50 protein-coding genes and 1 pseudogene (1 of these 51 running past the window's edge) are annotated in these 57671 nt (G+C 31.8%); 32 read left to right on the forward strand and 19 right to left on the reverse strand.

What is annotated here, in order from left to right:
* On the reverse strand, nucleotides 1–503 hold a 503-nt coding region (locus V7Q02_RS00005), incomplete at its 3' end, for a DUF2225 domain-containing protein (RefSeq protein WP_333858895.1).
* A 356-nt stretch (nucleotides 504–859) separates the two neighbouring features.
* Here V7Q02_RS00005 and V7Q02_RS00010 point away from each other — a divergent pair.
* From V7Q02_RS00010 to V7Q02_RS00060, 11 genes are all read left to right on the forward strand, one after another.
* Entirely contained in the window at nucleotides 860–2188 is a 1329-nt protein-coding gene (locus V7Q02_RS00010; RefSeq protein WP_333858896.1) for an EAL and HDOD domain-containing protein, read from the forward strand.
* A gap of 61 nt (nucleotides 2189–2249) precedes the next feature.
* Nucleotides 2250–3377, forward strand: coding sequence for a sensor histidine kinase (locus tag V7Q02_RS00015; protein ID WP_333858897.1), 1128 nt, complete (start codon nucleotides 2250–2252; stop codon nucleotides 3375–3377).
* Between the two features lie 28 nt (nucleotides 3378–3405).
* Nucleotides 3406–4527: a response regulator transcription factor gene (locus V7Q02_RS00020; RefSeq protein WP_333858898.1), complete on the forward strand. Its 1122-nt coding sequence runs from the start codon at nucleotides 3406–3408 to the stop codon at nucleotides 4525–4527.
* A gap of 126 nt (nucleotides 4528–4653) precedes the next feature.
* A complete protein-coding gene (locus V7Q02_RS00025; protein WP_333858899.1) occupies nucleotides 4654–5463 on the forward strand; it encodes an STAS domain-containing protein in 810 nt (269 codons plus the stop codon).
* Nucleotides 5464–5475: 12 nt separating this feature from the next.
* Entirely contained in the window at nucleotides 5476–5844 is a 369-nt protein-coding gene (locus tag V7Q02_RS00030) for a hypothetical protein (RefSeq protein ID WP_333858900.1), read from the forward strand.
* A 20-nt stretch (nucleotides 5845–5864) separates the two neighbouring features.
* Complete coding sequence (locus V7Q02_RS00035; protein WP_333858901.1) at nucleotides 5865–6323, forward strand: ATP-binding protein; 459 nt, start codon at nucleotides 5865–5867, stop codon at nucleotides 6321–6323.
* A complete protein-coding gene (locus tag V7Q02_RS00040) occupies nucleotides 6323–6910 on the forward strand; it encodes a SpoIIE family protein phosphatase (protein ID WP_333858902.1) in 588 nt (195 codons plus the stop codon). Before V7Q02_RS00035 ends, V7Q02_RS00040 begins: the two co-directional genes overlap by 1 nt.
* A gap of 23 nt (nucleotides 6911–6933) precedes the next feature.
* Nucleotides 6934–9228: a response regulator gene (locus V7Q02_RS00045; protein ID WP_333858903.1), complete on the forward strand. Its 2295-nt coding sequence runs from the start codon at nucleotides 6934–6936 to the stop codon at nucleotides 9226–9228.
* A gap of 81 nt (nucleotides 9229–9309) precedes the next feature.
* On the forward strand, nucleotides 9310–11340 hold the full coding sequence (locus tag V7Q02_RS00050; RefSeq protein WP_333858904.1) for an HD domain-containing phosphohydrolase: 2031 nt from the start codon (nucleotides 9310–9312) through the stop codon (nucleotides 11338–11340).
* A 122-nt stretch (nucleotides 11341–11462) separates the two neighbouring features.
* Complete coding sequence (metE, locus tag V7Q02_RS00055) at nucleotides 11463–13751, forward strand: 5-methyltetrahydropteroyltriglutamate--homocysteine S-methyltransferase (RefSeq protein ID WP_333858905.1); 2289 nt, start codon at nucleotides 11463–11465, stop codon at nucleotides 13749–13751.
* Nucleotides 13748–15520, forward strand: coding sequence for a bifunctional homocysteine S-methyltransferase/methylenetetrahydrofolate reductase (locus tag V7Q02_RS00060; protein ID WP_333858907.1), 1773 nt, complete (start codon nucleotides 13748–13750; stop codon nucleotides 15518–15520). The genes metE and V7Q02_RS00060 overlap by 4 nt, the downstream gene beginning before the upstream one ends.
* 12 nt (nucleotides 15521–15532) lie before the next feature.
* Here the strand turns inward: V7Q02_RS00060 and V7Q02_RS00065 are convergent, their stop codons facing one another.
* Entirely contained in the window at nucleotides 15533–16765 is a 1233-nt protein-coding gene (locus V7Q02_RS00065) for a serpin family protein (RefSeq protein WP_333858908.1), read from the reverse strand.
* Between the two features lie 422 nt (nucleotides 16766–17187).
* Between V7Q02_RS00065 and V7Q02_RS00070 the strand changes: the two genes are divergently transcribed.
* The 5 genes from V7Q02_RS00070 to anfO all read left to right on the forward strand — a co-directional run bounded on the left by V7Q02_RS00070 (nucleotide 17188) and on the right by anfO (nucleotide 21027).
* Nucleotides 17188–17646 carry a GNAT family N-acetyltransferase gene (locus V7Q02_RS00070; RefSeq protein ID WP_333858909.1) on the forward strand — a complete coding sequence of 153 codons (459 nt, stop codon included), beginning with the start codon at nucleotides 17188–17190 and terminating at the stop codon, nucleotides 17644–17646.
* Nucleotides 17647–17676: 30 nt separating this feature from the next.
* Nucleotides 17677–18744, forward strand: coding sequence for a homocitrate synthase/isopropylmalate synthase family protein (locus V7Q02_RS00075; protein ID WP_333858911.1), 1068 nt, complete (start codon nucleotides 17677–17679; stop codon nucleotides 18742–18744).
* A gap of 86 nt (nucleotides 18745–18830) precedes the next feature.
* Nucleotides 18831–19640, forward strand: coding sequence for a homocitrate synthase (locus V7Q02_RS00080; protein WP_333858912.1), 810 nt, complete (start codon nucleotides 18831–18833; stop codon nucleotides 19638–19640).
* Between the two features lie 43 nt (nucleotides 19641–19683).
* Nucleotides 19684–20313 (forward strand): NifB/NifX family molybdenum-iron cluster-binding protein, encoded by a 630-nt coding sequence (locus V7Q02_RS00085; protein WP_333858913.1) that lies wholly within the window; start codon nucleotides 19684–19686, stop codon nucleotides 20311–20313.
* Nucleotides 20314–20388: 75 nt separating this feature from the next.
* The gene (gene anfO, locus V7Q02_RS00090; RefSeq protein WP_333858914.1) at nucleotides 20389–21027 is read left to right on the forward strand and encodes a Fe-only nitrogenase accessory protein AnfO; all 639 of its coding nucleotides are present in this window, start codon (nucleotides 20389–20391) and stop codon (nucleotides 21025–21027) included.
* 111 nt (nucleotides 21028–21138) lie between these two features.
* On the opposite strand, the gene V7Q02_RS00095 is transcribed toward anfO, so the two are convergent.
* From V7Q02_RS00095 to V7Q02_RS00115, 5 genes are all read right to left on the reverse strand, one after another.
* The gene (locus V7Q02_RS00095) at nucleotides 21139–21510 is read right to left on the reverse strand and encodes a P-II family nitrogen regulator (RefSeq protein WP_333858915.1); all 372 of its coding nucleotides are present in this window, start codon (nucleotides 21508–21510) and stop codon (nucleotides 21139–21141) included.
* 15 nt (nucleotides 21511–21525) lie between these two features.
* Nucleotides 21526–21852, reverse strand: a complete 327-nt coding sequence (locus V7Q02_RS00100; RefSeq protein ID WP_333858916.1) for a P-II family nitrogen regulator — start codon at nucleotides 21850–21852, stop codon at nucleotides 21526–21528.
* 99 nt (nucleotides 21853–21951) lie between these two features.
* A complete protein-coding gene (locus V7Q02_RS00105; RefSeq protein ID WP_333858917.1) occupies nucleotides 21952–22548 on the reverse strand; it encodes a hypothetical protein in 597 nt (198 codons plus the stop codon).
* On the reverse strand, nucleotides 22538–23398 hold the full coding sequence (locus V7Q02_RS00110; RefSeq protein ID WP_333858918.1) for an ImmA/IrrE family metallo-endopeptidase: 861 nt from the start codon (nucleotides 23396–23398) through the stop codon (nucleotides 22538–22540). The genes V7Q02_RS00105 and V7Q02_RS00110 overlap by 11 nt, the downstream gene beginning before the upstream one ends.
* Nucleotides 23358–23726: a helix-turn-helix domain-containing protein gene (locus V7Q02_RS00115; protein WP_333858919.1), complete on the reverse strand. Its 369-nt coding sequence runs from the start codon at nucleotides 23724–23726 to the stop codon at nucleotides 23358–23360. Before V7Q02_RS00115 ends, V7Q02_RS00110 begins: the two co-directional genes overlap by 41 nt.
* A gap of 1086 nt (nucleotides 23727–24812) precedes the next feature.
* Here V7Q02_RS00115 and nifB point away from each other — a divergent pair.
* The 7 genes and pseudogenes from nifB to V7Q02_RS00150 all read left to right on the forward strand — a co-directional run.
* Nucleotides 24813–26084: pseudogene (gene nifB / locus V7Q02_RS00120) on the forward strand (nitrogenase cofactor biosynthesis protein NifB); the annotation flags it as partial.
* A 185-nt stretch (nucleotides 26085–26269) separates the two neighbouring features.
* Nucleotides 26270–27097 (forward strand): nitrogenase iron protein, encoded by an 828-nt coding sequence (nifH, locus tag V7Q02_RS00125; RefSeq protein ID WP_333858920.1) that lies wholly within the window; start codon nucleotides 26270–26272, stop codon nucleotides 27095–27097.
* 186 nt (nucleotides 27098–27283) lie between these two features.
* The gene (vnfD, locus tag V7Q02_RS00130; protein ID WP_333858921.1) at nucleotides 27284–28672 is read left to right on the forward strand and encodes a nitrogenase vanadium-iron protein, alpha chain; all 1389 of its coding nucleotides are present in this window, start codon (nucleotides 27284–27286) and stop codon (nucleotides 28670–28672) included.
* Between the two features lie 7 nt (nucleotides 28673–28679).
* Entirely contained in the window at nucleotides 28680–29018 is a 339-nt protein-coding gene (locus V7Q02_RS00135) for a Fe-only/vanadium nitrogenase subunit delta (RefSeq protein ID WP_333858922.1), read from the forward strand.
* Nucleotides 29019–29041: 23 nt separating this feature from the next.
* The gene (locus V7Q02_RS00140) at nucleotides 29042–30427 is read left to right on the forward strand and encodes a nitrogenase component 1 (RefSeq protein ID WP_333858923.1); all 1386 of its coding nucleotides are present in this window, start codon (nucleotides 29042–29044) and stop codon (nucleotides 30425–30427) included.
* 112 nt (nucleotides 30428–30539) lie between these two features.
* Nucleotides 30540–32066: a nitrogenase component 1 gene (locus tag V7Q02_RS00145; RefSeq protein ID WP_333858924.1), complete on the forward strand. Its 1527-nt coding sequence runs from the start codon at nucleotides 30540–30542 to the stop codon at nucleotides 32064–32066.
* Complete coding sequence (locus V7Q02_RS00150) at nucleotides 32051–33391, forward strand: nitrogenase component 1 (protein ID WP_333858925.1); 1341 nt, start codon at nucleotides 32051–32053, stop codon at nucleotides 33389–33391. Before V7Q02_RS00145 ends, V7Q02_RS00150 begins: the two co-directional genes overlap by 16 nt.
* Before the next feature lie 6 nt (nucleotides 33392–33397).
* Here V7Q02_RS00150 and V7Q02_RS00155 read toward each other — a convergent pair whose 3' ends face one another.
* From V7Q02_RS00155 to V7Q02_RS00200, 10 genes are all read right to left on the reverse strand, one after another.
* A complete protein-coding gene (locus tag V7Q02_RS00155) occupies nucleotides 33398–34345 on the reverse strand; it encodes a helix-turn-helix transcriptional regulator (protein WP_333858926.1) in 948 nt (315 codons plus the stop codon).
* A 459-nt stretch (nucleotides 34346–34804) separates the two neighbouring features.
* Nucleotides 34805–35590, reverse strand: a complete 786-nt coding sequence (locus tag V7Q02_RS00160) for an ABC transporter substrate-binding protein (protein ID WP_333858927.1) — start codon at nucleotides 35588–35590, stop codon at nucleotides 34805–34807.
* Nucleotides 35591–35631: 41 nt separating this feature from the next.
* Nucleotides 35632–36714 carry an ABC transporter substrate-binding protein gene (locus tag V7Q02_RS00165; RefSeq protein WP_333858928.1) on the reverse strand — a complete coding sequence of 361 codons (1083 nt, stop codon included), beginning with the start codon at nucleotides 36712–36714 and terminating at the stop codon, nucleotides 35632–35634.
* A 31-nt stretch (nucleotides 36715–36745) separates the two neighbouring features.
* Nucleotides 36746–37537 carry an ABC transporter ATP-binding protein gene (locus V7Q02_RS00170; RefSeq protein ID WP_333858929.1) on the reverse strand — a complete coding sequence of 264 codons (792 nt, stop codon included), beginning with the start codon at nucleotides 37535–37537 and terminating at the stop codon, nucleotides 36746–36748.
* On the reverse strand, nucleotides 37534–38619 hold the full coding sequence (locus V7Q02_RS00175) for a FecCD family ABC transporter permease (protein ID WP_333858930.1): 1086 nt from the start codon (nucleotides 38617–38619) through the stop codon (nucleotides 37534–37536). Before V7Q02_RS00175 ends, V7Q02_RS00170 begins: the two co-directional genes overlap by 4 nt.
* 82 nt (nucleotides 38620–38701) lie before the next feature.
* On the reverse strand, nucleotides 38702–39775 hold the full coding sequence (locus V7Q02_RS00180) for an ABC transporter substrate-binding protein (protein ID WP_333858931.1): 1074 nt from the start codon (nucleotides 39773–39775) through the stop codon (nucleotides 38702–38704).
* Nucleotides 39776–39842: 67 nt separating this feature from the next.
* Nucleotides 39843–40928 carry an ABC transporter substrate-binding protein gene (locus V7Q02_RS00185; protein ID WP_333858932.1) on the reverse strand — a complete coding sequence of 362 codons (1086 nt, stop codon included), beginning with the start codon at nucleotides 40926–40928 and terminating at the stop codon, nucleotides 39843–39845.
* 31 nt (nucleotides 40929–40959) lie between these two features.
* Nucleotides 40960–42024 (reverse strand): radical SAM protein, encoded by a 1065-nt coding sequence (locus V7Q02_RS00190; protein ID WP_333858933.1) that lies wholly within the window; start codon nucleotides 42022–42024, stop codon nucleotides 40960–40962.
* 21 nt (nucleotides 42025–42045) lie between these two features.
* Nucleotides 42046–42531, reverse strand: a complete 486-nt coding sequence (locus tag V7Q02_RS00195) for a hypothetical protein (protein WP_333858934.1) — start codon at nucleotides 42529–42531, stop codon at nucleotides 42046–42048.
* Nucleotides 42532–43016: 485 nt separating this feature from the next.
* Complete coding sequence (locus V7Q02_RS00200; RefSeq protein WP_333858935.1) at nucleotides 43017–44414, reverse strand: cell wall-binding repeat-containing protein; 1398 nt, start codon at nucleotides 44412–44414, stop codon at nucleotides 43017–43019.
* A gap of 31 nt (nucleotides 44415–44445) precedes the next feature.
* On the opposite strand from V7Q02_RS00200, the gene V7Q02_RS00205 reads away from it, so the two are divergent.
* The 9 genes from V7Q02_RS00205 (at nucleotide 44446) to V7Q02_RS00245 (ending at nucleotide 56399) form a co-directional block, all read left to right on the forward strand.
* A complete protein-coding gene (locus tag V7Q02_RS00205) occupies nucleotides 44446–45246 on the forward strand; it encodes a YibE/F family protein (RefSeq protein ID WP_333858936.1) in 801 nt (266 codons plus the stop codon).
* Nucleotides 45247–45439: 193 nt separating this feature from the next.
* Complete coding sequence (bioB, locus tag V7Q02_RS00210) at nucleotides 45440–46426, forward strand: biotin synthase BioB (protein WP_333858937.1); 987 nt, start codon at nucleotides 45440–45442, stop codon at nucleotides 46424–46426.
* A gap of 99 nt (nucleotides 46427–46525) precedes the next feature.
* Nucleotides 46526–47344 carry a methyl-accepting chemotaxis protein gene (locus V7Q02_RS00215; RefSeq protein WP_333858938.1) on the forward strand — a complete coding sequence of 273 codons (819 nt, stop codon included), beginning with the start codon at nucleotides 46526–46528 and terminating at the stop codon, nucleotides 47342–47344.
* Nucleotides 47345–47558: 214 nt separating this feature from the next.
* Complete coding sequence (locus tag V7Q02_RS00220; RefSeq protein WP_333858939.1) at nucleotides 47559–48245, forward strand: FadR/GntR family transcriptional regulator; 687 nt, start codon at nucleotides 47559–47561, stop codon at nucleotides 48243–48245.
* A 138-nt stretch (nucleotides 48246–48383) separates the two neighbouring features.
* The gene (gene ilvD, locus V7Q02_RS00225; RefSeq protein WP_333858940.1) at nucleotides 48384–50054 is read left to right on the forward strand and encodes a dihydroxy-acid dehydratase; all 1671 of its coding nucleotides are present in this window, start codon (nucleotides 48384–48386) and stop codon (nucleotides 50052–50054) included.
* 285 nt (nucleotides 50055–50339) lie between these two features.
* Nucleotides 50340–51929 carry an ABC-F family ATP-binding cassette domain-containing protein gene (locus V7Q02_RS00230; protein ID WP_333858941.1) on the forward strand — a complete coding sequence of 530 codons (1590 nt, stop codon included), beginning with the start codon at nucleotides 50340–50342 and terminating at the stop codon, nucleotides 51927–51929.
* Nucleotides 51930–52096: 167 nt separating this feature from the next.
* Nucleotides 52097–52762, forward strand: coding sequence for a TetR/AcrR family transcriptional regulator (locus V7Q02_RS00235; RefSeq protein WP_333858942.1), 666 nt, complete (start codon nucleotides 52097–52099; stop codon nucleotides 52760–52762).
* Nucleotides 52763–52867: 105 nt separating this feature from the next.
* Entirely contained in the window at nucleotides 52868–54673 is a 1806-nt protein-coding gene (locus V7Q02_RS00240) for an ABC transporter ATP-binding protein (RefSeq protein WP_333858943.1), read from the forward strand.
* A complete protein-coding gene (locus V7Q02_RS00245; RefSeq protein ID WP_333858944.1) occupies nucleotides 54666–56399 on the forward strand; it encodes an ABC transporter ATP-binding protein in 1734 nt (577 codons plus the stop codon). Before V7Q02_RS00240 ends, V7Q02_RS00245 begins: the two co-directional genes overlap by 8 nt.
* A 162-nt stretch (nucleotides 56400–56561) precedes the next feature.
* Here the strand turns inward: V7Q02_RS00245 and V7Q02_RS00250 are convergent, their stop codons facing one another.
* Together V7Q02_RS00250 and V7Q02_RS00255 are read right to left on the reverse strand one after the other, a co-directional pair.
* A complete protein-coding gene (locus V7Q02_RS00250; RefSeq protein WP_333858945.1) occupies nucleotides 56562–57263 on the reverse strand; it encodes an alpha/beta hydrolase in 702 nt (233 codons plus the stop codon).
* Between the two features lie 18 nt (nucleotides 57264–57281).
* A protein-coding gene (locus V7Q02_RS00255) for a GNAT family N-acetyltransferase (protein ID WP_333858946.1) crosses the window boundary here: on the reverse strand, nucleotides 57282–57671 show its 3' portion. The gene runs 180 nt beyond the window's last position; only the last 390 of its 570 coding nucleotides appear in the window; its start codon lies off the right edge, out of view; it ends in the stop codon at nucleotides 57282–57284.

A 57671-nucleotide genomic window follows, 5' to 3' on the forward strand; every position in this document is an offset into this window, starting at 1 on the left:
TTCAAGCAATTTATAGCCTTTTTACTGGAATTGGAATCAATAATTACGTAATTAAGCAATGATAGCTTATATCTTTCTAATGATATATTAATGTCATATATTGAGGGATATTTTCTTCCCCGCCATTTAGGAGTAATATTTTTTTGTATGCTTTCTATTTCAAAGGATCTTAATTTATAAAAATCGGCTTTCATAGAAGCGTAACCACACATATTACATACCCAAACATCATAAAAATATGGGTTTATAATGTTGTATTTTATATAAAAATCACTTTCTTTTTTTTTCATTCTGTAACCAGCTATTTTTACTGTACGAACTAAAAATTTATGCTGGCATACTGGACAAGTGACTTCTTTATCATATAAAAGCATATCTTCTGTTATTTCAGGGGTTTCTTTTACTATATTTTCTTCTTTATATTTTTTATATACTTCAATATTGTTTGCGTTTGTGAATCCTAATTCTTCTAAACCTGAAAAAATATTTGTACCCTTTTCCATGTTTATTATATTCCTTTCTTTACCTTTGAAAATTAGGTTATTTTGTATTACCTAAAAATATTATATCAAATATTCTGAAAATATACTACAAAATGTGCTATAAATTTACAATAATATATAGTTGATTTTCTAAAAACTCTTATTTGTAATATTGTGATTTTGATAAAAAAGTAAAAATAAGTTATAATATGAGCATAATATACGGATCTGACATTTTAGGGACATGGATATTGTTTTAAAAAACAGGATAAAATATTGGCAATAACTTTTAATAGAACTTTTTTATCAATTATATAAAGTATATATGAAAAAATGCATTAAAGTATAATGGACCCAATAAAAATCGGGGGAAAAACATGATATTTTTCATTAAACTTAAAAAGATGATTGTGTATAGTAAGAAGAATATAGGACTATTTCTTATAGAGACAATTAGATATAAAAAGTTAGATTTTAAGTTTAGGGGTGATGACATGGATGTGTATGTAGCTAGGCAAGCTATTTTTGATATAAATAAAAAATTAGTAGCGTATGAACTTCTCTTTAGAAATAATAACATTAATAAATTTTTTCCTGTGGAAAATATAAATCCCACCTTAAATGTAATTAAAAATAGTTTTTCAATTATAGGATTGAATGAGATTACAGAGGGAAAACCAGTGTTCATAAATTTTGATGAAATGCTTTTAAAGTCAGGAATTATTGAAACTCTTAACAAGGATCTTGTAGCAGTAGAAATATTGGAAACAGTAAATCCCGGGGATACAACAGTTCAATATTGTAAAAATTTGAAGTCTAAAGGATATACTATTGTCTTAGATGATTTCCAATATAGCGGTAAATTTGATAAATTAATAGAATATGTGGATATAATTAAAGTGGATTTTACTATTACTAAAGGAAAAGAAAGAAAAGAAATTATGGATAAGGTAAAAAACCAAAATATAAAGTTTCTTGCAGAAAAAGTGGAAAAACAAGAAGATTATAAGGAAGCATTAAAATACGGATATTCTTATTTTCAAGGATATTTTTTTTGCAGACCAGTGATTATATCAGGAAGTGATATTTGTGGCTACAAACCAACCTATACTAAATTGATTAAAGAGTTGAACAATGAAATTATAGATATAGAAAATGTTGAAAATTTAATTAAAAGTGATGTCTCACTTTCTTGTAAATTATTGAAAATTATAAATTCAGCTTACTATAGTTTGACTACACGGGTTAAGTCTATTCGCAATGCCATTATGATTATTGGAATTGATGAGTTAAAAAGGTGGATTTTTGTTATGGAATTAAAGGCTATGAATAAAAGCAGTATAGAAGAACTAACAAAGATTTCTTTAATTAGAGGATATTTTGGAGAATTTATAGTGAGAGAAATAGATTTTGGAGTAGAAAAGTTTGATATGTTTTTAGCAGGATTATTTTCACTGGTAGATGCATTAGCAAATCAGCCATTAGATAAAGTATTGAATACATTACCCGTGTCACAGGATATAAAAGATGCATTAATGTGCAGGAACAATATGATGGGTGAGCTACTTGATTTAATTGTAAAGTATGAAAGGGGAACCTGGGAGGAAGTAAATATACTGGTGAAAAAAATGGGATTGGATAGAGAGTTTTTGACCAATTGTTACTTAAAAGCCATAGGAAGTGTAAAAGGTTTGGATGTAGCATGAAAAAAGTGATTAAAAAGTTCATATTTTATGTTAAAAGTACACTTCAAAGGAGGAGTTTTTCATGAAAAAACTTTCAGATTGTGTAGTCCTAATTGTAGATGATACAGAGGACAATTTAGATATTCTTGTAGAAACTCTTGGAAATGATTATGAAGTTTCAGTAGCTATGGATGGAGAAACTGCACTAGAAAGTATTAAAATGGAAGTGCCTGATATTATATTGCTTGATATAATGATGCCGGGAATGGATGGCTATGAGGTATGCAGACAGATAAAAACGGATAAAAATATGGCAGATATTCCTATTATTTTTTTAACTGCAATTACAGATGTAGATAGCAAGACCAAAGGATTTGAATTGGGAGCTATAGATTATATAACAAAACCTTTTGAAATTATGGAAGTGCAAGCAAGGGTACGGACCCATCTATCTTTAAAACTTGCTAAACATGAATTGTCAGAAAAAAATGAAATTCTCAAAGAAAAAACAGTAGAACTTAAAAGTGCGGTAAGTGAACTTGAAGCCTTTTCATATACTATTTCCCATGATTTAAAATCTCCTTTAAGGGCTATTGAGGCTTATAGTAGAATTATAGTAGAAGATCATAGTAAAATTCTAGATAAGGATACAAATGAAATGGTTAATGATATCAGGGGTTTATGTAGCAATATGATCTATATGATTGAAAAACTATTGGAATATTCTAAAATGACTCATTTAAATATTTGCAAGGAACCATTGGAGCTTAGTGAAATGTTTAATTCAGTTTTTAAGTGGTGTGAATCTATTTACCCCAATAGATCTATTAAATTTGAATTTGAAACTGGAATTCCGGTGGTTTTAGCAGATAAAGTTTTAATGGAGCAAGTTATTTATAATATAATTTCAAATGCTGTTAAGTTTACTAAAAATAGAGAAAAAGCATTTATTGTTGTGGGATGTAAAAGAGGAGTAAATGAGTATATTTTTTATGTAAGAGATAATGGGGTAGGAATTGACATGGAATTTTCAGAAAAATTATTTGGTATTTTTCAAAAATTACATTCTCCAGATGAATTTGAGGGAAATGGTATAGGGCTTGCCATAGTAAAGAAGATAATTGAAAAGCATGGTGGAAGAACATGGATTGAAAGCCAGGTGGAGGAAGGTACTACAATATATTTTGCTTTGCCGGCGGATATTTCTTAATTTATGTATTTTATTGAAAAGAGATGGTATGAAATTGTTTGAGGCTATGATTGTAGATGATGTAGAAATTATAAGAAAAGAATTAAAAAGATTGAAGATATGGGGTGAACAGACGGGATTTATCATCACGCAGGAAGCAAAAAATGGACAAGAAGCTATTAAAAAGCTGAGAAATAAAAATACAGATATTGTAATTACAGATATTAAGATGCCCGTTGAAGATGGCATAGATATTCTAAAAAAAATTATTAAAGAAGAATTATCTTTATGTGTAATTTTAATGAGTGAATACAGCGATTTTGAATATGCAAGGCAAGGTATTGTGTATGGAGCCTTTGATTATATTGTGAAACCTGTAGATGAAGAAAAAATAAAAGATGTACTTTTAAAAGCTGCTAAATACATAGAAAAAAAGAAATTTGAAAGGGCAAAGGTAAAAAAACTAGAAACTAAACTTGAAGAGAAGTTGGAAGTTTATTATTCTCCAAAAGACGTTGAAAAAATAGTAGATTTATTTAAAGATGTAGATGAAAAAGTTATAGAAATGTCATCCAATTTAATAGAAGAAGTTGGAATAGCAGTTGATTATAATCCATTGAAAGCAGCCTATACTTTGAGAAAAATCATGTACGATTTGATTGAATCTTTAAAGAAAATTTATCCTTGGATGGAGAAACTTTTATTTATGTCAAGATATAAGTACATTGACTTTATAAGTATTCCTAAATTTTCTGATATGAAAGTGATTTTTTTGAAAGTTATAGAAGAACTTATTGTAAATATAAGTAAATTTCAATTTGGAAGTGAAATGAACAGCATGATTAGAAATATATGTAAAATAATTTTAGAGAATGTAGACATCGGTATCTCAGTAAAAAGTATTGCAGAGCAGATGTTTTTAAACCCATCCTATTTAAGTACAACATACAAGGAAAAAACCGGGAAATCTCTTGTGGAATATATAACTATGGTTAAGATGGAAAGGGCAAAAATACTTTTCCATGACAATAATTTAAGAAATTATGAAATTGCAGATAAGTTAGGATATAAAGATGTAGAGTATTTTGGAAAATTATTTAAAAAGTATACTGGAATGACTCCATCAAAATTTAAAATTAGCTGTGAAAATGATAAATATGATTTCACCTAGGTTTTTTCCGGGTATAAAGGGGGTATTTTTCATTATCGCAGTAATATTATATTTTGTATAATATACTAAAGTAGTATATGTGAATAATTATTGTAAATATTAAAGAATTATTGAGGAGTAAAAGTTATGGAAGATACATTTGGAAATTTTAAAGAAGCAAATGCCAATATTAAAATACAAATTTTAGATCAGATTCCTACCATGGTAATGGCTGTGGATAGAGAATTAAGGATAACTTATATGAATTATGCGGGACAAAAACTTGTTAATAGAAAATGGGAGGATATCCTGGGGAAAAAGTGCTGTGATGTCTGGAGTTCCCTGCATTGCAATACTAGTGAATGTAACATGTATAAATCCATAGAAAGCGGAAAAATGTGTTCTGCGCGAAATGAAATGACAATAGGTGATTTTAAAAAACCTTTTGAATACTACTCAGTACCTTTAAGGGACGAAGAGGATAATATAATTGGAGGTTTGGAATTTGTTATTGATATAACGGAGAGGATGCAATATGAAGAGAGATTAAAAGAACAAAGCCAAACTATCAGGGAAATGTCAACACCGACTATAGAATTATGGGATGGGGTGTTGGTTCTTCCTGTAGTGGGAGTTGTAGATTCCATGAGAGCTCAACATATGATGGACAGTATGTTAAATAAAATTGCAGAGACATATTCCAAGGTTATAATTATGGATATTCAAGGGGTAGCTGCAGTGGATACTGCAGTTGCAAATCATCTTATCAAAATAACAAAGGCTACAAAACTTATGGGCTGTGAATGTATACTTTCAGGGATCACCCCTGCAGTTGCACAGACTATAATCCAACTTGGAATTAATATGGATACTGTAAAAACAAAGTCTACTTTAAGCGATGCCCTTGCAGAGGCCTTTAAAATACTTAATTTGGAAGTAAAAAATAAAGAGAGATAATAAGGAAATTATATGGAAAATTTTAATAAACGTTTAACTACTTCAGTTACAGCAGTAAAAGGGTGTCTTATTGTGAATTTACCAAAGTATATTACAGATTATGATGTAAAAATAGGAAGTAGAAGTATACTTATGAAGGCTAATAATTCTTATATCAGGGGAACCATATTGGATTTTAGTATGGTGTCTATACTGGATTCTCATAGTTTTAAAGCCTGTGAAGAAGTTTCACAAGCTATTTCTCTCATGGGAGTTCAGGTTATATGGATTGGTATAAGACCTGGAATAGTATCTGCCCTAATGGATTTGGATTTGGATGTAACAGGTGTGAAAACGGCAGTAAATTTAGAACATGCCATTAAAATGATTTCAAATTTCTAATTAAGTTAGAGGTAAATATCATGAATAAATTAAAAAAATTTAGTCTTTATCAAGGAAAAAATGTAGATGTATTAGAGTCGCAAATTGTTAATTTATTGGAAGGATATGACAATGGTTATGTAATATTTGTTACAAGACAAATGTCATCAAAGGTAGGTTTTACATGCACTGATGAAATGATGATTGCAACAGCGGCCTCTGAATTATCCACAAATATTATTCGCTATGCTAAACAGGGAGAAATTATTATAAGTATTATTAGGGATTTAAATTATAGAAGAAAGGGAATTGAAATATATGCAGGTGATTTTGGACCTGGAATAAGGAATATAAATCTTGCTATGAAGGAAGAATATAGTTCCATGCCTAATAGTCTAGGTCTTGGACTTCCAAGTGTAAAAAGAATTATGGATGAGTTTTATATAGAATCTTTTCTTGAAATAGGCACTCGTATTATCGGACGAAGGTGGAAAGAATAATGTCAAATGTAGACTTGGGAATATGTATTAAGGCTTTGCTTGGTTCTCTGGATGAGTGTGGTGATATAGCAGTAGTGGAAAAGTATGAAAATCAGTGTTTTATTGCATTGATAGATGTACTTGGACATGGTCAAGAGGCCAGAGAAGTGGCACTTCTTGCAAAAAAGTATTTAGAAAATAATTATAGAAATGATCTTGTAGATATCATGAATGGGCTTCATTGTCACTTAAAGGGAACGAGAGGTGCAGTGGCTGCAATGTGCCATTTTCATATTTTAACCGGAGAATTTAATTATGTAGGGGTAGGCAATATTACTGTAAGGGTTTTTGGAGTAAAAAATTTAAGACTTATTCCAAAGGGCGGAGTAGTTGGATATATGATGACAAATCCTAAAAAACATACTATAAGATTACATCCAGATGACACTGTACTTATACATTCTGATGGAATAAGAGAACACTTTGATATATTACAATGTTCGGGATTGTTAAAGGAAAATTCAGAAAGTGCTGCCAGAGAAATTGTAAGAAAATTCGGAAGAAAAACTGATGATATATCCTGTGTAGTATTAAAATATTTGGTTTAGGACTTTTAAAAGAGGTAGGAGATATGATTGAGCTAGGTATTCTTAAAGTTAATAAGAATTTTATAATTGAAATCATTAAAAAAATTCGAAGGTTTGTTAACATGCTGGGATTTTCAGAGGCTGAGGCTGTAAGAGTTGAAACAGCTGTGTCTGAAATATGCCATATAGGTATCGATAAGGATAAGGAAATATTTATTTCAGTATTCATTACCGAAATAAATAATTGTAAATCATTGTTATTCAGATTTATGGCCATTTCAAAAAGTGGAAATTATTTTTTTGGTAATAAATTTTTTCACGAATTTTATTTAAAAAACTTACAAGATGGTTCTTTGATAGCAGAAGGATTTTATTATTTAAATAACTTAAGGGTTCCTTTAACAGATGATTTTATTGAAAAAATGAGAAGAGAATTGTCGGTTTTATCCAGAAGAGAACTAATGAATGAATTGGAAAAGAAGAATAATGAATTAATTGCTTACGCAGAAGGATTAAAAGAGGCAAAAAATATTGCAGAAGATGCAGCACAAGCCAAAGCTGATTTTCTTGCTAATATGAGCCATGAGATTAGAACTCCAATGAATGCTATTATGGGAATGGTTTACCTAATTCAAAAAACAGATTTAAATCCAAAGCAGGAAGATTATATTTGTAAAATACAGGCATCTAGTGATCATTTACTTAGGATTATTAATGATATATTGGATTTTTCTAAGATAGAATCAGGTAAATTTGAGATTGAAAACATATATTTCAATATGGATACAGTACTTGACAATTTAGCAGTTATTATTGGTGAAAAATGCTCGCATAAGGGTCTTAAGTTAAAGTTTGATATTGATCCTATGCTTCCAAAAAATTTAAATGGAGATCCGCTGAGAATTGGTCAGATACTTATAAATTATGCAGATAATGCTGTAAAATTCACAGAAAAAGGGCAAATTATTGTACGAATTAAAAAAGAAAAACAATTTTCCAATATATGTATAGTGAAATTTGAAGTTCAGGATACAGGTATAGGTATGACACAAGAGCAGAAAAATAGTCTTTTTAAACCTTTCCAGCAGGCAGATACTTCCATAACCAGGAAATATGGTGGTACAGGGTTGGGTCTTGCCATCTCTAAACAATTGGCAGCTTTAATGGGCGGTGAAGTAGGAGTTAAAACAGAATTAGGAAAAGGAAGCATATTTTGGTTTACTGCAAAATTGGGCGTTAATGGATTAGCAGAAAAAGAATATGTATCTTCTAATACAACAGAAGAAATTCTTACCTTTATGGCTGGTATACGTGTATTACTTGTTGAAGATAATGAACTGAATCAGCAGGTTGCTGTAGAATTATTGAAAGATAGAGGATTTTTTATTGATATTGCAGAAAATGGAGAAGTTGCTGTAAGAAAGGTCAATGAGGCACAGTATGATATTATACTCATGGATATGCAGATGCCTGTAATGGACGGGGTAACAGCTGCAGAGGAAATTAGGAAAAATTCTAAATTTGCATCAATACCAATTATTGCAATGACAGCAAATGCTATGATTGGAGATAGGGAAAAATGTATGCAGGCAGGGATGAATGATCATATTGCAAAACCCATTGATCCTAAAAAATTATTTTCAATGCTGGTTAAATGGATACCTGCGGCAAAGCTTAAAGTAAGAAAGGATCAACAGCAGGTTAAGCTTGATAATGATAATGAAAAATTTCAGCTTAATATACCAGGGCTGGATTTTGAACTGGGGCTAAAAAGAGTACTTGGCAAGAAAGAATTATATATAAATTTGCTTAAGAAGTACGTATCAGGGCAAAAAAATGTTTTTGTAGAAATGGAAAATATGTTGTCTAAAGGAGATTGGCGTTCTGCAGAAAGGCTTGCCCATACTTTAAAAGGGGTATCAGGTACTATTGGTGCGGTTACTATACAACATAAAGCAGAAATTTTGGAAACAGCTCTTAGGAAACATACTTCCTTTGACTTATTAAATCCATTAATGAGAGAAACAAATGTAATGCTTGATGAAATTATAACACATTTAGAGAATTTACTTCCAGAAGAAGAGGATATATCAAAGAATGAAAAATCTTTTTCTAAACCAGAGGAATTATTAAAAGTCTTAGAGAAAATTAAACCATTTGTTGAAACAAGAAAACCCAAAAAATGTGCTGAAATTATGAAAGAATACAAAGAGTTAATCTGGCCTTCTCAAATTCAAATGCAAGCAGCAGAATTTCAGAAACTTGTTTCAAGATATAAGTTTAAAGAGGCAATGGATATATTAAAATTATTAACTGCAAATATTAAAAATATGGAATAATTCATTCAATAATACGTAATATCAGTACTTTTTAAATATAATAGTAATCAGTATTAGCATAAAAAAGAGGAGATAATTTTCATGAGTGTTAAGTTAAAAACATTGCTAATTTCTATTATAAGTTTTATAGTTATCAGTGTTGTTACATTTGTAATATTTCACACTGTTATTTTAAAATATATAAATGAAATAAAAATTCAGCATTTAAATAATAATTTTGAGGCAGTACAAAAGTTATTGGATAGAGAAGAGGATAATATAAGTAAAACCGTCCTTAACTGGACTCAATGGAATGATTCTTATAATTTTACAACAGGAAAAAATAGTCAATTTTTTATAAAAGAGGAACTTCAAAATTCCATGTTAAAAAATTTAAATTTAAATTTTATGGTTTTTATAGATGCACAGGGACATATAGTCCACAGTATAACAGATAAAATGGAAAATAAAACAGAGAATTTCTTAATAAATAAGATTTTTAATAAATCAACATCTCTTAAAAATAATTCACAAACATATTCTGGAATTTTAAATGTAGATGGCAGAATATTTACTGTTAGTATTTTACCTGTAACTACTACAGATGAAAAAATAAAAAATAATGGGAGTTTAATAGTTGGGAGATATATTGACAGTTCGTTTTTCAACTATGTATATTCCGTAACTAAGGCTAGAATTGATTTTAAAGAAATATCCCCTTCTAATGAAATAAATACCTCTAAAGTTAAAGAAAATGATAAATACATTAGTTTATATAAACCTATAGAAGATATATATGGTAATAAATCCATAGTTTGTTCTGTTTCCATGGAGCATGGCGAGTATGACATAGGTGAATCTTATTTTAAAATTATACTTTTGATTTTTTTTATAATTCTAGCCTTAATTTTTGTTGCGTATTTTATTATAATTAATAAATATATACTAAATCCACTTGAAATTTTAAGTGAATTTATGGGCAGCATTGCAAATACAAAAGATATTAAGGCTCGTATAAGTTTATCTGGCAATAATGAAATTAAAAATATTGGAAGTGCTGCAAATAAGATGTTATCAGAATTGGAATCTGCCTACTATAATATTTTTTATTTAAGTTATTCTGATAAATTAACGGGACTTAAAAATAGAGCGTATATTGAAAATGAATTTCACAATCTTGATAAAAAGCAAAGAGATGATTATTTAATAATAATGGGGGATATAAATGGCTTAAAGCTTATAAATGATACCTTTGGACATAAAGAAGGGGACAGATTAATTCGTACAGTAGGATGTATATTAGAAAGTGTCACTTCAAAAGATGATATTGTAGCGAGGTGGGGAGGAGATGAATTTGTAATACTTGTTATAGGTAAAAATCGTCTATACTTATCCCATATAATCCAAAAAATAAAAGATGAATGTGAAAAAATTGAAAATTTTAGTTTTAAGGTTGGTATAGGTCTGGGGAGTGCACAAAAAAGTGAAGGAGATAGCTGGGAAACAGTGTTGCGCTTGGCAGAGAAAAGAATGTACAAAAATAAAATTACAGAAGTAAGAAGCTCAAGAAATAGAACTTATCTATCCTTAGTAAATACTTTATATGAAAATCATATTGAAACAAAAGAACATACGGGAAGGATTAAGGAATTCAGTCATAATCTAGGGGAAAAAGTGGGCTTATCCAAAAATGAATTAAAGGAACTGGAAATATTAAGCTTAATACATGATATTGGGAAACTGGGAATACCTGACCATATATTAATGAAGTCCGGAAAGTTAACTGATGAAGAATGGCAAATGGTAAAAGAGCATACTGAAATAGGATATAGAATAGCTAAGGCTACACAAGAAGTATCCCATATAGCTAAGGAGATACTTTATCATCATGAAAATTTTGATGGGACAGGTTATCCTGAAGGACTTAAGGGAAAAGATATACCAATTTTATCTCGGATAATTAATGTAGTCAGTTGTTTTGATACAATGGTATATGAAAGAAATTATAGCATACATGTTGCAATAAGAGAGTTAAAGAAATATTCAGGAACTAAATTTGATCCTTTTGTGGTAAGTGAATTTATAGATATTTTAGAGAAATATAAGGGAAAAAACAACAAACTTATTATTTAAAAAACTATTACTTGTTATAGTCACAAACTATAACAAGTAATAGTTTTTTGGATTTACACTATAGGCATTGATTTTTGTTATGATTAACTTAGAAAAAATTTTTGCTGAAAGGATATAGTGTTATGAAAAATTCAATTATTGGTTACCCTAGAATAGGCAGGTTTCGTGAACTAAAATTTTGGACAGAGGATTATTTCAAAGGAAATTTATCTTTGGATAAGCTTAATGAAAATGTGAGCAATTTAAAAATAGAACAATGGAAACTATTAGATCAGACAGGTATTGATTTTATACCCTCTAACGATTTCTCTTTTTATGATGGAATGCTTGATATGGCAGTTCTTTTAAATGTAATACCACACAGCTATAAATCCTTGAATTTGAATAAATTAGATACCTACTTTGCAATGGCTAGGGGGTATCAAGGAGAAAAAGGCGATATTAAAGCACTTCCTATGAAAAAATGGTTTAATACAAATTATCATTATATAGTGCCGATGGTGGAAGAGGATACAAGAATCCAGTTAATTGGTGAGGAGCCTTTTAATGAATATGAGGAAGCTTTGAAGGTTGGAATTAAAACAAAGCCTGTAATTATAGGTGGGTTTACTTTCTTGAAATTAGCACATTATAAGGATACAAAAAGAATAGATGATTTTGTTGAAGACATAATTGAGGTATATAAAAATATTTTTGAAAGATTAAATGAATTAAAGGTGGAATGGGTGCAGATTGATGAACCTATTTTAGTTACGGATTTAAGTAGAGGGGACATAGAAATATTTAAAACAATATACAGAGAATTATTAAAATATAAAGGTAAACTTAATGTACTCATTCAAACATATTTTGGAGACATCAGAGACTGTTATAGTGAAGTGATTTCTCTTGGTTTTGATGGAATAGGACTGGATTTTATAGAGGGGGAAAAATCTTTAGAGTTAATTAAAAACGAGGGATTTCCAGAAGATACCCTTCTTTTTACAGGTATAATAAATGGTAAAAATATATGGAAAAATTCTTATGAAAAATCTCTTAAAGTTTTAAATGAACTTTCAAAGCACATTAAAAAAGATAATATTGTAGTAAATACAAGCTGTTCCCTGATGCATGTTCCATACACTTTAAAGAATGAAATAAAGCTGCCAGAAGACTGTAAAGCCCATTTTGCTTTTGCAGAAGAAAAGTTAATAGAGCTTGCAGAATTAAAGGAAATTTTTTATGATTCCAATTATATAAATTCAAACAAATATAGGGACAATACTCTTCAGTTTATGAAAAAATTAAATAGTAATAATTCTGAAGTTAACAAAAAAATTCAGAATTTAACCGAAAAAGATTTTATAAGACTTCCAGGGTTTCAAGAAAGGGCAAAAATTCAAAAAGATTTTTTAAAACTTCCACTACTTCCAACTACCACAATAGGCTCTTTTCCCCAGACTCCTGAAATAAAATCAAATAGGGCAAAGTTTAAGAAAAATGAAATTACAAGAGAAGAATATGTAAAAAAGATAAAGGAAAAAATTAAGGAGTGTATAGAATTTCAAGAGAAAATAGGTATTGATGTTTTAGTTCATGGCGAGTTTGAGCGAAATGACATGGTAGAATACTTTGGAGAAAATTTAAATGGATTTTTGTTTACAGAAAAGGCCTGGGTTCAATCCTATGGTACACGCTGCGTGAAACCCCCTATAATATGGGGAGATATTTCAAGAGTAAAGCCCATTACCTTAGAATATTCCAAATATGCCCAAAGTATTGCGTCAAAACCTGTAAAAGGCATGCTTACAGGGCCTGTAACTATTCTTAACTGGTCCTTTCCAAGAGAGGATATTTCATTAAAAGAAATGGCCTTTCAAATTGCACTGGCAATAAGAGAAGAGGTTTTAGAACTTGAGGAAAACGGAATTAATATAATTCAAATAGATGAAGCAGCATTAAAAGAAAAACTTCCTCTTAGAAAGAGCAGTTGGCATGGCGAATATTTAGATTGGGCAATTCCGGCTTTTAGACTGGTTCACAGTGGATGCAGGGCAACTACTCAAATACATACACATATGTGTTATAGTGAATTTGAAGAAATAGTAAAAGATATTGATTCCATGGATGCAGATGTAATTTCTTTTGAAGCATCACGTTCAAATTTATCCATTATTGAGGCTTTAAACAAAAATAATTTTATTACGGCAGTGGGGCCTGGTGTATATGATATTCATTCACCTAGAGTACCTGGGGTAGAAGAAATTATCAAGGCTATTAATTTAATGCTTGAAAAAATCAGCAAAGAAAAACTTTGGATTAATCCAGATTGCGGCTTAAAAACCCGAGGTGAAAAAGAAACTTTCCCAAGTCTTAAAAATCTGGTAGAGGCAGCTGGAAAAGTGAGGAATAAATTTGGAGGGTGTATATGAATATAAAAGAAAAACCTTTAGTTTTTGACGGGGCCATGGGAACATACTATCCTAGTGTTTCTAAAAATCCACTGCCAAAATGTGAGCTTGCAAATATCTATGATAGAGATACTGTATTAAAAATACATAGGGAATACATAGATGCAGGCTGCAAAGCAATTAAAACAAATACCTTCGGGGCCAATAAAGTTAGTCTTGAAAGTGATTTTCATAGGGTAAGAGAAGTTATAGTAAATGGATATGAAATTGCAAAGAAGGCTGCAGAAGATAGGGATGTTTTGGTGTTTGCAGATATTGGACCAATTCCCTTTTTAGAAAGTATGGATTTATACGAAGGGTATAAAGAAATAGTAGATTTGTTTTTAGAGCTTGGAGCAAAATATTTTATATTTGAAACTTTCAGCAGTGACGAATATCTAGAGGAAATCTCTGAATATATAAAAGGAAAAGATCCGGAAGCATACATTTTAATGGAGTTTGCAGTTTCACCAGAAGGTTATACAAGAGTTGGAAAGTCGGGAAAAAAACTTATAGAAAATCTTTTAAAGATACCAACTATTGATGCCTGTGGTTTTAATTGTTTTTCCGGCCCTTATCATTTACTTCAGTATATTAAAACTTTTAATATAGGAAATGAAATTATATCTGTTATGCCGAATTCTGGTTACCCTACAGTGATAGATAATCGAACCTTTTTTGACAATACTAAAGAATATTTTGCCCAGCGAATGCTGGAAATTGCAAAACAGGGAGTGTCTATTTTAGGGGGCTGCTGTGGTACAACTCCGGAATTTATAAGAGAAACTGTTATAAAGTTAAAAAAATTATCTAAATCAGAAATTGTTTTAAAAAAACAGACAGAAAAAATTCATACTGAAAAACCAGTTGTTAAAAATATACTTTTACAAAAAATTAATAAAGGTAAAAAAATTATAGCAGTGGAGCTGGATCCTCCCATTGATACAGAAGTAGACTTTTTCTTAAATAGTGCTAAAACTCTTAAAGAACAGGAAATTGATGCCATAACTATTGCAGACTGTCCTATTGCAAGGGCAAGAATAGACAGCAGTCTTTTAGCCTGTAAGCTAAAAAGGGAATTAGATATCACAACTATTCCACATATGACCTGCAGAGATAGGAATATAAATGCGACAAAAGCACTGCTTTTAGGATTGAATATTGAAGGAGTAAACAATGTCTTGGTGGTGACTGGAGATCCTATACCATCCGCTGAGAGAAATGAAGTTAAGGCAATGTTCAGTTTTAATTCTGCAATACTTGCAAATTATATTACTACTTTAAATGATACAATATTTTCATCTCCTTTTAATATTTGTGGCGCTCTAAATGTGAATTCAAGAAATTTTAATACTGAACTTAAACGGGCTAAAACTAAAATAGAAAATGGTATAGCTGTGTTTTTGACACAGCCTATTTTGACAGAAGAAGCCCTGGAAAATTTAAAACTGGCGCGCAGAGAATTACCTGCCAGGATATTAGGAGGAATTATTCCAGTTGTAAGCTATAGAAATGCCTGTTTTATGAATAATGAAATTTCTGGAATAAGGGTTTCAAAAGAAATTATTAAACAATATAAGGATATTTCAAAAGAAGAGGCAGCTAAACTTGCAGTTAAAATATCCACTGATATTGCAGAGCAAGTTTACCCCTATGTAGATGGATATTATCTTATTATGCCTTTTAAGAGAATAGATATTATTTCTGAAATTATTCACAATATCAAAGCAAAAAATACCATTACAATATAGTAGTGGTGTTTTTTATTTTATCTGCTTTGTGGGCTCTGTATATGATGCATTTGGATTATCCATCTTTCCCATAAATATGCCTCCTGTCTTGGTATCTCTTATAATAAAGAAGAAAGGTCTGTTTGCCTTTATATAAGCTTTGTGTTTTATTTCATTTATGTATAAGTCCTGGCTTGTTATAGTATTGGTTGTAAGCTTTGTAAAATCTACTTCTCTAGAATTGAAAGCTTTATTCATTCTCAAAGCTTTTAATGTATCATTTAAATCTACATCATAGTACATTTTAAATTTAGGAATTTGCTGCAGAACATAGGTATTTTTAAAGTTATTTATCCACATATGAAATTTTTCTTTAGTAATACTTTTGGTAAAATCATTTATGTTTACAATTTCCTTAGGTAAAAATATATCCATTTCCATATTGTCGTAATAAGGTAGTGAAATTGCCCGGAAATTGAATCCTTCTAGATAATTTACATAAGAAGTATTCTGCATAGTAGCTATATTTAGTTTATTGCTATTGGATAAAGTGAAATCTTCTTTTTTTGTATTACTAGTTAAAAATTGATCTTCCCATTTCCCTTTAAAACATAGAGAATTAATTAAAATGGCTCCAGTATCTTTATCTATACTATCCAGTATTTTTTTAATTTGACCTTCCGTATGATTATTAACCCATTTATTTATTTTCACTAAAGTATTTGCATCCTCTGATATTAAATTTTTCACTAAAGTATTCGCATCCTCTGATATTAAATTTTTCATTAAATTAAATGCAAAAGTATTATTTGTCGTAATCACAGAAGTAGCTTCATCTATGTTTATAATTTCTATATCATTAGTTGTAAGCTTCATCTGTATATTATTTTTAAGCGATCTGCTCGGATCTTTAAATACTATATCTTTGGAGATATTAAGATAGTATGTTTGTCCTAGCTTGTAACCTTCTTCTGGAGGATTTATATAAACATATTCTCCAGAATTATCTGTAGAAATTTTTACATTCATAAAGTTTCCTTGAGAGTCTTTTACATTTATAAATAGGGAATTTTCATCTACCGGTGTTTTGAATTTTATAGTCCAGGTTTTCATTATACTTATATTTTTCTTGGTCTCAAGTTGAGTTATTTGTGACTTATCATCTGAGTCTGCATGTACAGATGGGGTAAAATGGGTATACGTTGTCATAAATAACACAAGAAGAAATAGTGGAACAATTTTTTCCCACTTGCTTTTATTAAGCATATTACATCACTCCCCTTTAATCTTCATAATATTCCATATAATATTATAATAATATGAATGGCATTTTAAAGCAAATTGAAATTTTATATATTTTAATAAAATAAGTAATAAGTATCAGAGTATATAAGTATGGCTTCCATCTATACCTAATACCTATTAGAGGAAAGGGCAATTTAATGCATTAGGATAAAAAAGGTATATGTAAAAAGATGTCATAGTATGTAATACAGCTGTGAAATTTAAATATTATATTGTTATATAAAATGCTTTGTTTTTAATAAATTAATAAATAATTAATTAAAAAACTTGACTTTTGATAAAATAGAAAATATAATAATACGAAACAAAGTAAAACGTAATAAAGCTACTAGGCGTGGATTGAAGTGATCTTAATTCTTATAGGGATAGGAGGAATTTTCGCTATGAAAATGGATTTAACCATAAGGAGAGCTGACCAGGATGATATTGAAATGATGACTCAGTTGTTAAAAGTTCTTTTTTCTATTGAGGAAGATTTTATTTTTAACGAGGAAAAGCAGAGGAGAGGGCTTGAAATCATGCTTGAAGACAGGGAGAATCGGTGTGTATTTATAGCGGAGTATAATAGTCAAATTGTGGGGATGATTTCAGGGCAAGTTTTGATTTCAACTGCTGAAGGAGGCATATCTGTATTGGTAGAAGATTTAATTGTTAAAGAGGTTTACAGGAAACGGAGTATTGGAAAAGAACTCCTCTTTAAAATAGAGGAATGGGCAGCTTTAAAGAAGGCAAAAAGACTTCAGCTCTTATCGGAAAATGACAACTTCCCTGCGTTAAATTTTTATAGGCATTTAAACTGGAATGATACAGGTCTTATATGTTTAAATAAAAATGATATATAGACTATTTTAATGTATAAAGGATGGTGCATTATGTCAGTTATAATAAAGCACAATAAAAAATTTATTATAGATAGAACTTTACCAGAAATTATGAGAAGCTCAGAAAAGATTCATGAGAATATGATAAAAAATTTTTTAATATTATTAAAGGAAATAGGTGTAGATTTAATAGAGATAAATAAGAGTACTTTAAATAAAATTAAAAATTTGCCTAGAGACCTAGATTATATATACAGTATAGACGATATTTGTGATATATATTTTTTAAATAAATGTGAATTTAAATTTAAATATATATCTGTGGATTATAAAAAGGCTGTTACTTTTAATTTTAATAAGGATATTTTAAATAAATTAAAAGATAAGAAAATAATACTTGAAGTGGACATTAAAATTTTAGATAAATTGCTTTCAAGTGAAGGCAATGAAATTTTTAATAAGTTAGATATAAGCTGTGTGAGGATAAAAGGTGTTGTAAAATACAATTTATCAGGATGGAGCGAATTAATAGAAAATATAAAAATTCATTTTTCTACAGAGGTGGACTTTTGTCCGGATAATAGGTTTTATATGGCAACAGCAATAGCTATGGAAGCTTGTTCAGATGGTGCGGATTTTATAACAGCAGCTTTTAATGGATCAATTTATGGATTTGCATCTCTAGAAGAAATTGTCTTAGGGCTTAAAGTGATAAAAGATGGAGAAGTGTCTGGAAATTTAAAGTTAATAGGCGAACTGTCAAAAGTATATACACAACTGACAGGGGAAAAAGTCTACTGTATGAAAGCTGTAATTGGAGAAGATATATTTAAATATGAATCTGGTATTCATGTAGATGGAATAGCAAAAAATCCATATACTTATGAACCCTATAATCCCTATGATATTGGAGAAAAGAGGACTATGTATATAGGAAAACATTCAGGGAAAAAAGCGGTAATGCTGCGTCTTAAAGAGTTAAATATAGACTATGAGGGAATTAATGGAAATAATTTTTTGAGTAAAATAAGGGAAGTAAGCATTAAATTAAAGAGAAATATTTTTGATGAGGAACTAATTCAAATTTACAATGACTTCAAAAATACCTGTTTGCAATAAAAATAAAGAAGTGTCAATTATGCATAGAAAAAAGATTGTGCATCGTGAACTGTCAATTGTGCATTGAAAAAAGGGGGGGATGTAAGTTGAATGTTAATATTGTGGATACCACTTTGAGAGACGGAGAACAAAAGGCTTGCGTAGCATTAGGTATAAAAGAAAAAGTAGAAATTGCCAAAATTATAAATGATATGGGTATTACTCAGATAGAAGCTGGAATAGCATCTATGGGAGGAGATGAAAAGACAAGTATTGAAAAAATTGTAAATCTCAATTTAAACAGCAAGATATCATCATGGAATAGAATGAATATAGATGATATAAACCATTCCATGGATTGCGGCGTGGATATAATTCATATATCCATTCCCTCATCAGATCTTCAAATTAAATCTAAGTTAGGAAAAGATAGGAGTTGGGTTGTAAATGCTATAAAAAAGTGTGTTGATTACACTTTGGACAAAGGATATGAGGTATCTGTGGGATTGGAAGATGCCAGCAGGGCAGATATAAATTTTTTAGTTGAATTATGTGAAACTGTTTTTCAAATGGGAGTAGAGAGAGTCAGATATGCAGATACAGTGGGCATTTTATATCCGAGAAAGATTTTTTATCATATAGATAAATTGAGACAGGATGTGCCTGTGGAAGTAGAAGTACATACACACAATGATTTTGGAATGGCACTTGCTAATTCTTTAGGAGCAGTAGAGGCCGGAGCTGCATTTGTGGATTGTACTGTTACGGGTATAGGAGAACGGGCTGGTAATTGCGATTTTGTAAAGTTTGCTAAAGTTTTATATATGCTGGAAGGTAACAAGGTGTCCTGTAGAGATTTTGATGATTTAATAGAAATGGAACAACAAATTAAAGATATTATAAAATTGTCAGAGTAATTAAGAATCACTTGATTTGTATAGAAATAGGAAGGAGATTACTATGGGGATGTATATGGTAAGTTATGATTTAAGTCATCCGGATTACAATAATGAAAAAGTAAAAGAGACTATACAAAGTTATGAAAATTGGTGCCATTATATGGATATAACTACCTACGTAATAGAAACTTCTGCATCTTATAAAGATATAAGAAATTCTTTGAGTAAATTTTTAATAGGTACTGACAGGTTAGTTATTTGTGAAATTCCTAATCCTGAAGTGTGGGTTACAAATAAAAAGTTAAATTGGAAAAATAAAACCTATGATGCCGGACATAAAAAAGGTAATTATAAATTAGCAATTTCAAGCAAGACAGGTGAGAATATAGATGAACATTTTGGACATACTGATAGATTTTATATCTATTCCTATAATGCAAATGGTATCAATTTCATAGAAATAAGAAAAGTGTACAGGTATCGTATAGGAGTTGAGGAATGTAATAATCATGATGAGAAGATTTCTAAGATATTAGAAACTGTAGAAGACTGTGATATTGTACTAACTTTAAAAATAGGACCGGAGGCTATAAAAAAACTAGAACAAAAAGGTATTAAAGTAATTCAGATAAATACAACTGTAGATAAAGGAATTGAGAAAGCCTTAGAAGAGATTATAATAATGAATTAAATTGTTAAAATATTATCGTGAAAGGGGGATAGTATACTAAATTTATAAATATATTACAAATTTAGTATAGAGATTATGAATAAAGAAATTGCAGTATTAGAAAATTATAATGGAGAAATAGCTTCTTTTTTAGAACCGGGTACAGTTAAACTATATACTAAACAAGATAAAGACTGGAAGATAAAAGATGAAATAATTTTTTCAATATACAAAATAACAGATGTGAATTTAATTCGAGAAAGAATTATAAAGATGGTAGAATCTCTAGGACAATGCAAAATTTTTGTAGGAAAAAAAATTGGAGGAATTCCCTACAGCATTTTAGAAAGATTTGGAGTAAATTCCTGGGAAATAACTGGGAAACCTGATGAATTTCTAGATCATGTTATGGAAAAAGAGGAGGATGAAGAGCGTAAATTATTAGAATCTTCTCCAAAATGTCAAGATAAGTGTGTATGTGAACCTATTAAAATTGGACAAGAGGGTCATTATTTTTTAGATCTTATTAAGGTACAACAACAGAATCCTAATATTACTACCAAACAAATATTAGTTCCATTTTTTAAAAATCAAACCTTTTCTGAATTAACAATAAACTGTAGTCATGTTCCAAAGTGGTTTGAAAATGAATTGGATAATTTTGGTTTAAAGGCTGACGTTCAAATAGAAGAAAAGAACCGGTTTAAAGTAACTGTTAAATATAAGACATATTGAGACTGAAACCATGTCTATTTTACGTAAGATAATAAATAATTCAATAGAAAAAGGATTTATTAGGTGTTGTAAAATAACATAATAAATCCTTTTTTCTCAACAATTCTTATATTATAAAGCCAATGCGCCTTTTTCTGAAGTTCTTATTCTTATAACCTCAGTGACATCTTTTACAAATATTTTTCCATCTCCTGGATTATGGGTTTGATTTGTGCTAATAATTACATCTACCACTTCTTGTACATCCTGATCATTTACCATTATTGTAAACAATCTTTTGGATATTAGTCTGTGTTGTTCAGACAAATTTTCTGCTTGGTGTACATTTATAGATATTTCACCATTAGATACATTAAGGTCTACCATTTTTTTACCGCGTCCAAGAACTTTTCTACAGGTAAAACAAGGGAATCCCGCTTTTTTCAAATTAGTTGCAGTTTTATTTACCATATTCATTCTAATAATAGCGTTAATTTCTTTCATAGTGTCCTCCTTTATTTAAAGTTCTTTAGAACCTGTACTAATTGTGTAAACTTCGTTTACAGGTGCTGTGAAAATTTTACCGTCTCCAAATGCCCCTTCTTCTCCAGTTTTTGCTGTGCTTATTATAGTATCTATTACTTCATCTTTGTCAGTGTCATTTACAACAATCATGAGCATTTCCTTAGGAATTTCATCATAATGTATGGAACCCACCTGAAGCCCTTGCTGCTTGCCCCTTCCTACAACATCATATTTTGTAACAGCCGGAAAACCTGCATTTGAAAGTGCGGATAAAACTGACTCTACTTTTTCTGGTCTTATAATAGCTTTAATCATTAACATAGAATTTCCTCCTAACGAAAGTTATTTATTTTATGAACGTCCTTAATTTGAACGTTATTATCTTTAATTTTAGATATCAACTATAATATTTAAGAGTATTTAAATTTTCCATATATCATCGAAACATCTTTTTCTGTTTTTTATATTTCCTTTACTGCAGGTATAGCAAAAAATTTTTTTTGCTTCCCGCCTTGTAATGTTACACTCTGGGTTGTGTCTTATCCAATGAATAATATTTTTTAATCTGAACATATTAATATCATTTATTCCTGTATTTAAGAGTCTTTTAATTATTGGCTTAAGTCCACCTTCGTCAGACATAAATATAGTTATACTTAATGCTTTTGCAATGGCTAGCGAATACACTTCTCCTAAATGACCGTGTCTTTTACAGAGATTTTCAAGGCCTATATACTCTTCACATAAAATTTTAAATGAATCCTTGTACACACTATATCCAATTTTATCAAGTATATTTTTGGGATATAATATCTCTAATTTTTTCATAGCTATCGATTGTTCTAGCTGCTCTCTTTTTGTGAGAATCTCCTCTTTATAAACATATTCATGTATGTAAGCCTTATCTGTTATATTATCAATGATTTTTATAAAAGCATTTATATCTTCAAATTGTACTAACTTATAATAAATATCCGCATCTAAAATTAAACAGCTGTATTTTCCATTATAAGTCATAAGGTATCTCTTCTAACCCTTCTTTTGAAAGATGTTCAAGTAATTTTTTTTTTACACCAAGTTTTTCAGGTGTCAAATCAAATAATTTTAGTACATACTTTAATTTATCATAAGTTCTTACAGTCATCTCATAAGAATTAATTGCTAAATCGATAAAGTTAGAGAAGCTTTTAATTTTTGTTAGTTCGTTGTTCCTAGAACACAAACCAAGTCTATTTTGTAATCGAAATATGGAATTACTACAATTAATATTAATTAATTCTTCATATCTCTCATAAGATATTTTACCTATACAATATAATTTTAGTACCATAGGTTTATAAGGAAATAAAAATATATCCATTAGCCTTATAATATCTTCCATAGTTATAGAATCTAGTTTATTTATTTTCATTTTTAGAAGTTGCGATTCTAAAATTGTATCTTTTACCAATAACTCGGAGGCAAAATAATTTGCTAGCATTTCATTTTTATCTATATTTTCCATACTATCAAATATATAATTAAATATTTTATCTTCTACGAGGAGCTCTTCATGATTTTCGGCAATACCAATAATATGTGCAAATTCATGAGCTGCTGCAAATATTTGTATTTCATAGGACATGAAGGTATTTATGAAGATAATATTTTCTTTGAAATGATTATTGCCAGCTTTAACATAAAAAGCACACACATTATCATTGATAGGATAATAGAGTACTTTACCTACTGATTCTAATAGCTTAAGCATATCATCTTTTATTATAGGGTTAATGATGTGATTTTCTTCTATCAAAATATTAATTTTGGATTTGATACTTTCGATGTCATTTTCCAGAAGTATTTTTTTTAGATAATTTGAATTCATGCAAATCTTCCTCCATATTTATATATTCTTTAATTATGAAATATATAAGTTTAAAATTATCTTTGTTGTAAAAGCTGTTAACGAATTTTTCAGATAAATTATCTTTACAGTAAATCTTTTTCTTTTTCCTTAAAAGCTTTTCTGGATCTACATCTAAAGTATTTGCAATTTTAGTTATTTCAACAGCATTTAGTGCTTTCTTACCTTGTACAATTTGTTTAAATACTTCATCTGAAACTCCAATCTTATGGGCAAACATAGATTGAGTCCAATTTTTTTTGTTAAGTTCAATAAGAATGCTATTTCCAATTACTTCAAAGAAATTCACTGCAAGCACCTCACCATTATTTTTGACCTTCAGATGATATATTCTCTATTTAATATCAGTCCTTGGTGTTCGATAAAGTATGATAAATGTTTTTATAAAACATAATAAGTTGGTATTAAAAATTATATTACACAATATAAATGAGTATTTTAGATATTTAAATGTATTTTTATATTGTTTCGTATTATTATATTTTTTATTTTGATAAAAGTCAAGTTGTTGTAATGAATTTTCATTTAATATGAGATAAGTTTTTATTATGGAATTCCATAATAATATAGTAAATCGTTTGTAAATCCAATAAATAATTAACTATTTATCAATAAGTTGTGGATTTTTTAATAAATAATCAAAAATACTATTGCAATTTACGAAACATTACATTACAATATTAACAATATAATAATATAATGTTTTATATAAATTCAAATAAATTCGCATAAAAATATTATGCGATATTATTCCTATTAAAAATTAAAAGAAGGGATGTGTGAATAGAAAGAGTAAAGTTTTAGGTGGTTATTAATATATCAATTTTAATATTATATTTTTGATATATTATCATTAATAGTATATTTATTTTAATAAAATGTTAATGAAACTATTGCCTTTTTATAAAAATTGTGGTATATTTTCATATAAATTATTATTCAAAATCATACTAACACTTTTTATAAGAATCTAAAAAGGTCTGATGTCTAATCGATATTTTATTGCTGGATAGTTATATTGGTAATTAATTTAGAAATATAGAAAGATAATTGTAATTAGGTTGTGGATAATTTAGGTAGGTTAATATGAACATAAGGGTATATCTCTTAGTTTTGTGAAGGAAATGCCAAGAGATATACTCAAAAAAATGAGTTAGAATATGCCAAATTCTAACTACACATATTAAAATTATACCATAAAAGAGCAGCAGGTTCAATATAGTTTTTAAACTGCAATTAATAATCTAAGGCAAATATAAAAGATTCTAAATGAAAAGCTGATAAGGAGATGATTAAGTTGAAAAATAAAAATTTAAGGGCTATAGATTATAATTCATGTGAAATCTATGTTCCAATTAACAGGTCCATGAAATCAAATATACATCCTTGTTTTGGAGATAACGCCCATAAATTTGCCAGAATGCATATACCTGTGGCTCCTAAATGTAATATAAGCTGTAATTACTGCAGTAGAAAATATGATTGTGTAAATGAAAGTAGACCTGGAGTTACAAGTGAAATTTTAAGTCCAGAAGAAGCTCTTGAAAAATTTAAAGTAGTTAAAAATAACATGAAAAATTTAACTGTTGTAGGCATAGCAGGTCCTGGAGATGCATTGGCAAATTTTCAAGAAGTAAAAAAATCTCTAACTCTTATAAGGGAAGAGTCTTCTGAAACTATATTTTGTCTATCGACAAATGGCCTTATGCTTCCCTTTTATGCAAATGACCTTATAAAACTTGGGGTATCCCATGTTACAGTAACTATAAATGCTGTAGATAAGAAAATAGGAGCAAAAATTTATAAAGAAGTTAACTATTTAGGCCATAAATATACGGGAGAAGAAGGGGCAGAAATACTTTTGGATAATCAGCTTAAAGGTCTTAAGCATTTATGTTCTAGGGGTATGGTATGTAAAGTAAATATAGTTATGCTTAAAGGAATAAATGACAAACATATAAAGGAAGTTGTTAAAAAAGTTAAAGAGTGCGGGGCATATATGACAAACATAATGCAGATGATACCAGTTCCAGGAAGTAGATTCGAACATTTGCCTCTGGTTTCAAATATAGAATTGAATGAAATGAGAAAGGAATGTGAGGGTGATATAAAGCAAATGTATCACTGCAGACAGTGCAGGGCAGATGCAATAGGTACCTTGGCGCAAGATCGTTCTATAGACTTCAGAAATATAGGATGTGGGAGCTGTGAAAGTAAAAATTCTGTTAAAGCAGAAAAAGATGACACTGAAAAAAGTATATCTAAAGGTAAAAAATATATATTTGCAATATCTTCTGAATCGGGTGTTAATATAGACCAACACTTCGGACATACTGCTGAATTTTATATTTATTCATATGATTCAGGTGTTATAAAGTTTTTGGAGAAGAGAGATGTAAATAAATACTGTACAGGCACTAATGAATGTGATGAGCATGAAGATAAAATTTCAAGAATAATTAGAACTATAAAGGACTGTGATGGAGTACTTGTACTTAGAATTGGATTTGATCCAAAAGAAAAATTAGAAAAAAAAGGAATTAAAGTTATAGAAATGTATGACTCTATAAATAAAGGTATTCTTCGGGCTGTTCGGAAATTTGAACAGGAATCTCACTGTCAGTTATCTTCTGTTATTGGAAAGTAACAGATTTAGCTATAGATTGTTAATTATTAATTGGATAAGGAGGTGGTGTCTATAGTTGAAAGTAAAAGACAACATGGAATTTAAGTATTTAGTTAACTAGCTTATTTTATTAAAAAATAATCAATTATAGATATTGTTTTTTAATATTTTAATAATAATTTTACAATTTAAAGGGGGAATAAAAAATGACAAGAAAGATAGCATTTTATGGTAAAGGTGGAATAGGTAAATCAACTACACAACAAAATACAGCTGCAGCACTGGCTCATTTCTATGGCAAAAAAGTTTTTATTCATGGGTGTGACCCCAAGGCAGACTGTACACGTCTTATACTTGGGGAGATGACTCAAAGTACAATAATGGATACTCTTAGAGAAGAAGGGGAGGATTCAATAACAGAAGAAGCTGTTATTAAAACAGGATTTAAAGATATACGCTGTGTTGAATCTGGAGGACCTGAGCCTGGTGTTGGATGTGCAGGAAGGGGTGTTATAACCTCAATTAATTTAATGGAAGAGCTTGGAGCTTATTCTCCTGATCTTGACTTTGTGCACTTTGACGTTTTAGGTGACGTTGTATGCGGAGGATTCGCAATGCCTATTCGTGAAGGAAAAGCACAGGAAGTATATATTGTTGCATCTGGAGAAATGATGGCAGTATATGCGGCAAATAACATTTGTAAGGGTATACTGAAATATGCAGATCAAGGTGGAGTCAGATTAGGTGGTATTATATGCAACAGCCGTATGGTTGATAAAGAGTTAGAACTCATGGAAGAATTTACTAGTGCCATAGGCACTCAACTTATTCACTTTATACCTAGGGATAATATAGTTCAAAAGGCAGAGTTTAATAAACAGACAGTAGTGGAATATGATCCTGACTGCAATCAGGCAAAGGAATATGGAGAATTAGCACGTAAGATTATAGAAAATAAAAATTTTGTTATACCTAAACCTTTAAAGATTAGTGACTTAGAACAAATGGTTATGAAATATGGTCTATTGGATTAATTGAAAATTCCTATGTATGCTTAAAGCCTGTCAGTTTCTTAATGAGTCTAATTGTTGTAAATACCTCCTCCTCTTTTGTATATTATTTAGAAATTTAAAGATATATGAATTAAAAGTGTGAACAGAGTGGAGGTAGTTTACTTCAAATAAAAGATAATATTTAAAAATTAAGGAGGTATGTAAAAAATGCCATTAAAGCTATTTAAATGTGATGAAACTATTCCAGAACGAAAAAGACATTGTTATGTAAAACAGCCTGGAGAAGATACCACAATGTTTTTACCAGATGCAAACATAAATACTATTCCAGGAACACTTTCTGAAAGAGGCTGCAGTTTTTGTGGATCAAAGCTGGTTATAGGGGGAGTTCTCAAGGATACAATTCAGTTAATTCACGGTCCTGTTGGATGTTCATATAATACTTGGCACACAAAGCGTTATCCGAGTGATAATGATAATTTTCAGCTTAAGTATGCATGGTCAACTGATGTTAAAGAAAAGCATGTTGTGTTTGGCGGTGAAAAAGTATTAAAGCAAAGTATGCTGGAAGCTTTTGCGGAATTTCCAAATATAAAAAGAATGATAGTTTATACCACCTGTGCTACAGCATTAATTGGTGATGACCCAAAAGCAGTTGCAAGAGAAGTGCAAAAAGAATTAGGGGATGTAGATATATTTTGTTCGGAATGTGCCGGATTTGCAGGGGTTAGCCAATCGAAAGGACACCATGTATTCAATATTAGCTGGATGCATGATAAGGTGGGAACTTTTGAACCTGAAATCAAAAGTCCATATACCATAAATCTTATTGGAGATTATAATATTCAGGGAGACAGCTATGTTATAAACAGATATCTTGACAGATTGGGAATCCAGGTGATAGCCCATTTTACAGGTAATGGTACCTACGATGGCCTCAGGTCCATGCATAAAGCCAAGCTAAGCGTAGTTAACTGTGCCAGGTCTGCAGGATATATAGCCAATGAACTAAAAAAGTCATACGATATTCCCCGTATTGACATTGATTCATGGGGTTTTGATTATACTGCAGAAGGACTGAGGAAAATAGGTACATTCTTTGGAATAGAGGATAAAGTAGAAGAGTTAATAGCTGAAGAATATGCAAAATGGAAGCCAAAACTTGATTGGTACAAAGAAAGGTTAAAAGGTAAGAAAGCTTGTATATGGACAGGTGGACCGAGGTTATGGCACTGGACAAAATGCCTTGAAGATGATTTAGGTGTTGAAGTTGTAGCAATGTCATCAAAATTTGGGCACCAGGAAGATTTTGAAAAAGTAATTGCAAGGGGAAAGACAGGGGCAATTTATTTAGATGATGCCAATGAATTGGAATTCTTTGAAGTTTTAGATCAAATTAAAGCGGATGTAATATTTACCGGTCCTAGAGTTGGTGATTTAGTTAAAAAATTGCATATACCATATATTAATGGACACGCATATCACAACGGACCTTATATGGGATTTGAAGGTTTTGTAAATTTGGCAAGGGATGTATACAATGCTACCAGATCTCCACTTTGGAGTCTTGCCGGAGAAGATATAAGAGAGGTGTAGGATATTTATGAAAAGTAGAGTAGAAGAATTATTTTCATTTATTCAAGAGCGTTGTTTGTGGCAATTTTATTCTCGTTCTTGGGATAGAGAACAGAATATAAACCAAATTTTAGATACTACACTGGAAATTTTTGCAGGTAAGCAAGTAAAAGATGAAACATTAATGGATAAGTATTTTTACACTGAGGCCAAGTCATTTTCACAAGTTATTAAAGAGAAGTTTCCGTGGTTTTTAGAACTTGATGAATCGGAGAAAAAATCTTTAATTAATGACCTCAAGGCAAAATTATTAGATGTAACTGTAACAAAATCATTAAATGCAGAATTAAAAAATCCAAATTATTAACAAATTAGAATAGAGGTGACAATATGTCTTTAAAAATAAAAGAAAAAGAACGTGTGGGAGTAGTAAACCCGATGTATAATTGTCAGCCTTGCGGTGCAGAGTTTGCATCTATAGGACTAAAAGATTGCATTCCTTTAGTCCACGGCGGACAGGGATGCTCAATGTTTGTAAGGCTACTATTTGCACAGCATTTTAAAGAAAATTTTGAAATGGCATCATCTTCCATACATGAGCATGCAGCTGTTTTTGGAGGAAAGAAAAATGCGGAAGATGGAATTCAGGTACTTGTAGACAGGTATCCAGATTTAAGAATAATTCCTATTGTTACTACCTGTTCAACTGAAACCATAGGTGATGATATTGAAGGTATAGTGGAAATTATGAATAGGAAGCTAAAGAAATCACATCCTGATAGGAAAGTTACCCTTATTCCAGTTCATACCCCAAGTTATAGTGGAAGTCATGTTCAGGGCTATAATGTAGCTATAAAAGCATTCGTCAATGCTTTAGCAAAAAAAGGGGAGCCAAATGATAAATTGAATATTATAACTGGGTGGCTAAATCCCGGTGATGTAGTTGAAATTAAGCATATATTAAAAGAAATGGATGTAAAGGGAAATATACTTATAGATACGGAAACATTTATGACACCAATTATGCCAGATAAATCCAGATTTGCATACGGGAATACAACAGTAGAGGATATAGAAGATTCTGCTAATTCTCTTGGTACTATAGCTCTATGCAAATACGAAGGAGGTGCTGCAGCTCAGCTTCTTGAAACAAAATTTAAAGTTCCAGCAGTAATTGAGGATATACCTATTGGTATAAAAAATACAGATAAGTTTTTGAAAAACATCAGTAAATTAACAGGTAAACCAATACCACAATCATTGGTTGAAGAACGTGGATTAGCCATTGATACCATGGTAAATCTGGCCCACATGTTCTTTGCAAATAAAAAAGTTGCAATTTATGGTGATCCTGATTTGGTTATAGGACTTGCACAATTTTGTTTGGAATGTGAATTAGAACCTGTACTTCTTTTGCTGGGAGATGATAACAAGGCTTATCAAAAGGATGCTAGATTAACTGAAATAGAGGAAAATGCAAATTGTAATATAGAAGTAATATGGAATTCCGATTTGTGGGAATTAGAGCGCAGATTAAAGGATAAATCAATAGATATAGATTTGATTATGGGACATTCTAAAGGCAGATTTATGGCAATAGATTATAAAATTCCTATGGTTAGAGTGGGATTCCCGACTTTTGATAGGTCAGGTTTATGGAGACAGCCTGTTATTGGATACAAAGGTGCTATGCTGCTGGCTGACATGATTGCTAACACCATGTTTGCTGATATGGAAAACAAGCATGATAGAGAATGGATTTTAAATACATGGTAGTTCATAATAAATAAACTAGTAATTTTAAGTATATTGCCCATTTGACTGGAAGTCAATTAGTTATTAATGGGCAATATGCTCAATTAATTCAGTTTTCAGGGGGTGCTTTTTATTGAATAGTATAAATGATAGTATTGTTTTTCATGGTAAATTGAGTAGATTATACCGTCTGGCCAAAGAAGGCAAGATTAAAACTAATCTGCAGGGCAGCCATACCCGTCCGTGTAAATTTTGGACAGCTACAAAAATTTTGAGTGGTATAAGAAATTCCATTGTCATTGCTCATGGCCCCAGTGGATGTGCCTATGGAGTTAAACAATCGTATAAGTTAACCAACAGTAGAAACAGTGGTGCCCCTTATGAGGCAGTAGTCAGTACTAATATGGATGAAAAATATGTAATATACGGAGGAGAGAAAGGGTTAAAAGGAGCCATTAAAGAAGTAGATAATAAATATCATCCAGATGTAATTTTTATTGCTACCAGCTGTGCAACTGGGATTATCGGGGATAATGTAGATGCCGTGGCAGATAAAATAAAGGATGAGATAAATGCCCAAATAATGCCTATACATTGTGAAGGATTTGCAGGAGAATACAGAAGTGGATTTGATCTGGTATTTAAACAAATTGTAAGATTTATGGAACCTCCTACTGACGAAGAAAAAGCTAGATTGGCGCATTTTGTAAATATTGTAGGAGGTAAAATGGGACCTGAAAGAACTGAAGTGGATACAGATGTAAAAGAACTGGTAAGATTGATAAAGGGAATGGGTGCAGAAGTTAATTCAGTTATTGCAGGCAATTGTACTTTAGAGGAAATTAAAAGAGCACCTAGTGTTGCCGTAAATTGTACTCTTTGTCTGGATTTAGGCTATGCCATAGGAAATGCTATGTTAGAGGAATATGGAACTCCATTAAACTCCACGATATTACCTTATGGTATTAGTGCCACTAAAAAATGGTTAAAAGGTGCAGCTAAAAAATTAGGAATGGAAAAAGAAGCTGAAGATTTAATAGAAAGAGAATATAATGAAATAAAAGATGAATTTGAGGAAGCTAAAAAATTTCTTCAAGGGAAACTGGCTATTGTTGAGGGACATGATGCCATTAAATCATTATCCATTGCCCATATGCTTGAACGTGATCTTGGAATGCGTCCAGTTATATTTAATTTTCATCCCTGGAGTACAGAGGCAAGGGAAACCAGTATAGATTATTTATTAGAAACTGGATTGGATCCTGAGGTTTTAATTACTAAAGGTACTATTGCTTTTGGCAAATATGAATCCATGAAGCAGACGGAAGAGGAATTGCTGGCTTTTCTTGGGGGACTCAGTGAGGATTCAGCTGTTTATTTTGGTTCTTCTCTCAGCTTTCCAACCATACCTTTGGTGGATTTAAATGCGATACTAAACCGTCCGAGATTTGGATTTAGAGGGGCACTTAAGGTGGCTAAGTGTGTTAAAACAGCACTGGAATATTCTTTTAGGCCAAGAAGTTCATTATCTAAGAGAATGGTTTTTCCTGAAAAGTCAGGTCTTGCATCTATTCAATCATTAACACCTAAGCTAGGGCAAGATATGCCTGATTGTACAGTATATGCACATAGGAGGAGAGGTAAATGTATGATGAGTTAAAATTCCATAATTGTGAACACAGCAAGGATCCGGTTTTAGGATGTGCACTTGAAGGTGTTGCCAGTGTAATAGCAGGAATAGATGATGTGAGTATTGTTATTCATTCACCACAAGGGTGTGCAGCAACTGTGGCAAATGCATACGATTTACATGAGATAGATTTTACACGTAGAAAAATAGGTTGTACCCGTTTATTTGAAACAGATGTTATTATGGGAGCTTCGGAGAAACTTAAGCAACTTATAAAAGATGCAGATAATACTTTTAATACTAAAACTATGTTTGTAGTGGGTACCTGTGCTGCGGATATAATTGGTGAAAATATAGAAGGAATATGTAAAAGTATGCAGCCCGAGATAAAGGCAAGACTTATACCTATAGTTGCAGGAGGATTTAGAGGTAACAGCTATGACGGACAGGATATAGCCTTAAATGCCATTATACCACTTATAAAAAAGAGTGAAAAAAAATACAGAAATAGTGTAAATATTATATCACCACAGGCAAATTTAAATCCAACCTGGTGGGAAGATCTAAATTGGGTAATCAAAACTTTAAATTCATTAGGCATGAATGTTCAGGCAGTTCTTCCCCACAATACTTCCATGGAAGAAATTGAAAATGCAGCATCAGCATCGGCTAATATACTCTTAAGCCATGATGCAGGTTATGGGTTCGCAAAAAAAATGGAGAAAATACACAATATACCTTTAATTCTTTCGGATATCCCACTGCCCATTGGTACAGAAAATACTGCTAGGTGGCTTAGGGCAGTAGGCATGCATTTTGGCGTTGAAGATAAAGTAGAACAGATAATTAAAGAAGGAGAAGAAAAAGTAATAAGTTTGTTGAGAAAGAGGGCACTTATGATAATTCCACGTTATCGGAACTGCAGGATTGCCATATCTGCAGATGCTACTATGGGAATTGGCCTTGTGAGAATGTTATTTAAAGAATTAGAAATGATTCCTGAAGTTATAATGATAAAATCTGATAGGGAAGAAGCAAAAAAAGTACTTAATTGGGAGCTAAGCACCCTGGGTATTTCACCCAAGGTAGCATTTTCTGTAGATGGATATCAGATTAAAAAAGGGTTAAATGATTTTTGTGTTGATACAGTTATTGGTTCTGCCTGGGAAAAGTATATGGCAGAAGAAATAGGAATAAAAGTTGCCTTTGATGTTTTAAATCCCACAAATAGAGATATATATGTTGATAGAGCATATTTTGGATATGATGGTATGCTTAATATACTGGAAATTATGGGTAATGATTGGGAAAGAGCATACCGTTCAAAGGAAATTAGCTGGGCGCAATATGAATAATTTTTATTAGCTTTCTCCTATGATTTTTCCTGTTTCACTCGTATCATACAGGTCAATACCTTGAATTTCCATTTTGAATTCCTGGGAATTTAGTATGGAAAGTATTGTTTGAATAATGGGAGATTCAAAATCCTCTTTTTTAATAACTAAATCACATTTTTGTTTTTGTATTGGTATGAATTCTACATTTTTCACTTGAGAAATAGTTTTTTGATTTGCCACAGCAATATCTGCTTCACCTCTGGATACAGCACTTGCTGCTGCAAAATGAGAGAAAACTTCTACATCATAGCCATTGATAAGTTTTCCTGATATTCCAAGTTTCCTAAATTGTTCATCTATAAATATACGTATACTGGAACCTTTTTCTCTGTTTACCATAATAATGCCAGGCTTTGATAGATCATCCCATGAGGATATATTTTTGGGATTCCCTTTTAAAACGTAAAAACCCTGCATATGACATGCAAGACGGACAATTACGCAGGGAATACCAGGTAATAATCTGCGGATATAGGGTATATTGTAGATGTTATTGTCTGAATCCCATAGACTGCAAGAAGTAACAGAAGCATTGCCTTTATATAGATTTACCAACCCATCATAGCCTCCTATGTATCTTCGTAGTACTTGAAATTCATTTAGATGATGTCCCAGATGTTGCGTCAATACATCAAGAAGCAGTTCCTGGCCGCATATGATAAAGTTTTTGTCTTCGGATAATGGGGGTTGAAGTATTTGAGTCCTGTGTTCAATAATAGGATTAATAGTCTTAATATTATTAGTTCTGCTTTTATTTTTATAATATTCAACATCTTCAATGTCAACACGAACCTTTCGACCGATGCGATAAGAAGGCAATTCACCTTTCTTAATCAAATCATATACTGTATTTTTTGATATATCTAAAAGTTCCGCTACTTCTTGTGCGGATAATGATGTTTTATCTTTCATATAAATGCTCCACCTTTTTAATAAAATAATATGAATTGAACTACTTTAAACTAAAGCAGTAATCATTAAACATATTATCTACTATTTCATAGTATTTTGCAAGGCTAATATTATTTATTAAAGCTCATATAACATAGGAATACAAAAATGTTATATGAGCTTTAAATTCATAAATTTATTTTTTAGGATTCATTATGTCGTCTAGATCTTCGCTGTTTACATTATAATTATAATATATTTTGTAAAATTCTTCCACTTCTTTACTCATATCTATATCTGTAAACATGTCAGGGTATAAAGTTTTAGCTGCCCATAATACTTGTAGTGTATTATCACCACTTCTTGCACACCATACATTAACACCTTTGGGATTTATGTAAACTTTATTGTTTTTAACTGCATTAATGTTTTTAAATCGCTCATCTTTTAAAATTGCATCTTTGTTAGGTGCATCTCTGACTATAATACATCAGGATTCCATTGAACTACATTTTCTATAGAAACAGTTTTAGACATACCTGTAACTCCATTTTGTGCAGCTGTGTTTATACCACCAGCTGTTTCTATCCAGGAAGTAACTATTGAGTTATTTCCATCGGTACTTAAAGGGCTATCTGCTGAATAATATACTTTTAACTTGTCATTGTCAGAAATAGATGAAGTTTTTTCAGTAATACGTTTTATATTAGAATCATAATAGGAACAAAATTCAGAAGCTTTTTTATTTTCTTCTTCTCCAAGTAAATTCCCCATTAAAGTTACAGACTTTTTAAGTTCTTCTGGTGTATCGTAGGATATTATAACTACAGGTATATTTAATTGTTCTATTTTTTCCTGAAGTGCTTCTTTACCCGACCATAATACAACTACATCTGGTTTTGATTTAATAAGTTCTTCAATATTCACTTCTTTATCAAAAGGTGCCGATACTGTCTCTATTTTAGGATAAATTTTTATATACCAGGGATTGGATTTAATAGAAGGCAATGTTGCAACTATTTTATCAGCACCTCCTATCATTACTGCTAATTGAGTCATTGCTGTTCCATTTATGGCTATTCGGTTGACCTGGGAAGGTATAATTACTTTTCTTCCTGACATATCCGTAATAGTTTTTTTAGTAGAAGATTGTGTACTCTCACTATGGGTTTGTTTAGATTGTTTATTTGTACATCCTGCTGACCATAGCACTAAAGTCAGTATTATTAAAAATATATTTAATAGTTTAAAATTCTGTTTTTTCAAAGTTGAACACATCTCCTTATATAATTTATAAATTAATCAGTTTATTGTGGTACTTGTCCATTTAAAATTCTTTGAACTTCATCATCTGACAGTGAGTAATTAAAAAATGTTTTATAAAACCATTTAGTTTCCTTAGCAATATCTAAAGATTGGAACTTTTCAGGATATAAGGTCTTTGCTGCCCACTGGATTTGAAGGGCTTCTTCTGCACTATATCTATCCCAGGAAAAAGCCCCGTCTGGATTTACATATACTCTTTTATTTTTTACAGCATTTGTTTTTTGCCAGGTTTCATCGTTTAATATTTTATTAATACTTTCTTTTCTATCTGCACTGCCCACTGTGCTGCTTACTATAATAACATCAGGATTCCACTTTAATATTTGCTCCATAGATACTTCTTTTGCATTGCTGCTAACATCTCCAGATGCATTTATACCACCGGCTACTTTAATCCAGGAATCAATTATGGTATCTTTTCCATCTACTTTAAGGGGAGAAAAGTCTGCTAGATGAAGTACTTTAAGTTTTTGATCTTCTGGTATTTTAGAGGTAACATTATTTAACATAGTTATTTTTTTATCTAGGTAAGAAGTGTACTCCTCAGCTCTTTTTTTACCTTCTTCGCCCAGGATATCTCCTGTAAGTTTTACGCATGTTTTCATACTATCAAAATCTTTAAATTTAACTTGAACCACTGGAATTTTTAAAGCTAACATTTTATTAACATTTTTATTTTCTGTAGACATAAATAAAATATCCGGTTTACTCTTAATAAGTTCTTCCATGTTTATGTTACTTGCGTCCACACTAAATGCAGTAACTGCATTACTCATTTTAGGAGTTACTTTAAAAAGCCAAGGTTTTAATTGGGCGTTAAGGGTAGTTGCAACTATTTTATCTCCAGAACCAAGCATTACCACTATTGCATTATGAGCTCCCCAGGCATCGGCAATACGAGAAATATTGGTAGGTACTTCTACCGTACCTCCGCTTGAATCGGTAACTGTTATCTTGTTAGATTTAGTAGAAGTTTGAGTTTTGGATATTTGTTTATTACATCCGATTAATGTAAAAACTCCCAGTATAATACTGAACAATATTAAAGCTGATTTTTTCTTCATATTATAATCACTCCTAATTATCTATTAATTTTTAGCAATAGTTAGTTAACAAAGGTATACATGCCTTTATAGGTTCACCTTGGTTATTTACTGTACTGGTAATTTTTACATCAACTCCATAAGCTGACCTTAAATTTTTTTCCGTAACCACATCATCTACATTGCCCACAGTAAATATATTATTTTTCTGCATCAATGCTACTTTGCTGGAACAGAGAAAAGTATGATCAGGAAAATGTGTAGTCATAATGACTCCTAAGCCTTTTTTCACCAGGAAGTTGATCTGATCAAGTACTCTGATTTGGTTACCAAAATCTAAATTAGAAGTAGGCTCATCCATAACAAGAATACTTGGCTGCTGGGTTAGCGCTCTTGCTATTAAAACCATCTGCCGTTCTCCTCCACTGATTTCTGTATAGATTTTATTCTTTAAAAATGATATTCCTAAAGTTTCTAGAGATTCTTCTGCAATAGCTATGTCATTTTTTGAAGGTGATGCAAAAGCTCCTAAATGGGCAGTACGCCCCATAGTAACAACATCAAGTACAGAAAAAGGGAAGGGAGGGGTGTGGGCTTGAGGCACATACCCAATAGCTTTAGCTAGTTTTTTCCTAGACAAGTTGTTGATATTTTCTCCATCTAAAATAATCTCTCCACCTTGTAATTTTAAAAAGCCTAAAATAGTTTTAAAAAATGTAGTCTTACCTACACCGTTAGGCCCAAGCAAACATAGTGTTTCTCCAGATTTCACATTTACAGATATACCTTTAACTACAGCTCTGGATCCATAACCGCAAATCGCATTTTTAATTTCTAGCTTCATATCCAACCTCTCCTTCCTTTTAACAATAGATAAATGAATATAGGAGCACCTATAATGGCTGTAAGTATCCCAAGGGGGATTTCCACAGTAAATATACTGCGGGCTACATCGTCTACTAAAAGTAGAAAAGTACTTCCGATAAGTATAGAAGCAGGCAATAAAAGCTTATAATTGGGTCCTACCAAAAATCTAGCAATATGTGGAATAATAAGTCCTACCCAGCCTATCATCCCACTGATTGATACAGATGATGCTGTAAGCAAAGTTGAACAAATGATAACTACTATACGAATTTTACGGGTGTCTATTCCCATGGCCTGAGCTTCCTCTTCTCCAAAAGACAGAACATTGAGTTTCCATCTTAAAAGTAATATGGGAATGATTCCTAAAATTAGTGGAATAATTAGAATTATTACATCTCTTGTACTAACGGAAGAGAGACCTCCCATAAGCCAGAAAGTAATGGCCGGTAATTTGCTCTCAGGATCAGCTATATATTTAGTAATAGAAATAAAAGATGAAAACAAGGTTGAAATGACCATTCCTGTAAGTACAAGTACTAAAATGGCGTTATTTCCTCTACCTATAATACTGGCGATTGTGTATGTAAGGAGTACAGCGGCAAGTCCTAATAAAAAGGCAGAAAATTGTATACCTACAATGTTGAAAGACATTAAAATAGCAATAGCAGCTCCAAAACCTGCACCAGCAGAAGCACCTAAAATATCTGGAGAAACCATGGGATTCTTAAATAACCCTTGATATGTGGCACCTGCTGTGGCTAAGGCAGCTCCCACCATCATGGCAGCAATAATTCTAGGAATACGAACTTGAAATAAAACCGTTTCTACAGTTTGAGACCAGGTTATAGGAAGGTTAAAAAGTTTGCCTGTAAAAATATCAAATAATTGAGAAAGTGGAATGCCATATCTTCCAAGGGTAAGGGATAATATGAAAGCAATTACAGGCATTATAGTTAGACCAATCATAACATTATTTTGTTTTCTTTTTTCTTTTTTTACGGAATTGGGCATATACATTGATATTGTTGATTTCTGTTCTATTTTACTTACACTTTTCATTTAAATCACCCTTTTGATTTATATTAGTTTAAATGGGCAAAACCATTTGTAAATATATAAAATGAAATTTGTTCACTTCAAATTATTTGGTAATTTCCTCATGTATTTGTGCATCTGTTATGTTGTCATACAAATATACTTTTGAGTAAAAGATCTTAACTTCTTTGTCGATATCCAAATTTACTTTATCGGGATAAAGAGTATTTGCTGTCCATACTAGACCCATTAATGACTGAATTCTATCTAACATTTCGTATTTTAAAGATGCATAAACACGTTTATTCTTTACAGCATTTATACCTTCCCACTGGGGACTTAAAAGTATTTCATCACGTGCTCCGGAGGTTTTGGTTATAATCACATCTGGATTAAATTTGAGAATTTGCTCCATAGAAGCAGTTATACTCTCATTTTCTTCATCTGCCTTTGATATAGAAACAGTATCATAAAGGTTTATCCCTCCTGCATCCCGTATAATTGAAGCCATAATGCTTTTTGTTCCCACTGTTTTATTGATGTCTGGCTGAGCATAATATACTTTTAGTTTCTCATTTTCAGAAATTTTAGATGTTTTGTTTATAACTTTGGCAATGGTCTTACTCCAGTAATCTGCCAGCTCATTTCCTTCTTTTTCGTTACCCACCAGTTTTCCTATAAATCTCCAAGATTCTTCATATTCTAAAAGGCTATCCTTTGAAGCTGCAACTATTGGAGCAGAATAATCCTGCTGTTCTTTGTCAAGGTTTGTATCTTTCTTTAAAGATACAATAACATCTGGTTTTATGGTTAGCATTTGTTCTCTACTTATATTTCCATCGTGAAAAATTCCTGTTACAGGAAGGCTTCTAAGTCTCTCAATCTCTTCATTTTTCATAAAAAATAGCCGATCTTTAAATTGCTTATCAATGCTGGCTAATTTTTTTGGGGCTAATCTCCAGACCATATGTGAAGGAATGGGATGGATACAGCTGATTTTATTAATTTCAGAGGGTATATTAACTTTGCGTCCGGCCATATCAGTAATACTGACAGTTTTATTTCCAGATGACGCTTCTTTGATATTACTGTTTTTTCCGTTGCATGCTGAGAGCAGCAATGATGATGTTATTAACAATGATGCAGTATAAATAATAATATTTGAAGTCCTTTTTTTCAAATCAATCGTCTCCCTTAATTCAATTTTCTTGGCTATTGGGAATCTTTAAATATAATGTAATATATTTTTATTGTGCAATAGCATTTTTTAACAGTTCTTGTACTTCTTGATCTGTAAGTTCATAGTTATAGAAGGTGTGGAAGAAATTTTTTATTTCCTTATTCATATCTAATTTAACGTATTCCGGATATAGTAAATTTGCCAGCCATTCTATACCGAGTACCCTCACAGCGGAAGGTGGCCTGTCAACCCAGTTAAAAGGTAGTGAAGGTGTAATGTATATTTTTTTGTTCTTTATTGCGTTAATGTTTGACCATCTAGTGTCACTGTAGACTTTAGAATAAAAGTCTCCTTTCATTCCGGTAGCACCTACTAAAATAACATCTGGATTCCAGGACATTATCTGTTCCATAGATACATTTGCCATAGAACCAACCTTGGTTTCGTATATGTCAGCTACGTTTTTACCTCCTGAATCATCCAGTACTTCAGTGTGTACATTTCCAGAGATATCAGTTTGAAGCCAGGAAGCTCCTTCTGCATAATATACCTTTAGCTGCTTGTCTGTAGGTATCTTTTTAACCATTTCTTCTGTATTATCAAGGACTTTTCTGCAGTAATCAGCAAGAGTTTTTGCTCTTTTTTGTTCTCCCAGGCACTCTCCTAAGAAGGTAAATACCTTGTCAGAATTATTTACGTCTATATCTACCATTACTACTGGAATTTTAAGCTGTTTTTGAATATCATCAGCAGCGTAAACTTCATCTTCATTTGAAGCGACGATTAAATCTGGTTTTAGCTTAATTATATTTTCAAAATTACTGCTTTTATCTTCACTTGCTCCAATTACGGGAAGTTTAAAATATTTTTCACCAATATATTTTTTAGCATCAGGTTTTAGAGTAAAACTCCAACCTAATAGTTTATCTGGTGCCAGCATAAATACATCAACAGTTGTATTGTTACTAAGAGAAATCACTTTGTTCACTTTAGTTGGAATAGTTACTTTTCTTCCCTCCATATCAGTAACTTCCCTGGTAGTTTTTGTTTCTGATGCTGTTTTATTAGAATTAGTACTACAAGCAGTAATGCTAACAGTAGTCATGATAAAAGCTAATCCCAGCACAATTATGAATTTTAATTTTTTAGTCATGTTAATAACCCCCTCTATATACGTATTACGATTAAACTATAATTTTTTTAATTTGTTCTTCAGTTTCTGGACCTTTATAACAAAATGATAACTTATCATAATAAATGCATTTTCCTCGACAGTACATTTTATTTTTACAATCTCTAATACAGAGATTCTTTATTATTTCTTTTCTATAATCTTTATATTTTTCATGCCAGATGGCTTCCATAGTATATTGTTTCAGATTGTAGGAAAACCTTTGATCATTAGCAAAGGAACAGGGTTTTACATTCAATTCTTCATCAATATAAACTGAAAAAAACCCACATTCGCAGGAATCAATATAGTCTACATTGATATCTGTATACCTCATTAGAACTGGTACAAAACAGGCATCAAAACCCACTCTGGCAGTGCACATATTATTTTCAGTTAAGGATGTAAATTCCTTGAACTTCTCATCCATATTTAAACATTTATCTATAGAAGCCCTGCCTTTAGGCTTATAAGTTAAAAAAATTATGCCGTTGATATTTTTGAATAAATCATTATATTTGCCCTTTAAAATATCTATAGCTTCATATATTGACCCATTATCTAAAATAAAATGTATATTTGCCTTTATACCTTCGTCTGCAAGAAGTTTTATTTTATTTGGTTTTAATTCATTAATTGTACCAATTGATATTGCAGCAGCACCTACTCTTTCTTTCATATATTTAGCCATAGTTTTGTCAAGATGAATTCCATTAGTTGTAAAATTAGCTACAATACCTTTTTTATTTGTTTTTTTGAGTATTTGTATAAAATATGGATGTTCTAAAGGTTCACCGCCGCCTAAAGCAACTTGAAATACATTTCCCCATCTTTTACTATTTAAAGAGGATAGAATATAATCATACTCATCCAACAGCATAAAAGAATTATTTTCTGTGCTTCCCTTATAGCAAAATTCACATCCTTTTGTACAATGATTGCTAATTGAAATATCCGCTAACTCCGGCCAGGGTGCATATTCTGGATTAGTATTAATGGAGCTTCCCCAACGCATAGTTACTCCGGTTTCCGTATCTCCATAGAAGTTATAATTTTTACTATGCCTTCTTACTTTCATCTAATCTACCTCCAGTAAATATCATTTGATTTTGTCACATTTATCAGTATCTTTTTTTTCACAACTGCCACAAGCTATATTCTCACAATTTTTTTCTATGGGAGGGGTATCATCTTTTATTACCTGAACAGATCCCAAACCTTTAAATTCACCAGAAAGTCTTCCGTTTACAAAATATTCGCCATATATATAAGACCATAATTCTTCCTCACTTAAAGTTGAAAAGTCTACATCTTCTATAGGTTTATCAAATGAAATATCATACTTACAATCTCTCTTTTTAATAAGTGCATACCTTTTAGAGTATACTTCTCTGTCAAGTAATTTTATCTTTGTTCCAGTATTGATTAAATCTTCTCGTACTGCGTTATAGATTCTGCTTCTCTTTACATTGTTAGTATAAAATTCAGGTTTTTTCTTCTTCATAAACTCAATAAAGTCTACATTCATTGTAATGATATAACTTACGGAACTACTGTTTGTTACATAATCAGTTCTTATTTTCATAACTTTTTCACCTCTTGGCTTTTTTAATGTTTTAATACATTTTAGTATTAAAAGTTACACTATTTCTCAAAATAGGTGCTTTAGTAATGTTTAGTAGTGTTTTGTATCATTATATTTTTTATTTTATTAAAAGTCAAGTTTTATAGGGCGATTTTTATTTATTTATTAAAAAAACCACTAATAAATTATCGATATATAACTTTGCGTATAATTTCTCGTTATAAAAGTTACTTCATCTAAGGAATGGATAATAATGTTACTTTATATTTTTATTTTTTTTTATACAGTAAAAAATAGGAATAAAAGTTTGAGGTAAAGGGAAAAAGTGCCAGTATTAATATAATAATACTGGCACTTGCTATATTACTTCTATACTATATAGGCAAAAATTAATAATAGATTATAAGGATATAATGATGCTTATTTAAAGCAGCATCGAGTTTATTTCAGATAATACTAAGTTTGTTGATTAAGAAAATAATTTTTCATTGTAAAATTTGATTAACAATATCTTGAGATATTACTCCTTCTCCTCCTAGAATATGAATTTGATTGGCATTTGCTGTTTTTGATTTGATATAATTTTTTATATCACTAGAATTATTTTTATCAAGTAATACAACTGGTGCATTTTCTTTGCTAGCTGCAGCAGAACCACAGAGGGCATCTGCAAATTCGCTTCCTGAGGCAAGATAAATGTTGGATAAATCATATTTATCATCAAACTTACTTAACACGGCAAGATTTGTAGCATATCTATCTAGACCTGATATTCTTTCAGCTCCTAAATTTTTAACTATACTATCATGTACAACTCCAGTTCCGCCAATTACATATGGTGTACTTTTGTTGTCCTTTATATATTGTAAAGTGTCGTCATTTAACTGGCTGCCATCTGTCAGAAGTATAGGACTTCCTGATAAGGCTGCATAAGATGATATGGATATACCATCTGAAAATTCTTTTCCAGAAGCTATAAATACCTGTCCAGGACTGCTTATTTGTTTTGCAACTTCAAGTGAAGTAGCATATCTATCTGAACCGGATATTCTCTCTATATTTATTCCCATTGTTTTTAGGGCATTTTCTATTGAGCCTGATATAACTCCGATACCTCCAATTATATATACTTTCTTCACCTTCAATCTTGAAAGTTCTGCTGCTGTATTTTTATCAAGTGAATCATTTGAAGTTAACAGTATAGGTGCATTTATTTGTTTTGCAAAAGGTGCTGCACTAAGTGCATCGGCAAAAGCTTCCCCGGAAACTAATACTGCTGAATCTGTATTAGCCCATCCATTTTCCGATATTTTTACTGAAGTTTCGTATCTATTTGAGCCGCTTAATCTTACTTGTTTAAAAGCTTGTTTATTTATAGTATAAGTATCAATGGCTTCCATGGTATCAGTTCTGTAAGTCGTAATGGTAAAGCTGTTATTTTTTATGCTTACATCTGAAAATGTTGGAACATGATCCTGTTCTTTTTTAGCTTCATAGTAGTTATTTACATCAGGCTGCTGTAATTCATAATATTTGCTTCCGCTGGCTGAGTCTGCAGTTATATATAAAACTCCTTCTGGATTTGTGACTTTACCATCTTTTGCATCATCAGCATCAACTGCTTTTCCTCCTGACATTTGATAAGTTCTGGTATAACTGTGGTCATGTCCATCTAAAACTACATCTATGCCAAGGGCCTCAAAAACTTCTGGATGGGTAACTCTCCTGGCTGCTATATCCTCATCTGTTTCATGGGTTGCTGAGCTGTAAATGGAATGGTGCATTGCTGCTATCTTCCATTTTACATTTGGATTTGCAGCTATTGCCTCCTGCATGAATGCCTTGTGGTCCTGGGCATTTATATCATTGCTGTTAAGCATCATAAACAATGTGTTTCCATACACATAATACAGCGTGACAGTATATAATTATTACAGGGCTAATACTCAATATATATTTATTTTTATTTTTTTTGCTGCCATTTGCATAATAGGTGGAAAAAAGGGATTTAGATCTGTATTAGGTCTTGTATTTACATTAGCCTGTATTATATTTTTATTTGTACCCCTATTATACAGGGGCTATTCTCCAATTTTATCCTCAATTATAGTAATAATTATAACCACCTGTGTTACACTATTTTTATTAAATAGCTGGAGTGCAAAAACTTTATCGGCTATATTAGGTACCATATCAGGTGTTATAATTGCAGGAATAATTGAATTTATATTTGGCCACTTTGCTCATTTGACAGGCCTTAATTTAACTGGAGTCGAAAGTCTAAATATGATTTCTAACGTATCCGGTATGAAAGTATATCAATTGTTAACTGCAGGAATTTTAATATCATCTCTAGGAGCTGTAATGGATCTTAGTATATCAATAGCTTCTTCCATACAGGAAATATATATATCAAATAATAATATAAGTAAAAAAGAATTATTTAAGTCAGGAATGAATGTAGGAAAAGATATGATGGGTACTATGGCCAATACTTTAATTTTAGCTTTTACAGGGGCATCACTTACTATGCTCATAATAATTTATTCTTATAATGTAAGTTATAATCAACTTATTAACATGGATATGGTAAGTTTAGAAATAATCCAGGGATTAACTGGTAGTATGGCAATAATCTTCACAGTTCCCATAGTTTCACTTATTTCAGCAGAAATTATTACAAGATTTTTAGGTAAAAATAAACGAGAAAAATAATTTTTAAATTTTATCTAAAGGTTGTAATTAGCTAATCCCTCCACTTCTTCTTCTTTAAGGTGGATGATAGTACTGCAGCTCTCCTTGATAAGTTTTTATTGTAAACCTGCATTTTTTCTAGGTTTACAATGTGGGTATATTATATTAATATATAATATATACTACTTAAAGTATTATGGAAGGGGAGTTTAACTTGAAAGAACTTATTAAATATTTAGAGGAAAAAATTCTAAAGGGACAAGCTATAAATTTTGAAGAAGCTATGCAGTTAACCAGTATTGAAGTAGAAACAGATATAAAACAATTATGCCATAGTGCAGATAATATACAGGAGTGTTTTTGTGGTGTGGAAGTAGATTTATGTACCATAATGAATGCCAAATCAGGAAGGTGTACTGAAGATTGCAAGTTTTGTGCCCAGTCCGGACACTACAAAACTAATGTGGAAAATTATGAACTGGTTTCAAAGGAAGAAGCTTTAAAATTGGCAAAAGAAAATGAAAGTGAAGGAGTAACTAGATTTTCTCTAGTTACAAGTGGCAAAGGAATTCATGGAAAAGACTTTGAAAAGGTATTAGATATATATGAAGAACTAAACCAAGAGAATAAAATGGATTTGTGTGCTTCACTCGGTATATTGGGATATAAAGATTTGCTTAGATTGAAACAATGTGGGGTGACAATGTATCATCATAATTTAGAGACCAGTAGAGAATATTATAAAAAGATATGTACAACTCACAGCTATGATGAAAGAATAGATACTATAAATGCAGTGAAAAAAGCAGGACTTCAGTTATGCTCGGGGGGAATTATTGGACTTGGAGAAAGCTTGGAAGATAGAGTTAAACTAGCTTTCCAGCTTAAGGAACTTGAAGCCCAATCTATTCCCATAAATATACTTAATCCGGTTAAAGGAACCCCTCTTGAAAATGCTCCTAAGTTAAGCCAAAATGAGATATTAAAAACCGTGGCAATCTTTAGATTTATAAACCCTAAAGCTTTTATAAGACTTGCAGGAGGAAGAAATCTTATGGAGAGTTTTGGAGAAAATTGTTTCCATGCAGGAGCAAACGCTGCAATTACAGGAAATTATCTTACCACATCGGGAAATAAAATATATGATGATAAAAAGATGATAGAAAAATTGAAATTGAAGATTAGAAAAAAATGTGTATAAATAGAAAAATATATCCTAATAGCTACAGAAATATTAAAGTATTTGTGAAATGAATCGAATAAAGCTACTAAATAAGATATTTTGGGAGGCATAATAAGCATGGAAAAAATACTTGAATCATTTTTAGAAGTTGCACCTGTATTAAAAGATATTTTCCAAGAAGATATATTAGTAGCTGTAGCGGATACTGATGAATTTTTGTACTATCATAAGGGGGACACTCTTGATCTCCATATTAAAATCGGACAGAAGTTATCTGTGGATGAACCATTATATAAAACAATTCATGATGGTGAAATATACATTATTACGGTAGCAGAAGAAGTATATGGAGTACCATTTAAGTCTGTTTCATATCCAATTAAAAATTCAAAAGGAAAAGTTATTGGAGGGGTTGGCATAGGCAAGAGTTTAACTGGGCACTTAAAAGTGGAACAGGCAACGGCAAGTATGTTTAGTTCATTACAACAGACAAATGCAAGTATAGAGGAGATTGCTGCTAATTCACAAAAGCTTTTATGTTCAATGAATAATATTGTAGACTCTGCTGAATCCACAGGGGAAAAGATAAAAGAGACAGATGGAATACTGAATATCATTACAGGCATATCTTCCCAATCCAATTTGCTAGCTTTAAATGCAGCTATTGAAGCCGCAAGAGCAGGAGAGGCGGGAAGAGGTTTTTCAGTTGTTGCAGATGAAATGCGAAAGCTTTCCCAAATAAGTGGGGAATCGGCAAAGAAAATATCAAAACTACTTTTAGAAATGAGAGGAGCTATAGATGAAGTCATTAAAGAAATAAACAGTACAAAACTTATGGCTGAATCACAGGCTGCGTCCACAGAAGAAATAACTTCTACATTAGAGGAAGTTACTTCCAATTCAGAAGTGCTGGTAAATATGACTAAAAATGTATAAAATTTTTATCATAACGCTGGAATTAGCTAATATTCCCATCTTCTTTAAGATGGGAGATAAGCATTTCTCTATAGCAAACGCTACCTGAACCTCTGAATTACTCGATTATTATAATAATACTATGTCATATGTGTAGAGGAACATATGACATCTCTCTTGAAAGACATAATATTTTATTATATTATAGAGATATGGAGGCAAAAGGAGGAGATTTATGCCAAGGAGAGAAAAGAATTTATCTCAAAGTATTGCAGAGGATATATTTTCAATGATTACTATAGATAAGAAATTTTCGGTGGGAGATAAACTTCCAAATGAAAATGAACTCTCTGACCTTATGCAGGTAAGCAGGACTACATTAAGGGAAGCAATTCGTATTTTGGTTGCCCGTAATGTTCTTGAAATTAGAAGGGGAAAAGGCACATTTGTAGTAAATCAGGAAGGTTTTCATGAAAACTTTGGCTTGGAGGAACTTTCTACAATAAAATTAAATGCTAGAGACTTATATGAAATGAGATTGATTTTTGAACCTGAAACTGCCTATTACGCTGCAAAGAGGGCTACAGATAAGGAGATAAAAAGAATAATTTACTATGGTAGACTAGAAGAACAAAAAATTTTAAATAAAGAAGACAGAACTGAAACTGAAAGGGTTTTTCATAAATCCATTGCAAAAGCCACCCATAATGAATTTATGAATAGGCTTATGCCTATACTTTATAAATCCATTGATAAGGGTGTTATGTTGTCAGATGATAATGAAGCTGTAATACAAGATACACTAAATGATCACCGCATGATAATGGAATTTTTATCCAAGAGAGATGCAGAAGGGGCAAAAACTGCAATGAAGCTTCATATCATACATGCTATGAGAGGTATGGGTATATACGAAGAATAAGATAAATGTTAATTTTTATAGTTATAAAAGTTAACATTTATTTTTTAAAAATATACAATGTATAGTTGACAACAGACATCACACAACATACAATAAAGATAAATGGTTTAATAATTATTTATTAGGGAGGTTATTTTAGTGAGAAGTGATGTAATAACAAAAGGAACCAAAAGTGCACCACAGCGTGCCCTGCTTAATGCTTTGGGGCTTACAAAAGAAGAGATAGAAAGACCACTTGTGGGTATTGTGAGTTCAAAAAATGATATAGTACCAGGTCATATGAATTTAGATAAAATAGTAGAAGCTGTAAAGACAGGAGTTTCAATGGCTGGAGGTACTCCCATTGTTTTTCCTGCCATTGCTGTATGTGACGGAATTGCCATGGGACATCAGGGAATGAAATATTCTCTTGTTACAAGAGATTTGATTGCAGATTCCACAGAGGCTATGGCTATGGCGCATGCTTTTGATGCACTGGTAATGGTACCTAACTGTGATAAAAATGTACCGGGTCTTTTAATGGCTGCGGCAAGACTTAACATTCCGGCTATTTTTGTAAGTGGAGGACCTATGCTTGCAGGAAAGGTAGATGGCTGTAAAGTAAGTTTCAGCAGCATATCTGAAGCAGTTGGTGCTTTTAACGGAGGCAAAATAACCGAAGAGAAATTAGAGGAGTTTGAAAGCAAGGTATGTCCTACCTGCGGTTCCTGTTCAGGCATGTATACTGCAAATAGCATGAACTGTCTCACAGAGGTTCTTGGAATGGCACTTGGTGGTAATGGAACCATACCTGCCGTTTATTCTGACAGAATAAAACTTGCAAAGCATGCTGGAATGAAGATAATGGAGCTTATTGAAAAGAACATAAGACCTAGAGATATTATGACAGAAGCTGCCTTTAAAAACGCCTTGACTATGGATATGGCTCTTGGATGCAGTACAAATAGTATGCTCCATTTACCGGCTATTGCCCATGAAGCCGGCATTGAGTTAAATGTGGATATGGCAAATGAAATCAGTGCAAAAACTCCCAACCTTTGTCACTTAGCACCGGCAGGACATAATTATGTAGAAGAATTGAATGAAGCAGGTGGAATTTATGCCGTTATGAATGAAATCAATAAATTAAACTTGTTAAATATAGATTTGATTACATGTACAGGAAAAACTGTGGCAGAAAATATTAAAGGCTGTGTAAATAGGAATAAAGAGGTAATAAGACCTGTTGAGAATCCTTACAGCGAGACTGGTGGAATTGCAATTTTAAAAGGTAATTTAGCTCCTGATTCCTGTGTGGTAAAGCGTTCTGCAGTGGCACCTGAAATGTTAAAACATGAAGGGCCTGCAAGGGTATTTGATTGTGAAGAGGATGCCCTAAATGCTATAAACACCGGAAAAATTGTGGCTGGGGATGTAGTTATTATTAGATATGAAGGACCTAAAGGCGGACCTGGTATGAGGGAAATGCTTAATCCAACTTCTGCAATTATGGGACGAGGCCTTGGAGGCAGTGTAGCTTTAATAACAGATGGACGTTTTAGTGGTGCTACAAGAGGTGCTGCAATTGGTCATGTTTCTCCTGAAGCGGCAGTGGGAGGTAATATTGCATTGGTTGAAGAAGGGGATATAATAAAGATAGATATAGAAGCAAATTCTATTAATTTTAAAATAAGTGAGGAAGAATTAGAGAGAAGAAGATCAAATTGGAAGCCTAGACAACCTAAAATTACCACAGGTTATCTTGCAAGATATGCAGCTATGGTAACTTCGGGAAACAGAGGAGCTATTTTAGAAGTTCCTAAATCTTAATTTTAGATTTTGGGAGTTTGTAATTAGTGAATGTATAGTTTGTTTAAATTTAGTATAAGTAATACATGAGAATTTGCAGCATATCTGGATTTGTGTAAATTAAATTCAGGTATGCTGTTTTAAGTGTCTATATCAAGTGTGATACTATGTCAAGAAAAAGTACAAATTAAAATGAGAAAACTCTAAAGTACTTTTGGAGCCTATAAAAAATTTTGATGCTTATTAAGTAAAATTATGATATAATCCTTCCGTAATGACAAAAATACAATGGAGGATGAATATAATTTGATTAATGTAAATAATGTTAGTTTAAGATATAAAGGGAGAAAACTTTTTGAAGATGTAAATTTAAAATTTACCCAGGGTAATTGCTATGGAATTATAGGGGCAAATGGTGCAGGAAAAACTACATTTTTAAAAATATTGTCAGGAGAAATAGAGCCTGGTACAGGGGAAGTGAATATCTCAAAACATGTAAGAATGTCTGTACTAAAACAAGATCATTTTCAATATGATGAATATGAGATTTTACAAACAGTAATTATGGGTAATTTAAGACTTTATGAAATAATGAAGGAAAAAGATGCCCTTTACGACAAACCCGATTTTACAGATGAAGATGGAATAAGAGCATCTGAGCTGGAGGGTGAATTTGCAGAATTAAACGGATGGGAAGCAGAATCTGAGGCTTCTTCACTGCTTCAGGGTCTTGGTATAGATATAAATCTTCATAACAAAAAAATGTCTGAACTTACAGGTGCCCAAAAAGTAAAGGTACTTCTAGCACAGGCGCTTTTTGGAAATCCCGGCATACTTATTTTGGACGAACCTACCAACCATCTGGATGTTAAATCTATAAAATGGCTGGAAGAATTTATTATTAATTTTGAAGGCACTGTTATAGTTGTATCCCATGACAGATATTTTTTAAACAAAGTGTGTACATATATGGCAGATGTAGATTATGGAAAAATAAAAATATATGCTGGAAATTATGATTTCTGGTATCAGTCAAGTCAGCTGGCGCTTAAGATGGCAAAAGAACAAAATAGAAAAAAGGAAGAAAAGATTAAGGATCTTCAGAGATTTATAGAACGTTTCAGTGCCAATGCTTCAAAATCAAATCAGGCTACATCCCGTAAGAAATTACTGGATAAGATAACTTTAGAGGATATAAAACCCTCCAGCAGGAAATATCCCTTTATGGGTTTTAAGCCTGAAAGAGAAGTGGGAAATGATATATTAATAGTTGACGGAATTACAAAAAGTATAGATGGAAAGAAAGTATTAGATAATGTCAGCTTTACAGTATCAAAAGGGGATAAAATTGCCTTTATATCGGAAAATGAGGTTCAAGAAACTACATTGTTTAAAATTCTTATGGGGGAATTGGAACCAGATACCGGCAGCTATAAATGGGGAGTTACTATCTCTAGATCATATTTTCCAAAGGACAATTCAGATTATTTCAATGAACAAGAATTAAATTTGGTGGATTGGTTGAGACAATTTTCAGAGGAAAAGTCTGAAAGTTACATAAGAGGATTTTTGGGCAGGATTTTGTTTTCGGGAGAAGAAGCTTTAAAGCAGGTAAATGTTCTTTCAGGAGGGGAAAAGGTACGATGTATGCTGGCAAAGATGATGATGGAAAATGCCAATGTGCTTATTTTGGATCAACCTACCAATCATCTGGATTTAGAATCTATTACCGCATTGAACAATGGACTTTTGGATTATAAGAGTATTGTTCTATTTTCATCTTATGATCATGAATTTATCCAAACTGTAGCAAATAGAATTATACAGCTTACCCATAGTGGGTTTATAGATAAAAGGTTAACCTATGATGAATATCTAGAAAGTATTCAAAGTTAGTGATACAGCCTGTTTCAATATGGTTTTTACATTTTGAAACAGGTATTAGTGAAAAATTCATATGAAAAGTGTCGTACTAACGGTGCTTTAGAGAATTGGGAAAAATGAAAATAATATATAAAAATTAATTTAAATTACACTTGACAGAATTGTATGGATGGAATATTATGAACATAACAGTTGTATATAACAGTGTTATATTTGGAGATGATAATATGAGCAAGGAGGATTTAAATACTCTGCAGAAAATTATGGAAGAAGGGAAAAAAGAGTTTTTAGAGAAAGGCTTTAAGGACGCATCTTTGAGAAATATTGTAAAACAAGCAGGTGTGACTACAGGAGCATTTTATGGGTATTATACTGACAAAGAGGCATTGTTTGAAGCGTTGGTTTTACCAGCAGTAAATGGATTGAAAGATATGTTTGTACTAGCTCAGCAGGAATTTGATCGGCTGCCTGAAGCTGAAAAGAAAAAAACTGTATATGATTATTCCTCTCATGAAGTGAGGAAATTTATTACATATATTTACAATTATTTTGATGAATTTAAATTGCTTATTTCCTGTGCTGAAGGAACAGCCTTTTCGGATTTTATCCATGACCTTGTAGAGGTTGAGGTTGAGTATACATTAAGATTTGTTGAATCTATAGGTAATGATGTAATAGCTTCTGGCAGGGCAACGCTGGAACTTCTTCATATTATTTCCAGTGCGTTTTTTTCTGCTGTATTTGAGGTGGTTAAACATGATATGTCAAAGGAAGCTGCAGATACCTACATAGGAAGTTTAAAACAATTTTTTACAGCTGGATGGCAGAAAATTTTAAATCTATAAAAAATACTTATGTAATGTTGGTACATTAAAAATATATGGGGTTCTTGAGAACCTCAAAAAAATTATTATAAAGTTAGATTAATCTAACAATGGGAGGATGAGAGAATGCAAGCAGAGAAAAAGAAATTTATATTAAAAAGATTTACACCCTATATGGGAAAAAAGAAAATCCTTTTGCCCACAGCATTAGTATTGTCGGGATTGTCCGCAGTTCTTAACATTGTACCTTTTATGCTAGTATGGTATATAACACGGGATATTTTATCAGATCCCCATTCTATTAATTTAACAAGTATCAGCTTTTATGCATGGCTTGCTTTTGGAAGTGCTATAGGAGGAATTGTTGTGTATTTTTTTGCACTTTTGAGTTCCCATCTTGCAGCTTTTCGTGTGGAGATAGGGATGCAAAAGGTTGGTATGGAAAAAATTCTTTCTATGCCCCTTGGCTTTTTTGATAAGCACTCCAGTGGTAAAATACGAAAAATCGTAAATGATGGAGCGGGAACTACGCATAGTTTCTTGGCACACCAGCTTCCAGATATGGCAGGCAGTGTTGTATCTCCCATTATTCTTATAGTATTAATTTTTACCGTAGACTGGAGAATGGGTTTAGCATCCCTTGTTCCAATTGCTTTAGGCTTTATAACTATGAGATTCATGATGAATGCTGAAGGAAAAAAATTTCAAAAGTTATATTTTGATTCTTTAGAAGAAATGAGCTCTGAATCTGTAGAATATATACGAGGTATTCCTGTTGTAAAAACCTTTGGTCAAAGCATCTTTTCTTTTAAGCGCTTTTATAACAGCATCCTCAAATATAAAGAGATGGTTCATGCTTATACCCTGCTTTGGCAAAAGCCTATGTCGTTTTACAGTACTGTTATGCAATCGGCGGTATTCTTTTTAATACCAATGGCCATATTTCTAATAGGAAGAGGAGAGAATATCCCCCTTGTACTTGCAGATTTTGTTTTTTATATACTTGTATCCCCGATTTTTACTATGTTATTGATGAAGTCCATGCATTTTCAGCAAAATACTATGATAGCACAGCAAGCTATCGACAGACTGGATAGTCTACTTGATTATGGCAGCATGAGCTATATGAAAAATAATAAAAATATAAAAAATCATAGTTTGGAGTTTAAAAATGTAGTGTTTTCATATGAAGGCAGTCATAAGCCTGCTATTGACAAAATTAGCTTTAAATTAAACCAGGGGGAAACCATTGCATTGGTGGGGGCTTCAGGAGGAGGAAAAACCACAATTGCAAGACTGGCAGCACGTTTTTGGGATGTAGATGAAGGGGAGGTCTTAGTAGGAGGAATCAATGTTAAAGATGTTCCTAAAAAAGAACTGATGAATAATATTTCCATGGTATTTCAAAATACAAGATTATTTAAAGATTCATTAAGGGAAAATATAGTTTTTGGAAAAGAAAATGTGAAAGAGGAAGAAATAAATAAAGCCGTTGATTTTTCACAGTCAAGAGAAATTGTAGAAAATCTCCCAGAGGGACTTGATACGGTTATTGGCTCAAAAGGGACGTATCTTTCAGGAGGGGAACAGCAAAGAATTGCTATTGCAAGAGCTATTGTAAAAGATGCTCCTATTGTATTGTTAGATGAAGCTACTGCCTTTGCCGATCCAGAGAATGAGCATCTGATCCAAAAAGCTTTGAAAGAACTTAGCCGCGGTAAAACCACACTGATGATTGCCCACCGTCTTACAAGCGTACAGAATGTGGATAGGATTCTGGTTATAGAAAAGGGAAAAATTGCAGAAGAAGGAAGTCATGAGGATTTACTGAATAGGGGAGGTCTCTACAAAGCAATGTGGGAGGAATATCAAAAATCTGTAGCATGGAAAATAAGTGCTAAGGATTTAGAGTTAGGAGGTCAAAATGTTTAAATATTTTCAAAATAAATATGCTTTATCTGAAAAAGGTGCAAAGGATCTTTTTAATGCAATCGTTTGGACAATTATTATGGACATCAGCTTTATGGTTACGGTGGTTATAGGTTTTAAATTTTTAGATGAATATATGATATTACTTTTTAACCCATTAGGAAAGCCTCAAAATGGCATTATATACTATGTTGTTTTGTCTGTGGTTTTTTTTATAGTAATGTTGGTTATTGCGTATTTTCAATATAATTCAGCCTATACCAAGATTTATGAAGAAAGTGCCAGAAGAAGGGTAAGTCTGGCCGAGACGTTGCGAAAGCTTCCGTTGGCTTTTTTCGGAAAAAAGGATATTTCAGATTTAAGTTCGACTATAATGGAAGATGCTACACAAATAGAAACCCTTTTTTCACATTCAGTACCTCAGATTTATGCAGCAGTATTGACTGTTTTTGTCATGGGTGTGATGATGTTTTTTTACAATTGGAAGTTGTCTGTGGCAGTATTTTGGGTAGTTCCAGTTTCGGCATTAGTATTTTATCTGTCAAGGAAGTTTCAAAAAACCATGCATACAAGGCTTTATAATATAAAAAGAGATATTTCAGATAAAATTCAAGAGGGACTTGATTCCGCACATGAAATAAAATCCTATAACAGAGAAGCTGCTTTTTCCAATATGTTAAATTTAAAATTGGATGTTCTTGAAAAAATGATGATTAAAGGAGAACTTGTGATAGGGGCATTTGTCAATCTGTCTTATGTATTTCTAAAGCTTGGATTACCCAGTGTTGTACTGTATGGTGCATATCTTTTATCAACAGGAGAGATAAGTATATTTACTTATCTGGTATTTCTTATAGTCACTGCACGAATCTATAATCCAATTATGGATGCAATGAATAATTTTGCACTGCTTCTGTATCTGGATGTGCGAATTAATCGTATGAAAGAAATGGATAAAATGCCGAGACAGGATGGAAAGACTGAGTTCAATCCCCAAAATCATGATATAGAATTTAAGAAGGTTGATTTTTCTTATCAGGATGGTATCAAAATTTTGAATAATGTGAGCTTTACTGCAAGACAGGGTGATGTTACAGCCCTTGTAGGGCCTTCAGGAGGAGGAAAGAGCACTATTGCAAAGCTGTCTGCAAGATTTTGGGATATAGACAGAGGCACCATTGCCTTGGGTGGAGAGGATATTTCCCAGTTTGACCCTGAAACCTTATTAAAGTATTATTCTATAGTTTTCCAGGATGTTACACTTTTTAACTCAAGTGTTATGGAGAATATACGTTTAGGGAAAAAGGATGCATCAGATGAAGAGGTTATAAGAGCAGCACAGCTTGCCCAATGCCATGAGTTTATAAGTAAGCTTCCCCAGGGATATAAGACTTTAATTGGGGAAAATGGAGAAAAATTATCTGGCGGAGAACGACAGAGAATATCCATAGCTAGAGCCATTTTAAAGGATGCTCCCATTATACTGCTTGACGAAGCTACAGCATCTCTCGATGCAGAGAATGAAAGTAAAATACAAAGTGCACTTGGGGAGCTTATAAAAAATAAAACGGTTTTGATTATTGCTCACCGTATGAGAACAGTGTTAGGTGCAGATAAGATTGTGGTGATTAAAGACGGGGTCATCGCCGAGAGTGGACCACCTTTGAAATTAAAGGAAAAACAAGGGGTTTTTTCAACTATGTTAAAAACTCAATATCAGAGTAATTAGCAAGCAAATTCTAGAAAAAATATAATAGAGAGTGTGTGAAGGTATAGAAAACCAATCTAACCAGCACTTTCTCTCAAACAATTGGGGGTGAAGTTTGCTTTTATAATATTTTTAGTGGCATAATTCAACAGGCTTATGAAATTCTATATTCATCTAAGGATCTTATATATGTTCTTTTAGCCAATGTCTGAAATATTGCAGCTGCTCAGCAGTATGAAAATAGTGTTCTCCATTTTCCATCACTTGCAGATTACAGTTGAATTTTTTAACAAATTCAGATATAGTATCAAATTCGCATAATTTATCTTCTGAACCGTAGAGGATAGAAGTTGGATTATTCCAGGCAGTAACAGGGTGTTTTTTTATATAACAGTAGTAATCCCAGTAGAGAGTTTGTCCAATTGGTGTGGAAATCTCCCTTTTTATTTTTAACTCGTTTTCACTTATGTTAAACCATGTCATCATATTATTTATTATACGTTCCATGTTTAATACAGGAGATAAAAACAGGCATTGCGTAAATGGGGTATGATTATACTCCAGCAGACTAAAATATGCTCCCATACTGCAGCCAAAAAGACTTATGCTATTTGACAGGGATTTGGCATAATTCATAACAGTACCAAGATCACAAAGGCAATTTTGTACTTTACAGACATAAGGCTCATGTCTGCGATCTCCATGTTCAGGCAGGTCAAAGCTAAGTACCTGGTAACCTTTTGATAGTGCTTCTTCTGCCAATAGGACAATTACTTCATCAGCCTTATGGGACATATTACCATGTACTGCTATAAATAGTTTATCTGACTTGTCTCCCCACAAAATTGCAGGGATATTGTTTATTTTTAAAATATGTTTTATCATTTACTTTACCTCATTTTATTAGTGAAATTCTGTTATTGGGATGACAGCATCAGGAGTATGTGGATGCTCCCCAAGTATTTTTTCCATCCAGATCATATCGTACCAGGTACCAAATTTATAACCGCATTTTGTAAAATGAGCTACCTTGGTATAGCCTAAATGTTCATGGAAAGCGGTACTGCTATTGTCAAGATACATATCTTCACCAGAGGTATATGCAATACAGGCATTTAAGTTGATAATGTTTTGATGTTTAAGAATATCTTCCAAAGCAAGATACAGCTTTTTTCCAAGACCATTACCTCTGCAATTTTCCCTCAAATATATGGTGGTTTCCACCGCCCAGTTGTATGCTGCACGCTGCTTGAAAGGTGCTGCATATGCATAGCCAGTAATTTGGTCATCTTC

The organism is Clostridium sp. (assembly GCF_036781005.1).
Classification (GTDB): domain Bacteria; phylum Bacillota; class Clostridia; order Clostridiales; family Clostridiaceae; genus Clostridium_B.

Bases quoted from the DNA above. Each gene is read 5' to 3' on its own strand.
- V7Q02_RS00010 (WP_333858896.1), top strand. From the start codon at position 860: ATGATATTTTTCATTAAACTTAAAAAGATGATTGTGTATAGTAAGAAG.
- V7Q02_RS00015 (WP_333858897.1), top strand. From the start codon at position 2,250: ATGAAAAAACTTTCAGATTGTGTAGTCCTAATTGTAGATGATACAGAG.
- V7Q02_RS00020 (WP_333858898.1), top strand. From the start codon at position 3,406: ATGAAATTGTTTGAGGCTATGATTGTAGATGATGTAGAAATTATAAGA.
- V7Q02_RS00025 (WP_333858899.1), top strand. From the start codon at position 4,654: ATGGAAGATACATTTGGAAATTTTAAAGAAGCAAATGCCAATATTAAA.
- V7Q02_RS00030 (WP_333858900.1), top strand. From the start codon at position 5,476: ATGGAAAATTTTAATAAACGTTTAACTACTTCAGTTACAGCAGTAAAA.
- V7Q02_RS00035 (WP_333858901.1), top strand. From the start codon at position 5,865: ATGAATAAATTAAAAAAATTTAGTCTTTATCAAGGAAAAAATGTAGAT.
- V7Q02_RS00040 (WP_333858902.1), top strand. From the start codon at position 6,323: ATGTCAAATGTAGACTTGGGAATATGTATTAAGGCTTTGCTTGGTTCT.
- V7Q02_RS00045 (WP_333858903.1), top strand. From the start codon at position 6,934: ATGATTGAGCTAGGTATTCTTAAAGTTAATAAGAATTTTATAATTGAA.
- V7Q02_RS00050 (WP_333858904.1), top strand. From the start codon at position 9,310: ATGAGTGTTAAGTTAAAAACATTGCTAATTTCTATTATAAGTTTTATA.
- metE (WP_333858905.1), top strand. From the start codon at position 11,463: ATGAAAAATTCAATTATTGGTTACCCTAGAATAGGCAGGTTTCGTGAA.
- V7Q02_RS00060 (WP_333858907.1), top strand. From the start codon at position 13,748: ATGAATATAAAAGAAAAACCTTTAGTTTTTGACGGGGCCATGGGAACA.
- V7Q02_RS00065 (WP_333858908.1), bottom strand. From the start codon at position 16,765: ATGCTTAATAAAAGCAAGTGGGAAAAAATTGTTCCACTATTTCTTCTT.
- V7Q02_RS00070 (WP_333858909.1), top strand. From the start codon at position 17,188: ATGAAAATGGATTTAACCATAAGGAGAGCTGACCAGGATGATATTGAA.
- V7Q02_RS00075 (WP_333858911.1), top strand. From the start codon at position 17,677: ATGTCAGTTATAATAAAGCACAATAAAAAATTTATTATAGATAGAACT.
- V7Q02_RS00085 (WP_333858913.1), top strand. From the start codon at position 19,684: ATGGGGATGTATATGGTAAGTTATGATTTAAGTCATCCGGATTACAAT.
- anfO (WP_333858914.1), top strand. From the start codon at position 20,389: ATGAATAAAGAAATTGCAGTATTAGAAAATTATAATGGAGAAATAGCT.
- V7Q02_RS00095 (WP_333858915.1), bottom strand. From the start codon at position 21,510: ATGAAAGAAATTAACGCTATTATTAGAATGAATATGGTAAATAAAACT.
- V7Q02_RS00100 (WP_333858916.1), bottom strand. From the start codon at position 21,852: ATGTTAATGATTAAAGCTATTATAAGACCAGAAAAAGTAGAGTCAGTT.
- V7Q02_RS00105 (WP_333858917.1), bottom strand. From the start codon at position 22,548: ATGACTTATAATGGAAAATACAGCTGTTTAATTTTAGATGCGGATATT.
- V7Q02_RS00110 (WP_333858918.1), bottom strand. From the start codon at position 23,398: ATGAATTCAAATTATCTAAAAAAAATACTTCTGGAAAATGACATCGAA.
- nifH (WP_333858920.1), top strand. From the start codon at position 26,270: ATGACAAGAAAGATAGCATTTTATGGTAAAGGTGGAATAGGTAAATCA.
- vnfD (WP_333858921.1), top strand. From the start codon at position 27,284: ATGCCATTAAAGCTATTTAAATGTGATGAAACTATTCCAGAACGAAAA.
- V7Q02_RS00135 (WP_333858922.1), top strand. From the start codon at position 28,680: ATGAAAAGTAGAGTAGAAGAATTATTTTCATTTATTCAAGAGCGTTGT.
- V7Q02_RS00140 (WP_333858923.1), top strand. From the start codon at position 29,042: ATGTCTTTAAAAATAAAAGAAAAAGAACGTGTGGGAGTAGTAAACCCG.
- V7Q02_RS00150 (WP_333858925.1), top strand. From the start codon at position 32,051: ATGTATGATGAGTTAAAATTCCATAATTGTGAACACAGCAAGGATCCG.
- V7Q02_RS00155 (WP_333858926.1), bottom strand. From the start codon at position 34,345: ATGAAAGATAAAACATCATTATCCGCACAAGAAGTAGCGGAACTTTTA.
- V7Q02_RS00165 (WP_333858928.1), bottom strand. From the start codon at position 36,714: ATGAAGAAAAAATCAGCTTTAATATTGTTCAGTATTATACTGGGAGTT.
- V7Q02_RS00170 (WP_333858929.1), bottom strand. From the start codon at position 37,537: ATGAAGCTAGAAATTAAAAATGCGATTTGCGGTTATGGATCCAGAGCT.
- V7Q02_RS00175 (WP_333858930.1), bottom strand. From the start codon at position 38,619: ATGAAAAGTGTAAGTAAAATAGAACAGAAATCAACAATATCAATGTAT.
- V7Q02_RS00185 (WP_333858932.1), bottom strand. From the start codon at position 40,928: ATGACTAAAAAATTAAAATTCATAATTGTGCTGGGATTAGCTTTTATC.
- V7Q02_RS00190 (WP_333858933.1), bottom strand. From the start codon at position 42,024: ATGAAAGTAAGAAGGCATAGTAAAAATTATAACTTCTATGGAGATACG.
- V7Q02_RS00195 (WP_333858934.1), bottom strand. From the start codon at position 42,531: ATGAAAATAAGAACTGATTATGTAACAAACAGTAGTTCCGTAAGTTAT.
- V7Q02_RS00200 (WP_333858935.1), bottom strand. From the start codon at position 44,414: ATGATGCTTAACAGCAATGATATAAATGCCCAGGACCACAAGGCATTC.
- V7Q02_RS00215 (WP_333858938.1), top strand. From the start codon at position 46,526: ATGGAAAAAATACTTGAATCATTTTTAGAAGTTGCACCTGTATTAAAA.
- V7Q02_RS00220 (WP_333858939.1), top strand. From the start codon at position 47,559: ATGCCAAGGAGAGAAAAGAATTTATCTCAAAGTATTGCAGAGGATATA.
- V7Q02_RS00235 (WP_333858942.1), top strand. From the start codon at position 52,097: ATGAACATAACAGTTGTATATAACAGTGTTATATTTGGAGATGATAAT.
- V7Q02_RS00240 (WP_333858943.1), top strand. From the start codon at position 52,868: ATGCAAGCAGAGAAAAAGAAATTTATATTAAAAAGATTTACACCCTAT.
- V7Q02_RS00245 (WP_333858944.1), top strand. From the start codon at position 54,666: ATGTTTAAATATTTTCAAAATAAATATGCTTTATCTGAAAAAGGTGCA.
- V7Q02_RS00250 (WP_333858945.1), bottom strand. From the start codon at position 57,263: ATGATAAAACATATTTTAAAAATAAACAATATCCCTGCAATTTTGTGG.